At 41.5% G+C, this 57,671-nt stretch carries 46 protein-coding genes, 6 tRNA genes, 1 pseudogene and 1 riboswitch (1 of these 54 running past the window's edge); of the genes and pseudogenes, 23 read left to right on the forward strand and 30 right to left on the reverse strand.

The window, feature by feature from the left end:
* Positions 1-560: 560 nt before the first annotated feature.
* Genes FTV38_RS10155 through FTV38_RS10165 form a run of 3 tightly spaced genes read left to right on the forward strand, consistent with a single transcriptional unit; the run spans position 561 to position 2,763 of the window.
* The gene (locus FTV38_RS10155) at positions 561-1,061 is read left to right on the forward strand and encodes a YfiR family protein (protein WP_180022391.1); all 501 of its coding nucleotides are present in this window, start codon (positions 561-563) and stop codon (positions 1,059-1,061) included.
* On the forward strand, positions 1,058-2,275 hold the full coding sequence (locus FTV38_RS10160) for a diguanylate cyclase domain-containing protein (protein ID WP_180022392.1): 1,218 nt from the start codon (positions 1,058-1,060) through the stop codon (positions 2,273-2,275). The genes FTV38_RS10155 and FTV38_RS10160 overlap by 4 nt, the downstream gene beginning before the upstream one ends.
* 8 nt (positions 2,276-2,283) lie before the next feature.
* Positions 2,284-2,763 (forward strand): OmpA family protein, encoded by a 480-nt coding sequence (locus FTV38_RS10165; RefSeq protein ID WP_180022393.1) that lies wholly within the window; start codon positions 2,284-2,286, stop codon positions 2,761-2,763.
* A gap of 117 nt (positions 2,764-2,880) precedes the next feature.
* On the opposite strand, the gene FTV38_RS10170 is transcribed toward FTV38_RS10165, so the two are convergent.
* The 10 genes from FTV38_RS10170 to secA all read right to left on the reverse strand — a co-directional run bounded on the left by FTV38_RS10170 (position 2,881) and on the right by secA (position 9,532).
* Positions 2,881-2,957, reverse strand: a tRNA-Pro gene (locus FTV38_RS10170).
* Positions 2,958-2,974: 17 nt separating this feature from the next.
* Positions 2,975-3,050: transfer RNA gene (locus FTV38_RS10175), tRNA-His, on the reverse strand.
* Positions 3,051-3,155: 105 nt separating this feature from the next.
* Positions 3,156-3,232: transfer RNA gene (locus FTV38_RS10180), tRNA-Pro, on the reverse strand.
* A 3-nt stretch (positions 3,233-3,235) separates the two neighbouring features.
* A tRNA-His gene (locus tag FTV38_RS10185) sits at positions 3,236-3,311 on the reverse strand.
* A 44-nt stretch (positions 3,312-3,355) separates the two neighbouring features.
* Positions 3,356-3,432: transfer RNA gene (locus FTV38_RS10190), tRNA-Arg, on the reverse strand.
* 45 nt (positions 3,433-3,477) lie between these two features.
* A tRNA-Pro gene (locus FTV38_RS10195) sits at positions 3,478-3,554 on the reverse strand.
* Positions 3,555-3,708: 154 nt separating this feature from the next.
* On the reverse strand, positions 3,709-4,776 hold the full coding sequence (gene nadA / locus FTV38_RS10200; RefSeq protein WP_180022394.1) for a quinolinate synthase NadA: 1,068 nt from the start codon (positions 4,774-4,776) through the stop codon (positions 3,709-3,711).
* Between the two features lie 150 nt (positions 4,777-4,926).
* Complete coding sequence (gene argJ, locus FTV38_RS10205; RefSeq protein ID WP_180022395.1) at positions 4,927-6,147, reverse strand: bifunctional glutamate N-acetyltransferase/amino-acid acetyltransferase ArgJ; 1,221 nt, start codon at positions 6,145-6,147, stop codon at positions 4,927-4,929.
* A 160-nt stretch (positions 6,148-6,307) separates the two neighbouring features.
* Positions 6,308-6,664, reverse strand: a complete 357-nt coding sequence (locus FTV38_RS10210) for a hypothetical protein (protein WP_078194125.1) — start codon at positions 6,662-6,664, stop codon at positions 6,308-6,310.
* Between the two features lie 144 nt (positions 6,665-6,808).
* The gene (gene secA, locus FTV38_RS10215; RefSeq protein WP_180022396.1) at positions 6,809-9,532 is read right to left on the reverse strand and encodes a preprotein translocase subunit SecA; all 2,724 of its coding nucleotides are present in this window, start codon (positions 9,530-9,532) and stop codon (positions 6,809-6,811) included.
* Between the two features lie 336 nt (positions 9,533-9,868).
* On the opposite strand from secA, the gene FTV38_RS10220 reads away from it, so the two are divergent.
* The 3 genes from FTV38_RS10220 to FTV38_RS10230 all read left to right on the forward strand — a co-directional run bounded on the left by FTV38_RS10220 (position 9,869) and on the right by FTV38_RS10230 (position 12,215).
* A complete protein-coding gene (locus tag FTV38_RS10220) occupies positions 9,869-10,504 on the forward strand; it encodes a peroxiredoxin (RefSeq protein ID WP_180022397.1) in 636 nt (211 codons plus the stop codon).
* 294 nt (positions 10,505-10,798) lie between these two features.
* The gene (locus FTV38_RS10225) at positions 10,799-11,626 is read left to right on the forward strand and encodes an MBL fold metallo-hydrolase (RefSeq protein WP_180022398.1); all 828 of its coding nucleotides are present in this window, start codon (positions 10,799-10,801) and stop codon (positions 11,624-11,626) included.
* Positions 11,627-11,675: 49 nt separating this feature from the next.
* Positions 11,676-12,215, forward strand: coding sequence for a dual specificity protein phosphatase family protein (locus tag FTV38_RS10230; RefSeq protein ID WP_373887011.1), 540 nt, complete (start codon positions 11,676-11,678; stop codon positions 12,213-12,215).
* Between the two features lie 20 nt (positions 12,216-12,235).
* On the opposite strand, the gene FTV38_RS10235 is transcribed toward FTV38_RS10230, so the two are convergent.
* The 4 genes from FTV38_RS10235 to trpA are packed head-to-tail and all read right to left on the reverse strand — an operon-like array spanning position 12,236 to position 16,201.
* Entirely contained in the window at positions 12,236-13,228 is a 993-nt protein-coding gene (locus FTV38_RS10235) for an SPOR domain-containing protein (protein ID WP_180022400.1), read from the reverse strand.
* A complete protein-coding gene (gene folC / locus FTV38_RS10240) occupies positions 13,225-14,508 on the reverse strand; it encodes a bifunctional tetrahydrofolate synthase/dihydrofolate synthase (RefSeq protein ID WP_180022401.1) in 1,284 nt (427 codons plus the stop codon). The genes FTV38_RS10235 and folC overlap by 4 nt, the downstream gene beginning before the upstream one ends.
* Entirely contained in the window at positions 14,505-15,401 is an 897-nt protein-coding gene (gene accD, locus FTV38_RS10245; protein ID WP_180005414.1) for an acetyl-CoA carboxylase, carboxyltransferase subunit beta, read from the reverse strand. The genes folC and accD overlap by 4 nt, the downstream gene beginning before the upstream one ends.
* Entirely contained in the window at positions 15,398-16,201 is an 804-nt protein-coding gene (gene trpA / locus FTV38_RS10250; protein WP_180009060.1) for a tryptophan synthase subunit alpha, read from the reverse strand. The genes accD and trpA overlap by 4 nt, the downstream gene beginning before the upstream one ends.
* Before the next feature lie 363 nt (positions 16,202-16,564).
* Between trpA and FTV38_RS10255 the strand changes: the two genes are divergently transcribed.
* Positions 16,565-17,899, forward strand: coding sequence for a Na+/H+ antiporter NhaC family protein (locus FTV38_RS10255; protein ID WP_180022402.1), 1,335 nt, complete (start codon positions 16,565-16,567; stop codon positions 17,897-17,899).
* Positions 17,900-17,983: 84 nt separating this feature from the next.
* On the opposite strand, the gene FTV38_RS10260 is transcribed toward FTV38_RS10255, so the two are convergent.
* Positions 17,984-19,012, reverse strand: coding sequence for an AraC family transcriptional regulator (locus FTV38_RS10260; RefSeq protein ID WP_180022403.1), 1,029 nt, complete (start codon positions 19,010-19,012; stop codon positions 17,984-17,986).
* 145 nt (positions 19,013-19,157) lie between these two features.
* Here FTV38_RS10260 and FTV38_RS10265 point away from each other — a divergent pair, with 145 nt between their 5' ends.
* Positions 19,158-20,033 carry a metal-dependent hydrolase gene (locus FTV38_RS10265; RefSeq protein WP_180022404.1) on the forward strand — a complete coding sequence of 292 codons (876 nt, stop codon included), beginning with the start codon at positions 19,158-19,160 and terminating at the stop codon, positions 20,031-20,033.
* Between the two features lie 51 nt (positions 20,034-20,084).
* Here FTV38_RS10265 and FTV38_RS10270 read toward each other — a convergent pair whose 3' ends face one another.
* From FTV38_RS10270 to FTV38_RS10295, 6 genes and pseudogenes are all read right to left on the reverse strand, one after another.
* Complete coding sequence (locus FTV38_RS10270; protein ID WP_180022405.1) at positions 20,085-21,077, reverse strand: DUF2804 domain-containing protein; 993 nt, start codon at positions 21,075-21,077, stop codon at positions 20,085-20,087.
* Positions 21,078-21,216: 139 nt separating this feature from the next.
* The gene (locus FTV38_RS10275) at positions 21,217-21,741 is read right to left on the reverse strand and encodes a DUF1543 domain-containing protein (protein WP_180022406.1); all 525 of its coding nucleotides are present in this window, start codon (positions 21,739-21,741) and stop codon (positions 21,217-21,219) included.
* 23 nt (positions 21,742-21,764) lie between these two features.
* Positions 21,765-22,490 (reverse strand): annotated as a pseudogene (locus FTV38_RS18290) (CPBP family intramembrane glutamic endopeptidase).
* 220 nt (positions 22,491-22,710) lie between these two features.
* A complete protein-coding gene (gene trpB / locus FTV38_RS10285) occupies positions 22,711-23,937 on the reverse strand; it encodes a tryptophan synthase subunit beta (RefSeq protein ID WP_180022407.1) in 1,227 nt (408 codons plus the stop codon).
* Positions 23,921-24,562: a phosphoribosylanthranilate isomerase gene (locus tag FTV38_RS10290; RefSeq protein WP_180022408.1), complete on the reverse strand. Its 642-nt coding sequence runs from the start codon at positions 24,560-24,562 to the stop codon at positions 23,921-23,923. The genes trpB and FTV38_RS10290 overlap by 17 nt, the downstream gene beginning before the upstream one ends.
* A gap of 159 nt (positions 24,563-24,721) precedes the next feature.
* Entirely contained in the window at positions 24,722-26,590 is a 1,869-nt protein-coding gene (locus FTV38_RS10295) for a TonB-dependent receptor domain-containing protein (RefSeq protein WP_180022409.1), read from the reverse strand.
* A 127-nt stretch (positions 26,591-26,717) separates the two neighbouring features.
* Positions 26,718-26,874: riboswitch (cobalamin riboswitch) on the reverse strand.
* Positions 26,875-27,110: 236 nt separating this feature from the next.
* On the opposite strand from FTV38_RS10295, the gene FTV38_RS10300 reads away from it, so the two are divergent.
* The 3 genes from FTV38_RS10300 (at position 27,111) to FTV38_RS10310 (ending at position 30,495) form a co-directional block, all read left to right on the forward strand.
* Positions 27,111-28,964, forward strand: a complete 1,854-nt coding sequence (locus FTV38_RS10300; protein ID WP_180022410.1) for a TonB-dependent siderophore receptor — start codon at positions 27,111-27,113, stop codon at positions 28,962-28,964.
* Positions 28,965-29,011: 47 nt separating this feature from the next.
* A complete protein-coding gene (locus tag FTV38_RS10305) occupies positions 29,012-29,596 on the forward strand; it encodes a cob(I)yrinic acid a,c-diamide adenosyltransferase (protein ID WP_111885379.1) in 585 nt (194 codons plus the stop codon).
* 185 nt (positions 29,597-29,781) lie between these two features.
* A complete protein-coding gene (locus FTV38_RS10310; protein WP_180005543.1) occupies positions 29,782-30,495 on the forward strand; it encodes a glycerophosphodiester phosphodiesterase in 714 nt (237 codons plus the stop codon).
* 66 nt (positions 30,496-30,561) lie between these two features.
* On the opposite strand, the gene FTV38_RS10315 is transcribed toward FTV38_RS10310, so the two are convergent.
* Positions 30,562-31,107, reverse strand: coding sequence for an META domain-containing protein (locus FTV38_RS10315; protein WP_180022411.1), 546 nt, complete (start codon positions 31,105-31,107; stop codon positions 30,562-30,564).
* 190 nt (positions 31,108-31,297) lie between these two features.
* Between FTV38_RS10315 and FTV38_RS10320 the strand changes: the two genes are divergently transcribed.
* The 5 genes from FTV38_RS10320 to FTV38_RS10340 all read left to right on the forward strand — a co-directional run bounded on the left by FTV38_RS10320 (position 31,298) and on the right by FTV38_RS10340 (position 37,266).
* Positions 31,298-32,458, forward strand: coding sequence for an acyl-CoA desaturase (locus FTV38_RS10320; RefSeq protein ID WP_180022412.1), 1,161 nt, complete (start codon positions 31,298-31,300; stop codon positions 32,456-32,458).
* Positions 32,459-32,578: 120 nt separating this feature from the next.
* Complete coding sequence (locus FTV38_RS10325) at positions 32,579-34,024, forward strand: YdiU family protein (protein WP_180022413.1); 1,446 nt, start codon at positions 32,579-32,581, stop codon at positions 34,022-34,024.
* Between the two features lie 112 nt (positions 34,025-34,136).
* A complete protein-coding gene (locus FTV38_RS10330; RefSeq protein ID WP_168378764.1) occupies positions 34,137-34,742 on the forward strand; it encodes a murein L,D-transpeptidase family protein in 606 nt (201 codons plus the stop codon).
* Between the two features lie 36 nt (positions 34,743-34,778).
* Complete coding sequence (locus FTV38_RS10335; RefSeq protein WP_168378763.1) at positions 34,779-35,150, forward strand: MmcQ/YjbR family DNA-binding protein; 372 nt, start codon at positions 34,779-34,781, stop codon at positions 35,148-35,150.
* A 196-nt stretch (positions 35,151-35,346) separates the two neighbouring features.
* Entirely contained in the window at positions 35,347-37,266 is a 1,920-nt protein-coding gene (locus FTV38_RS10340; RefSeq protein ID WP_180022414.1) for an acyltransferase family protein, read from the forward strand.
* 650 nt (positions 37,267-37,916) lie between these two features.
* Here FTV38_RS10340 and FTV38_RS10350 read toward each other — a convergent pair.
* The 4 genes from FTV38_RS10350 to baeS all read right to left on the reverse strand — a co-directional run bounded on the left by FTV38_RS10350 (position 37,917) and on the right by baeS (position 43,936).
* Entirely contained in the window at positions 37,917-39,272 is a 1,356-nt protein-coding gene (locus tag FTV38_RS10350) for an amino acid permease (RefSeq protein WP_180022415.1), read from the reverse strand.
* Between the two features lie 357 nt (positions 39,273-39,629).
* Complete coding sequence (locus FTV38_RS10355; RefSeq protein WP_180022416.1) at positions 39,630-41,327, reverse strand: carboxypeptidase regulatory-like domain-containing protein; 1,698 nt, start codon at positions 41,325-41,327, stop codon at positions 39,630-39,632.
* 233 nt (positions 41,328-41,560) lie between these two features.
* A complete protein-coding gene (locus tag FTV38_RS10360) occupies positions 41,561-42,247 on the reverse strand; it encodes a response regulator (protein WP_111885370.1) in 687 nt (228 codons plus the stop codon).
* Between the two features lie 12 nt (positions 42,248-42,259).
* Positions 42,260-43,936: a sensor histidine kinase efflux regulator BaeS gene (gene baeS, locus FTV38_RS10365; RefSeq protein WP_180022417.1), complete on the reverse strand. Its 1,677-nt coding sequence runs from the start codon at positions 43,934-43,936 to the stop codon at positions 42,260-42,262.
* A 135-nt stretch (positions 43,937-44,071) separates the two neighbouring features.
* Between baeS and FTV38_RS10370 the strand changes: the two genes are divergently transcribed.
* From FTV38_RS10370 to FTV38_RS10380, 3 genes are all read left to right on the forward strand, one after another.
* Positions 44,072-44,722, forward strand: coding sequence for a hypothetical protein (locus FTV38_RS10370; RefSeq protein ID WP_180022418.1), 651 nt, complete (start codon positions 44,072-44,074; stop codon positions 44,720-44,722).
* A gap of 317 nt (positions 44,723-45,039) precedes the next feature.
* Positions 45,040-46,842, forward strand: a complete 1,803-nt coding sequence (locus FTV38_RS10375) for an acyl-CoA dehydrogenase C-terminal domain-containing protein (RefSeq protein ID WP_180022419.1) — start codon at positions 45,040-45,042, stop codon at positions 46,840-46,842.
* 193 nt (positions 46,843-47,035) lie between these two features.
* Positions 47,036-48,817 carry an acyl-CoA dehydrogenase C-terminal domain-containing protein gene (locus FTV38_RS10380; RefSeq protein WP_078194153.1) on the forward strand — a complete coding sequence of 594 codons (1,782 nt, stop codon included), beginning with the start codon at positions 47,036-47,038 and terminating at the stop codon, positions 48,815-48,817.
* A 44-nt stretch (positions 48,818-48,861) separates the two neighbouring features.
* Here FTV38_RS10380 and FTV38_RS10385 read toward each other — a convergent pair whose 3' ends face one another.
* Positions 48,862-49,497 carry an FMN-binding negative transcriptional regulator gene (locus tag FTV38_RS10385; RefSeq protein ID WP_180022436.1) on the reverse strand — a complete coding sequence of 212 codons (636 nt, stop codon included), beginning with the start codon at positions 49,495-49,497 and terminating at the stop codon, positions 48,862-48,864.
* A gap of 170 nt (positions 49,498-49,667) precedes the next feature.
* Here FTV38_RS10385 and FTV38_RS10390 point away from each other — a divergent pair, with 170 nt between their 5' ends.
* A complete protein-coding gene (locus FTV38_RS10390) occupies positions 49,668-50,165 on the forward strand; it encodes a phosphate-starvation-inducible protein PsiE (protein ID WP_168378754.1) in 498 nt (165 codons plus the stop codon).
* A gap of 68 nt (positions 50,166-50,233) precedes the next feature.
* On the opposite strand, the gene FTV38_RS10395 is transcribed toward FTV38_RS10390, so the two are convergent.
* Positions 50,234-50,707 (reverse strand): RcnB family protein, encoded by a 474-nt coding sequence (locus FTV38_RS10395; RefSeq protein ID WP_373685278.1) that lies wholly within the window; start codon positions 50,705-50,707, stop codon positions 50,234-50,236.
* Between the two features lie 183 nt (positions 50,708-50,890).
* Between FTV38_RS10395 and FTV38_RS10400 the strand changes: the two genes are divergently transcribed.
* A complete protein-coding gene (locus FTV38_RS10400) occupies positions 50,891-51,349 on the forward strand; it encodes a hypothetical protein (protein ID WP_180022420.1) in 459 nt (152 codons plus the stop codon).
* An 87-nt stretch (positions 51,350-51,436) separates the two neighbouring features.
* Here the strand turns inward: FTV38_RS10400 and FTV38_RS10405 are convergent, their stop codons facing one another.
* Positions 51,437-52,903: a phospholipase D family protein gene (locus tag FTV38_RS10405; RefSeq protein WP_180022421.1), complete on the reverse strand. Its 1,467-nt coding sequence runs from the start codon at positions 52,901-52,903 to the stop codon at positions 51,437-51,439.
* A 109-nt stretch (positions 52,904-53,012) separates the two neighbouring features.
* Positions 53,013-55,097 carry a zinc piracy TonB-dependent receptor ZnuD gene (gene znuD, locus FTV38_RS10410; protein WP_180022422.1) on the reverse strand — a complete coding sequence of 695 codons (2,085 nt, stop codon included), beginning with the start codon at positions 55,095-55,097 and terminating at the stop codon, positions 53,013-53,015.
* Positions 55,098-55,245: 148 nt separating this feature from the next.
* On the opposite strand from znuD, the gene FTV38_RS10415 reads away from it, so the two are divergent.
* Together FTV38_RS10415 and aspS are read left to right on the forward strand one after the other, a co-directional pair.
* The gene (locus FTV38_RS10415; RefSeq protein ID WP_180022423.1) at positions 55,246-56,025 is read left to right on the forward strand and encodes a DUF4184 family protein; all 780 of its coding nucleotides are present in this window, start codon (positions 55,246-55,248) and stop codon (positions 56,023-56,025) included.
* Between the two features lie 160 nt (positions 56,026-56,185).
* Positions 56,186-57,671: the 5' portion of an aspartate--tRNA ligase gene (gene aspS, locus FTV38_RS10420; protein ID WP_180022424.1), read on the forward strand. Its footprint extends 299 nt past the window's final position; 1,486 of the gene's 1,785 nt are visible here — the first part of the coding sequence; the start codon lies at positions 56,186-56,188; its stop codon lies beyond the right edge, outside the window.

Here is a 57,671-nt window from a genome sequence, read left to right on the forward strand (position 1 = left end):
CAGCGTTCAATCTGAGCCATGATCAAACTCTTCAGTTTAAAATCAATAGTACATATAGTGTACCAATCTTGGCTCATCAATTACTGACAAAAATTTGCTCAAATAAACTTCGAGTAATTTCTACCATTAATCAATGAAAATAATTTCGATCGATCAATCAGTAAAAATCCACACAAGTTGTTCTTCATAATCTCTTAATGATCTTCTTGTTGGTTCATCACCAGCAAGCTAGGTCGGCTATATTACTCTTTATTTCTAAAGAGTCAACCGGTAATTCAAATTATTTTTAAACTTTTTTCTAAAACCCAACTTAATCAATTCAACCAAGTCATTGTTTTATCAGAAGTTTTAATCTTCATCACCGCCGATGGATGTGCATTCTACAGCATTTCACATTCGTTGCAACACCCTTTTTATGATTTATTTTACGCATGTCGCTTTTTTAAACACATAAACATTCTTTTGTATTATTATTGGGCTATATACGCCCTATTTCATATAATAAAACGTATATGCACCCAATTTTCATTCCATTTAATTTAAGACATTTTTGATTTCGTATGGTTGTTTTTAAAAAAACTGCCTATTTAATAATGGCGTGCTCCATTTCACCCTTATTATATGCAGCTCCCACAGCAAATATTTTCACAACCACTTTCTCTATTTTGAGTTATGCCAAGTGGGAAACCACTTCACCCAAATTTTGCGTGATTAATAATTCAAGTTTAGTCAATGATTTTAAAAAACTTGCGCCAACCCACAGCACTTATAAAATTACAGCCATCAATGTGAATGACATCAAATCCAGTCATTGCCAAGTTTTATTTTTTTCCAACCTAACAGCAAAAGAAGAACAAAACATTTTAAACAGCCATGTCAATTTCCCCGCCCTCTCTCTAAGCAGTAACAATAGTGAGTGTGAGTCCGGCAGTGCATTCTGTTTGTATAAAAAAAATCAGAGTTATTCGTTTAAAATTAATATGGAAAGTCTAACGCAGTCACAAATACATATTGATCCACGCGTTTTATTACTGGCGAAGTCATCGGAGTCAGCTGAATGAAACAACTCTATAACCCAATTACATTACACCAATTATTTACGCGTTCGCAGCTCACCATCTTTGCTTTAACATTTACGATTTGTTCTGCGATTTTTTTGGTGATTTCCACCTATACCATGCATACCTATGCAAAAAACAGCTTAACGATTTTATCAAATGCGATTAACGAACGTGTTCAACCGGCTGTGGTGTTTAATGACCAAACAACGATGCGTCAAATTTTAAATGAATACACTCAACTGTATCCCATTCGATCGATAGAAATTACCAACCTTCAAAATGCGTCGCTTGCTCATGCTGAGCAACAAGAAATTTCAACATTTTCTAGCCAAGCGATTTTAGATTATTTCTTTTTTAGCCAACCGATTCGTTTAGATATTCATCATGATCAGAAAAGTTATGGCGAACTGGTCGTATATGGAAACTCGTCAGATTTAGTTAGTTTCTTCCATAAAATTTTGCTGGGTTTATTTTTAGGTTTTATTCTTTTATTGGCTACTGTGTTTTGGTCGGTGAACTCTGTTTATCAATACTTAATGCAATCCGTTCGCTCTATTGTTGAATCAGCTCAAACCATTAGTATTAAGAAAGATTATAAAATGCGGGTTTCAAACTCTGATATTCAAGAATTACACGCACTCAGCACCGCCTTTAATGGTTTACTTAGTGAAATTGATCAGTCAAATAAAAACTTAATTTCAGAAAATGACAAGCTAATTCATCTAGCACGTCATGATGCATTAACCCAATTACCAAATCGCAATTATTTTTATGAAAAGCTGTTTGAGCTATTTGACTTACAAGCGAACGCTGCCGTGTTCTTTGTCGATATTGAAAACTTTAAACATGTGAATGACCAATATGGACACTTAGCTGGGGATGCAGTACTACGCGCCTCATCACATTGTTTAAAACAAGCACTACCAGATGATGCTTTCGTTGCGCGACTCGGTGGTGACGAATTTGCAATTATTATCAATCGTTTAAATTTCCTGACAGAACTCGAAGTCCTTTGTCACAAAATACATGAATGCTATGGTTCCACATTTGTTTATGAGCAACATAATATTGCATTACAAGCTAATATTGGTGTGGCACTGATCCAAAATGCAAAATCGCCAGAAGATTTGATCGCAGATGCGGATCGCGCCATGTATGATGCTAAACTTTCTAATAATCATTGGTGCATTGCACTTCAACGCCCCAACTCATAGGATTTGCTATGTTAAAGAACGCATTTAAAGTTTTATTTATACTTGCATTCACGACCACTATGACAGCCTGCATGAGTTTAGGTAACTTAAGCTACAAACAAGCACGCATGCTTAAAAAAGAAGGTTTTGTCTTGACCAATGATGGTTGGACACTTGCCCTACCAGAACGACTTTTATTTGGCTTTGATGATTATCAAATTCAACCCCACCAACAAGGCAAGTTAAATACACTTGCCACTCAACTGATTAAATATGACCTAAACAAAATTAAGTTTATTGGTCATACGGATAATGTTGGACAAGCCAATTACAACCAACAACTGTCAGAAAAACGTGCGCAAAGCGTCGCAAACGTCTTTTTAAAGCAAGGTTATAACAGTTCAAATATTCAAATTATTGGCCGTGGGGCTGAACAGCCGATGGTCTCTAATGACACCGAAACAAATCGTGCCATAAACCGTCGTGTAAATGTCACGATCATTCCCTAAATAGTGAAATATAAAAAAGCCACCATAAGGTGGCTTTTTTATTGTGTTTATAAATTTTAGGCATAAAAAAACCGCTAAATGCGGCATCTTTTTTTACAGTATTGCTTTTGAGATAAATGGTCGGAGCAGTAGGATTCGAACCTACGACCCCCTGGTCCCAAACCAGGTGCACTACCAGGCTGTGCTATGCTCCGCTTTCAACTTTAAAAATTGGGGTGAATGATGGGATTCGAACCCACGACAACCGGAATCACAATCCGGGGCTCTACCAACTGAGCTACATCCACCATCATGTTCTTGCTTGTGAATAACCAATATAACGCATTTTAAATTACAGGCATAAAAAAACCGCTGTATGCGGTATCTTTTATCGACCGTTTTCTTTAAGAAAATGGTCGGAGCAGTAGGATTCGAACCTACGACCCCCTGGTCCCAAACCAGGTGCACTACCAGGCTGTGCTATGCTCCGAATTGGGGTGAATGATGGGATTCGAACCCACGACAACCGGAATCACAATCCGGGGCTCTACCAACTGAGCTACATCCACCATCACAACAAGTTTCAGATTCTAGTATCAGAACACCATTAAAATGGCGCGCCTGACAGGATTCGAACCTGTGACCATCCGCTTAGAAGGCGGATGCTCTATCCAACTGAGCTACAGGCGCATTACCGATGACATAGACTATCACGCGATTTTTGCCTTGAGAAATTGGTCGGAGCAGTAGGATTCGAACCTACGACCCCCTGGTCCCAAACCAGGTGCACTACCAGGCTGTGCTATGCTCCGTTTCATCTCAGCTTTCGCTGTATCGCATATCGTGCGGTACGGTGTGCATTCTAGGCGTGACGTTGATTAACGTCAACACCTATCTTCAAAAAAACATAAAAAATCATTTCAAGCGATTATTTATCAAGCATTTTAATCATTTTTCAAGCAAAAATTAACGTTTTAAACTGGCACTGAAATTCAACATCCGATCTAAAGGCAATTTAGCACGCTCAGCCAAGGCCGGATCGACGAAAATTTCCTGATCGCCTTTTTGTAAAACTTCGAGAATGCCATCCAATTCATTCATCGCCATCCAAGGGCAATGCGCACATGAACGACAGGTTGCTCCCTCACCTGCCGTCGGTGCTTCGATGAGAATTTTATTCGGCACAGCTTGCTGCATTTTATAAAAAATACCGCGATCTGTTGCCACGATTAAACGTTCGTGTGGCAAGGTTTGTGCAGCCTTGATCAATTGCGAGGTGCTACCGACGGCATCTGCAATATCCACCACAGATTCTGGTGACTCTGGATGTACCAAAACTGCTGCATCAGGATACAGCGCTTTCATATTGGCAATACCACGTGCACGGAACTCTTCATGGACAATACATGCCCCATCCCATAGCAACATGTCTGCACCGGTTTTCTTTTGAATATAGCGACCGAGATGCTGATCGGGTGCCCAAATAATTTTTTCACCTAAACTATCTAAATGCTCAACAATTTCAACAGCACAGCTCGAGGTTACCACCCAATCTGCACGCGCTTTCACTGCCGCCGAGGTATTGGCATATACCACAACCGTATGATCCGGATGTGCATCACAAAATTTGGTAAATTCATCGACAGGACAACCCAAATCAAGTGAGCATGTTGCTTCTAGGGTTGGCATCAATACAGTTTTTTCAGGAGATAAAATCTTCGAGGTCTCCCCCATGAATTTCACCCCTGCAACCACCAACGTCGTTGCTTCATGATCCCGACCAAAACGTGCCATTTCAAGTGAATCCGAAACGCATCCACCGGTCAGTTCTGCTAGTTCCTGCACTTCAGGATCACAGTAATAGTGTGCAACAAGGACAGCGTTACGTTTTTTGAGTTCCGCTTTAATTAATTCAAACTTTTCAAGCTTTGCAACTTCCGTTAAGTGATGCTCTTTAACATCGCCCAAACGATCCAAATGCGCTTGTACAATTGATTTTGCTTCATTTGCAATTAAGTTGTTTGCATTATTCATCACAACGTCTTCTCTATCCTTAATGCCTGTTACTACACAGGTGCTTCACAACTGACCCATAAATATGGCACTTGGCTATTTTTTACCGGTCATTAAAAAGTTCCACTTATAAAAAAGCCTCACAACGGAGGCTTTTCAAAAACATCAAATTTATGAACGGTAATCTGCGTTAATCTTAACATAGTCATACGACAGGTCACAGGTATACACAGTATCTCGCGCACTGCCACGTCCTAAATCTACACGGATCGTGATCTCAGATTTCTCCATCTCTGCAGCCCCTGCTGCTTCGGTATAATCTGCTGCGGCACCACCGTCTTTACAGATTTGAACATCACCTAACCAGACCTGAATTTTTTCAACATCTAAGTTTGGCACACCTGCATAACCAATAGCTGCCAAAATACGGCCCCAGTTTGGATCTGATGCGAAGATTGCAGTTTTAACCAACGGTGAATGTGCAATGCTATAAGCAATATCACAACATTCTTGAGTATCTGCGCCGCCTTCTACCGCCACAGTAATAAACTTCGTCGCACCTTCACCATCACGGACAATGAGCTGTGCAAGACGTTTCATTACACGTGTTAACACGTCTAAAACAGCAGCATAACGTGAATCTGATTCTGAAGTAATTTCTACGCCACCAGCTTGGCCCGTTGCAATCAAAATACATGAGTCATTCGTTGAGGTATCACCATCCACCGTAATACGGTTAAACGACAGGTTAACTGTGGTTTTCAAAAGCTGTTGCACCAGCTCACGGCTAATGGGTGCATCAGTTGCCACATAACTCAACATGGTCGCCATATTTGGACGAATCATGCCTGCGCCTTTAGAAATACCTGTCATGGTATACAGGACGCCATCTAACTCAAATTGTTCAGATGCACCTTTAGGTGTGGTATCTGTAGTCATAATGCCCGTTGCCGCTTCCAACCAAGCGTCTTCTTGCAAACTGTCTAATGCCGGTTGCAAGCCTTGAACCAAACGATCAATAGGTAATTGCTCGCCAATTACACCCGTTGAAAAAGGAAGGACTTCTGTATTTTGAACACCAGCCAGTTCTGCCAGTTTCGCACATGTCGCTTCAGCATTTGCCATGCCAATTTTGCCAGTACCTGCATTGGCATTTCCGGTGTTAATCACTAAATAACGTGGATTACCTGCTAATAAGTGCGCTTTAGAAATATGCACCGGTGCTGCACAAAATGCATTTTGAGTAAAAACGCCTGCGACATTAGAACCTTCAGCAAATTCAAAAATGACAAGGTCACGTCGGTTCTGATAGCGTACATATGCTTCAACCGAACCGATTTTTACACCTTTCACCACATGCATCTGTGGCATAGATACGTCACCAACTGCCATTTTTCAACGTCCAACTATATGAGTTATAAAAAATACAGCTTAGTGCAAAATCTATAAAAAATCGAGCAGAAGCACGGTTTTGCTGTAATTTTATTGTGGATTTCTTTTGCACATAAAAAAACCAGTCTTTCGACTGGTCTTTATCGCTGTTCGTCGTAAATTAGTTACGCGCAAGCTGAGTTGCTTCATCAAGAAGCACTTGTTTCGCTTTTTGTTGACTCGCAGCAGAAAGGGCTGGGTTTTCAGCCACAATACGGTCAGCATTCGCCGCATTGGCTGCTGCAATTTTTGCAGTTTGCAATACGATTGGACGATTTGGATTGGCAAAGGTATAACGAATACCCGTACGCGGGCTTGCTACAGTCACTTGACCATCAGTACCAACCTGTACTTGAGTTGTTGTTGGACCAACTGCTTGTTGAACTTTCTCTAAAGAAGTCGTCTGAGGAGCGTTTGCAAAGGCAAAAGTTGGCAAAGCCAAAGCAGCAATCATGAACGGTTTTAGTACTTTTTTCATTGTCTTTTCCGTCTTACGGTTATTGATAGAAACTAAATAACATTTAATCTACTGAACTGCAAATACTATTCAGGTCAGATTAGTAGTGTAAATAAAAAATCAGAGCGCGATGGCTCTGATTTATTTGAAATTAAAAAATGCTGTTTAGATTTTACCGTGACATTGTTTATATTTTAGACCTGAACCACATGGGCACGGTGAGTTACGACTTTCTGGCGGAACAATCACTTGCTCTGCAGGTGTGTATTGCGCATCGATAACATCATTACCGTTGGCTTCAGCCAACAAATTATCAAAGTCATTGTGTGACAATTGAAGATTCATTGATTCAGCTTGAGCCTGTTTTTGAGCTTCCATTTCTGCAAGCTCTTCGGCTGTAGGCACATGAATACGAGATAAATCTGTCACGACATCTGACTTAATCACAGCAAGCATGTTTACAAATAAATTAAAGGCTTCTTTTTTGTATTCTTGCTCAGGATTTTTCTGCGCATAACCACGTAAATGAATCCCTTGACGTAAGTAATCCATTGCTGCCAAATGCTCTTTCCAATGGCGGTCCAATGAATTTAACATAAAGTGACGTTCGAGCATTGCAGCCGTTTCGTCACCCATTTGCGTACGACGTGAACGGTAGTGCTGAAGAACTTCATCAGTAATACGTTCAACCAAAGCTTCTTCATCCAAACGACGATCTTGCTCTAACCACTGCGAAATTGGCAGTTCAATCGATAGATCTTCACGTAGCGCCTTTTCAAGACCTTCAATATCCCACTGATCGTGAATAGATTCAGGTGGAATATATACTTCGATCATGCCTTTAGTCACATCGTGAATCATCGTTTCGATGTAATCTTGCAATGATGCTTCTTCAAGAATTTCATCACGTTGAGAGTAAATAATCTTACGTTGTTCGTTGTTTACGTCATCGTATTTCAATAGATTTTTACGAATATCGAAGTTACGTGCTTCAACTTTACGTTGTGCATTTTCAATCGAACGTGACACCATTTTATGTTCAATGGCTTCATCTTCTTTCAGACCCATGGCACGCATCATCGCAACCACGCGATCACCAGCGAAGATACGCATCAAGTCATCTTCAAGCGACAAGTAGAAACGTGATACACCTGGGTCACCTTGACGACCCGCACGACCACGTAACTGGTTATCGATACGACGAGATTCATGACGTTCTGAACCAATGATGTGTAAACCACCAGAGTTCAACACCATGTCATGATTTTGTTCCCACTCAGCTTTTAAACGCGCTTCATCTGCTGCCGTTGGTTCTTCAATCTTCGCCAGTAAGGCTTTCCAGTTACCACCCAACAGAATATCGGTACCACGACCGGCCATGTTGGTAGCAATCGTCACTGCACGCGGTGAACCCGCTTGCGCAATAATATCCGCTTCACGCTCATGTTGTTTCGCATTGAGCACTTCATGTTGAATGCCTGCTTCTTTTAGCTTATCTGATAAGATTTCAGAGGCTTCAATGGTTGCTGTACCAATCAGGATCGGTGCAACACCCGCTTCATGAACACGTTGAATTTCTTGAATGATGGCATTGTATTTACCTTCACGGTTTAAATAGATTAAATCGTTTTGGTCATTACGAATCATCGGGCGATGGGTTGGAATCAGTACTACATCCAAGCCATAAATTTCTTTCATTTCTGCAGCTTCAGTATCTGCAGTACCCGTCATCCCTGATAATTTCTTGTAAAGACGGAAATAGTTCTGGAATGTAGTCGTTGCTAAAGTTTGGTTTTCAGGTTGAATTTCCAAACCTTCTTTTGCTTCCACTGCTTGATGCAAACCTTCTGACCAACGACGACCCGGCATGGTACGACCAGTGTTTTCATCGACAATGATGACTTCACCTTCGTGGATGATGTAATGCACGTTGCGTTGGTATAGGTAATGCGCACGAATGGCCGCAGAAACATGGTGTACCAAGTTTAAATTAGCAGATGAATATAAACTTTCACCTTCAGCAAGCAAGCCCATTTGAATCAATTCAGCTTCAACAGTTTCATAACCGACTTCGGTCATTTCTACAGAGCGCTGTTTTTCGTCAATCCAGAAGTGACCACCATCTGGTACCTTCTCTTCTTTTTGTGCATGAAGTTTTGGTGGAATGCTGTTAATGGCAGCATACAACTGTGATGAGTCTTCTGATTGACCAGAAATGATCAAAGGTGTACGTGCCTCATCAATCAGGATCGAATCGACCTCATCGATGATGGCATAGGTTAAGCTGCGCTGTTTTTTCTCAGCAGCAGAAAAAACCATGTTGTCACGCAAGTAATCGAAACCGAATTCGTTGTTGGTACCGTAAGTAATGTCAGCACGATACGCTTGAGCTTTTTCAGTTGGGTCTTGCATTGAGTAAATAATCCCAATGCTTAAACCTAAAAATTCGAATAATGGACGGTTTAATTCAGCATCACGCTGTGCGAGATAGTCGTTCACCGTTATCACGTGAACACCTTCACCACTAATCGCATTGAGGTAACAAGCAAGCGTTCCCATGAGGGTTTTACCTTCACCGGTACGCATCTCTGCGATCTTACCTTCATGTAAAGTAATACCACCAATCAGCTGTACGTCATAATGACGCATGCCCATGACACGCTTTGCAGCTTCACGACAAACAGCAAACGCTTCAGGTAATAATTTATCAAGGCTGTCGCCTTTTTTATAACGTTCTTTGAATTCTTCAGTTTTTGCAGATAAGTCTGCATCGCTTAGAACAGATATCGTCGGCTCGAGCGCATTAATCTTCTCTACGATTTTACGCATGCGTTTGAGTTCGCGCTCATTTTTGGTACCGAAGATTCCTCCGATCAGACTTGCCAACATGAATAGACTCTCTAAATCTTGCTTGTCAAATGAATATATTTTCTTAGTCGTTATTATGGTGCTAGAAATTCGAAGTACAAGGGTTTTGCACAAAAATCCCCTTAAATATTCTGCGCTCGGGTTCTAGCCCCGGAGACTTAAGGCAAGCTAATGTAACAAATTTTCTGCAGACAACATAGTGACTCTGTCGTGAGATATTTCGCATTTATCCCCCAATAAAACTGTTTTATATGAAATATATTCATAAAGAAATGAAAAAACACTATTTTTAATCATAAAAAAATCCTTCATATTTATTTTCAAGTTAAACAAATTCAATAAATACGGGGATATTCCATGACGATTCGTTTAGGTGATACTGCACCAGACTTTACTCAAGACTCAAGCGAAGGCTGCATTCATTTTTATGACTTTTTAGGTGACAGTTGGGGCATTTTATTTTCGCATCCTGCCGATTACACCCCAGTCTGCACCACAGAACTTGGATTTACCGCAAAACTAAAAGATGAATTTAGCAAACGTGGTGTCAAGGCCATTGCCCTGTCTGTTGATGATGTTGAGTCGCATCATGGTTGGATTAACGACATTAATAATACTCAAAATACCACGGTCAACTTCCCGATCATTGCAGACAAAGACCGTAAAGTGTCCACCCTTTATGATTTCATTCACCCCAATGCCAGCGAAACATTAACTGTTCGCTCTTTGGTAATCATTGATCCCAATAAAAAAGTCCGTTTAATCATTACTTATCCTGCATCTACAGGGCGTAACTTCCATGAAATTTTACGTGTCATTGACTCTTTGCAACTGACAGACAACCATAAAGTTGCAACACCGGCCAACTGGCAACAAGGTGAAGATGTGGTGATTGTGCCGTCATTAAAAGATGAAGAGGAAATCAAACAACGCTTTCCTCAAGGATATAACGCAGTTACGCCTTACCTTCGTTTAACGCCTCAACCTAAGTGAGGATAAAACGGAGCATTACGCTGTCCGAGCGCAAGATAAGAAGCTCTGCTGTGAGTGACCAAAGCGAAGGTACAAATTTAACTATTTTTAAGTGCAGCACCTAAGCAAACTCAGAATCATAACCATAGTTAATATAGTTTTCCCCCTTCAGAACGAATGACGAGCCCGTTCTGGCATTCTCCAACCTGCTCATCTTCGGATGAGCTTTTTTTGATTACAAATTCCTCTCAGGGATTAGATTGGTTAAACATCACAATTCCGTTATAACTAATAAAAACTTGAAAATAACAAACCGTGATTCATCAAATTCATCATTTACATTGTGGTAGTTTTTGTCCAACGTGTGCCCCTTTATTTGGACAGAAAGGCTTTCGCGCACATTTGGTCTGTCATTGCCTGCTCATTGAAACCGATAAAGGGCTCGTCTTAGTCGATACAGGACTGGGCTTACAAGATTATTTGCATCCACAAAATCGTTTAGGTCGGTTTATTTCACGCACAGCGCAGATCAAATTTAATCCGCAGCTAAGTGCGACTCATCAAATTCAAAAATTAGGCTTTAAGGCTCAAGATGTTCAACACATTTTGTTGTCACACTTAGATTTTGATCATGCTGGCGGGATCTCTGATTTTCCGCAGGCGACTGTGCATGTCTTAGCCAGTGAATATAACGCCACTCAAAACCTTCATAGCTTAAAATCACGACTGCGCTATCGACCACAGCAATTCCAACTGCATCGTTATTGGAATTTTATCGAAAACATCGGGACACAGGCATGGTTTAACTTAGAGCACACTGCCGGTCTGTCTATTTTTCAAGATGACATTTTAATGCTTCCACTTTTGGGACATACCGCGGGTCATGCCGGTATTGCGATTAAAAATAACCAGCGCTGGTTGTTATATTGTGGCGATGCTTATTACTCACAGCATCAATTAAATCCAAATTTTCATTCGCGGGCCTTAAATCAGCTTGAGCGTTTATTTGCCACAGACAATACACAGCGACTGCACTCCCTTCATAAGATTCAGCAGTTAGCGCAGCATCCGGACATCGATCTCATCTGTGCACATGACCCATTCGAATTCGCTCGCTATCAGAATACAAGCTATGACCGCTAAAATCCTACCAATGATCCTCCTTAGTGTTAGCTTCAGCTTCACGGGTTGCATGACATCAAATCCATTACCGTTAAATGAACGTCCTCAGCATTGGGGGAAAGTCGTTCATCAACAGCATAATTTTTATCAGATCAGCCCAACATTATTTCGCAGTGAACAACCTGATGCAGATCTCGCCCCTTTTCTACGAGAACAGCAAATCGATGTGATCATAAATTTACGTTCACGGCACCATGACCCAGAACGCTTAAAAAATGCTATTGATATGCAAAAGATTAAATTTGTACATATTCCGATACACACGTGGCAAATCGATCGTGAAGATTTACTGACGGTGATGAAAACCATAAAAGAAGCTGAACAACAGCAGCAAAAAGTTTTAATCCATTGCTACCACGGCTCAGACCGTACAGGCGCGAGTGTGGCCATGTACCGTATTATTTTTCAGCATTGGTCCATTGAGGAAGCAAAACGTGAAATGAAACAAGGTGGCTATGGCTTCCACCCTATTTGGAAAAATATTGACCGTTTATTCAGCCCTGAAAATGTAAAATGGATTCAGCAGCAACTACTGAATCCATCTTATTAAAGGTCATTCCTCAAATAAACTTAGCGTTTATCGAGTGGTACCCAATCAATCACCCACGCAGATTTCATATTCAAACTTGCATCTGAATTGATCTTTTTACGTGTTGCGTCCGCAGCATCACGGTCCTTCGATGGACCGACCATAATACGAATGCCTTTAGATGTAGGACTCTTCGTCACTTTATAGCCTTTTGCACGTAATTTTGCAGCGACGGCATCTGCATTGGCTTCATTGGCAGCCAGTGCAACTTGCACCATCCATTGCTTATCGCCATTTTCCAACAGATCACGTGCTTTTTCAGCTTCAGCTTTTTTCTTAGCTTCTGCTTTACGCTTTTCTTCTGCCTTGTGTTTTTCTTCGGCTTTACGCTTTTCTTCAGCTTGTTGCTTCGCTTCGGCTGCTTTCTTATCTGCTGCTTTCTTATCTGCTGCTTTTTTCTCAGCTTCAGCATGTGCTTTACGTTCAGCTTCTTTTTGAGCATCCGCTTTACGTTTTGCTTCGGCTTTTTGTTTATCTGCTGCGATACGTGCCTGATCAGCCTTTTGCTGCGCCGACTGAGTCTCTAACTTTTTTTGAGCCGCCAACTTATCCTCAGCTAAACGCTTTTGCTTGGCTTTTTCATCTTCAACCAATTCGGGCGGAATATTATCCGAACTTTGTTGAGCTGAACGATGTGCGTTTAAAGCTGCATATTCTTCTGCTGCTTTACGTGCTGCATCCGCTTCCGCTTGTTGTTGCATCGCTAAAAATTCTGCTGCACGTGCTTCTTGCTCCGCAACCGATTTTTCACGGGTACGTCGTTGTTCTTCGAGCAAACGCTTTTCAGTTTCAACATCAACAGTCAATGATGACATTTTACCCGCACCCTGACCTTGTTGCTCAACTTGAGCCATTTCAGGGGTTTGGCTTTGATTTTGATGTATTTCTTCTTTGCCTTTAAGTAAAAGTGCGGCCAGCAGTACACCACCACCTAATAAAACAACACCACCCATCCAGCGTTGTTTGTTATTCATTGACATTCTTCCAGATACTCCCATACCGCTTCTAAGGTATGAAATGAACCACATACCAGAATCAGCTGATTATTCTTTGTTTCTTCCAGCGCGGACTTAAAAGCTAATTGCACATTGTCATAATGTTCTACGACTTGATGCTGTAGTGCGCTACCCAATTGTGTGATAGATGCCGCACGTGGCACATTTAATTGTGCAATTTTCCACATTCTTACCGTATCTTTCAATAAGTTAACGACAGAATTTATGTCTTTATCAGTCAGCATGGAGAAAACGCTGATCACTTCTGTGTATTGTTTATTGTACTGGAGGAAATTTCGCAATTGCTTTAACAAAAATTCAACACCATGCGGGTTATGTCCTGCATCGAAAATCACCGTTTTTCCTGCAATTTCTCTAACTTCAAAACGGCCTTGTAACTTGGCATTGATAATCCCCTGAGCGATCGACTGCTGAGAGACCACCAAACCACTGGCCAATATTGCTGCTACAGCCGTAGCGATATTTTCGAGTGCCAAAGAACCCACGGGGAGTTTTAAGGTCGAACCTGATGAGGCAAACATCCAAGATTGTCCATCATCACTGTACTGATAAAAATAATCACGATTGAGTACATGTAAAGCGGCTTGGCAATCTTCTGCTTTTTGACGAATAGCTTCAGGCAAAACTTGCTGCCCACCAAAAATTACGGGAATATTCGGACGAATAATTCCTGCTTTCTCAAAAGCAATTTTTTCAATGGTGTCGCCCAACCAATCGGTATGGTCTAAACCAATATTGGTAATCACTGCAACATCTGGATCGACGACATTGACTACATCAAGTCGACCACCTAGGCCTACTTCAAGTACCCATACATCACAATGTTGTTGTTTAAAAATAACAAAAGCGGCCAAAGTGGTCGCTTCAAAAAAAGATAAACTTAATTCACATTCACGACGCGCCTGATCAACAGCTACAAAAGCATCAATCAGGGTTTGGTCGGCTACTTCAACACCTTGAAGCTTTACACGTTCATTGAATCGATAGATATGCGGTGATTGGTATAGCCCCACGTTATACCCCTGGGCATTTAAAATCGCAGCCAAAGTGGTCGTGGTTGAACCTTTACCGTTTGTTCCCGCGACCGTCAGCACTTTCGCATCAGGCTGGGTTACACCGAGTCGTTCCGCAACAGGAATCACCCGTTCCAGACCTAAATCAATACCCGTAACATGAACATGGCTCCAATAATCGAGCCATGTGTTTAAAGAATCAGTTGCAAGTGGTGCTGTGTTCAAGGCAAGTTCATCAATTTCGCTACAATACGATAAACTGTATCACGTAATGCATGACGGTGGACAATTTGATCGACTACACCATGATCAAGCAAGTATTCTGCACGTTGGAACGGTTCTTCCAATTTTTCACGTACAGTTTGCTCAATCACACGCTTACCAGCAAAACCAATCATGGCTTTCGGCTCAGCCAAGTGAACATCACCGAGCATTGCCAATGATGCAGTCACACCACCATAGACTGGATGTGTCAGCACCACTAGATAAGGCAAGCCAGCATCTTTCATTTTTTGGATGGCAGCAGAAGTACGCGCCATTTGCATGAGTGACAACATGCCTTCTTGCATACGTGCACCGCCAGAGGCAGCGAAGCAAATAAGCGGTTGTTTAGCTTTAATCGCAAGTTCAGCAGCCTGAACAAAACGGTCACCTACAACAGTACCCATTGAACCGCCCATGAAATCAAATTCAAATGCGGTTGCAATCATTGGAATGCCTTTAAGCGTTCCTTGCATTACCACTAAAGCTTCTGTTTCACCGGTTTTTTTCTGCGCTTCAGACATACGGTCTGGATACGCTTTGCTATCTACAAATTTAAGTGGATCTTTGGCTTTAAATTCTTGACCCAATTCTTTTTGTACTTGGTCAAAGAACCAGTTCAAACGATCACGCGCTTTCATTCGCAAGTGTTCATCACACTGCGGACAAACGTAGGCATTAAATGACATTGCAGTACGAGTCACAAGTGCATGACACTCAGGACATTCAATCGTCGGCTCAGTAAATGTCGCCTTTAATGCTTGCTGTTCATCAGGTACATGAATACCTGGTACCGCACGCTCTGTCCATGGCGTAGATGCGCTCAGAATTTTGCCTGTTTTTGCGTCTTGACTCATACTAACTCATCGAGCGCAGCTCGAAGCTCCTTCACTTTATTCACTGTTTCGATTACAGCTTGTTCTGGCGCTAAGTTTGCAAATTGTTTAACAAAAGCACTACCTACAATCACCGCATCCGCAGCAACACCCATGGCTTTCGCCGATGCTGCATCACTGATACCAAAGCCAACGCCGACAGGTACCTGAGTATACGATTTGATTTTTTGAATACGTGCCGCAGCTTCAGCCACGTCTAATGTCGCTGCACCTGTCACACCTTTCAAAGAAACATAGTAGATAAATCCACTGGCTTGTTTCACCACATGCTGAATACGTTCATCAGTGGATGTTGGCGCAAGTAAGAAGATTTGATCCATGTCATATTTTTTCAATACTACATCTAGATCTTTTGCTTCTTCTGGTGGAAGGTCCACCAAGAGCACGCCATCTACACCGCATTCATGTGCATAGGCAACAAACTTTTCATAGCCGATTACTTCAACGGGGTTTAAATAGCCCATCAGTACCACGGGTGTTTCTGTATCGTTTTTACGGAACTCTTTCACCATGTTCAAGGCATCTAGAGTATTGGTTCCTGCAGCAAGCGCACGCTCAGCGGCAAGTGCAATAACAGGACCATCCGCCATTGGGTCTGAAAATGGAAGACCCAATTCGATCACATCTACACCTGCCTCAACCATTTGATGTAACAAAGGTACCGTTACTTGTGGATGAGGGTCACCAGCCATAACATAAGAAACCAAGGCCTTACGCTGTTGAGATTTAAGCGTTCCAAATCGAGTGGCTAAACGTGACATAGGGTTATACTTTCCTTGAATGAATCAAAACTATGATGTGGGTTTTGTCGAAATACAAGACATCGCATTGTAACGCTATTTTTTACCCATTGAACAGGGCATACAATCCTCAGTCGGCATTTCTCATGCAAACATAATTTTCCAGAACAACCCGAAAGCATCATTTACCGATATTTCAGTTTTTTTCACAATGATCAAAGATGCCTAATTTTAGGATCTGGCAAAATTATAAGGTTTTAGATTAACTTAATTTTATCATCAAAAAAATGTTAAAAATAACAGGCTTAGCATTTACATTTTAATTTTCCTTAAATTGCAAAACCTGCTTTATACTAGCCGCATACTTTTATTTTTTTATCTCCTATGTCCTCCGATTCACAAGTGAAAGTGCCTGCTCGGGCATTTGCACTGCTCCCGCTTATTGTTTTTCTGACCATTTTTTTGGGCAGTGGTATTTACCATTCCATCATTGGAACTGAGTTTGCGTTCTATCAAGTGAAAGCCCCAGTCGCTGCTCTTCCTGCAATTGTATTGGCAATTTTGCTCTATCGCGGCAAGATCAATGACGCGATTGATACATTTATGAAAGGTGCCAGCCACCCGAATTTGATCTTAATGTTCATGGTCTTTATGCTCGCTGGTGCTTTTGCCAGTGTCAGCAGTGCCATCGGTAGTGTCGATGCAACAGTGCAGTTGGGACTATCGATGATTGCGCCTGAGTTCGTGCTGCCCATGCTGTTTATTATTGCGGCCTTTATTGCCACAGCGATGGGAACCTCCATGGGCACTATTGCAGCCTGCGCGCCAATTGCCTTTGGTTTTACACAAGTCACCGAAATTGAAGTGGTGTATGCCATTGGTGCTGTGGTCGGTGGTGCCATGTTTGGTGATAATCTGTCGATGATTTCAGATACCACCATTGCTGCAACGAACAGTCAAAAAGTTCAGCTTCGCGATAAATTTAAGGTCAATGTCTGGATTGCTGTTCCTGCATCGATCGTTAGCATTTGTATCTATTTAATTATGAGTCAAGGTTCACAAGCGATTGAACACAAAGCTTATAATGCGTGGCTAATCCTGCCGTATTTAGCCGTATTTATTTTGGCCTTTTCACGTTTGCACGTGCTTGCTGTGCTGACTATTGGTGTCTTACTGTCTGGTTTGATTGGTTTGGTGATTCAACCTGAATTTAATTTTTTAAGCTTAAATAATTCTATTTATGACGGCTTTACCGGCATGTTTGAAGTTGCCCTGCTTTCTATTTTCTTGGGTGGTATTTCTGCCATTATGCAAAAAGAAGGCGGTTTAGAATGGCTGATTCAACGTATTTACAGCATGACACGCTGCTTTAAAGTTGGTGCTGAACGCGCAGGTGAAATTGGTATCAGTTTCTTGGTGATTTTCTCCAACCTATTTGTAGCAAACAACACTGTCGCAATTATTTTATCTGGTGACATGGCACGTGAAGTCGCCAAAGAATATGGTGTAGACCCAAAACGGGCTGCTGCGCTCTTGGATATTTTCTCTTGCGTAGTCCAAGGTCTCATTCCTTATGGTGCACAGCTGTTACTGGCTTGTTCGATCGCCAAACTTTCGCCTGTAGAACTGATTGGTAGTGTGTATTACTGTTGGGTCTTGGCGATCTTTGCCATCCTTGCCATTTTACTGCGTTATCCAAAATTAAAAGCTGCGGCATAAGCTTGGTTTAAAAGAAAAAGCGGTCGTTTGACCGCTTTTTTTAATGCTGTATGAATGGCTTTTTTGACGAGCAATCTGCAAGTTTTATTCTAATCTCAAGGCTTTTTTTCGCGCTAATAATGTCTCTCCGCTATATGCCTTAAAAGCACGTGCCAAAGCAGACTGATCTGAATAACCTAGCTGTAAAGCGATATCTGTCAAATGGGTTTGTTGTGAAAGTAGATATTCACAGCGTTTCATCCGTTCCAGCTCCAAAAGCCGTTTAAACGAAGTGTCTTTCTCCTTTAACTGTCGTTGCAAGGTTCTGACTGACAGATGTAACTCCTCTGCTAACCACTCTATTTTAGGGGCTTGCTGTTTTCGTTTGAGATGATCAGCGATGCATTGTTGCATCTGTAGAATTGGATCTGCATGTTGCGGACGAGCGGCGATCGCCTCTTCGGCCTGACGTAATAACAATTGCATCAGTGACGGATCAGCAAGTTCTGACTTTAAATCCAAACTGTCTGCATGAATCACAAATGAATATTTAAGGGTCGAAAATTCCATTTGGCAACCATAAAACTTTTCATAGTGATAACGTGCCATCCGCGGCACATGTGCAAAATGAATGCGGAGTAACTTTAAAGAATCTGGAAAAATTTGCTTGGCCAAATGTGCCATACAGGCCATGGTCAATTCATTCACCAACGCATATTCATCATCATGCTGTGGCCAAGACAGTATAATTTGATGATCTTGATGGCTCATATTCATCGGCACAATTTGCGCGCCATCAATCACCAAACGACTAAACCGCATCACATATTGCAAAGCATCTGCTACGCTATTACTCAGTGTCGCCATATAGCCTAACACCCCAAAATGCTCCGCACGAATATACTTGGCCATTTCAAAAACCAATTGCGGGCAATCCAGATGCTGCTGAGTCAGTTGCATGATGCTGTTAAAAAAAGAATTCGGCGATTGAGAGTCGATCGGCAAAGACAGCACATGCTGAATTTGCGCAGCATACGGCGCAATCCATTCAAGCTGTGTATAGTTTAATTCACGCTCAATTAAGACCATATTCCACAGTTGGAAATAACCATTTGGGATCTGAATTTCAGCCATCTCGCCCCTCTTTCTGACCTGCCAATTCTGACATTTTATATTTTCATCATGGCGTAAAATGTATAAAAATTGGCAATATCTGTCAAAACAAAGTGCAATTTCTCCGACATACTGCAATCAATACGACTCGCACAGAAAAAATATCATGAATGCTATCGTCAAATATCAAGTCGAACCCATTGTTCGCACAAAGCTAAATTTTAAGTTAGAAGAAATCCCGCGCTATTGGTTTGGCGGAGACCCTTTTTTAACACGTATGTTTGATGCCTTGAGCCTGACCTTTCCTGATGGCGAGCGCTATTTTATTGAATCTGTACGTCTGTTCCGCAGTCAAATTCAAGACCCTGATTTACAACAACGTGTCGCTGACTTTATTCGTCAAGAAGCGCAGCACGGTATGGCGCATGACAAATTGAACATGTTAATGAAACAACAAGGCATGCCTGTCGATGCGTTCATTAAACGTCTAAATAAAATTTTTAAATTTGAACTGAGCAAGCGCTCACCAGAATACAACATTGCCATGACGGCTTCCGCCGAGCACTTGACTGCGCTGATGGCTGAAACCTTTTGTAGCCAAAAGTCCGTACTAGAATCTGCGCATCCTTATGTCCGTGCATTATTTATTTGGCATGCGATAGAAGAAATGGAACATCGCGATGTAGCTTTTGATGTGATGAAAGATGTGGCTAAGGTCGATGAAAATTTAAAGAAATTTACTTTGGTCTGGACTAGTGGATTGATGCTCGGCTTTACCTTATACCGTGCCAATGTGATGCTGAAACATGACGGCTTCAGTTTCACTGAACGTTTAAAATTAAATATGAAAGGCTTACCGTGGTTCTTTGGTAAAAATGGCACCCTCACCCGAATGAGCAAGCCATATCGAGATTGGTTTAAAAAAGACTTCCATCCGAGTCAGCATCCCATTGTGCAAAATTATGATCTTTGGTTAAAAACTTATGAAGAAACCAATGATCCAATTCAAGCTGCAGAAGTGTTTTGGCAAGCTGCAAAATAAAAATTGAATAAAAAAAGCCGCATCGATTGCGGCTTTTTTATAGGCTTAGACTTACCATTTTGCATAGTGCTGCTCAAGTAAACCATATTCATTTAAGAATACTATTTCTTCGCCATCACGTTGAATTGTACCGCTAATTTTTGCCTGCCATTGACTGAACTGACTACCGACCAATCTTAAATTCAGGTTTTCATAGCGCCGCCAACCTGTGCTGACGATCAAATTTAAGCTGTTGTCTAATGAGCTAATATTCCATTGATTATCGCCTTGCTGTTGAAACAACACATCAGACATGGCATACAGATGTCCATTGACCCACAGACAATTTTCATTACCAAAGCTTTCATTTACCCCAGAGGCAAGATTGATCCCAACGCGTCGATTTTGACTGTCCCAAAAGTTACACGATAACCAAAACCATGCGGTTTCAGGACGAAGAAAACCACAGGTATCATCTAAAGACACCAATGTCCGGTCATGGAATTGAATGGTCTTGCCTTGCTTATTGATAAAAAAACCTTCACACCCTAACGTCGTCAATTTTTGAGTATAGGTCCAACCATTAATCCCTGTAGGGCTACACATACTCAGCGGATCTGTCCCTGCGCAAAACACTCGAGCGCTCAGTTTGAGTTCGCCATGTTTTGACATTTGAATGTATCGCACACCATTGGCATGCTGAATATCCAGTTGAATCCCTGACTTAATAAAATGACTCTGATTAAATAAAGGTTGTTCATCTAAAACGGTATTGCGTGATAGGAAATTAATCGAATTCCATTCCAACACTTCATTCGTAATATGATCATACACATAGACAAAACCGTGCCCCGCCCACGCGATATCGGCGATCGCTAGACCAATCGTATAATGTTCATGCTGAATACAACAAAATTTAAATTTTTTATATTTTAAACGCTTACGCCAACCTTCAAGTCGTTTTCCATACGGTGTCTTATATTCATACTTACTTAAATCGATGCGATTGGGAAGTTCACTAAAACGCCCATAATGCGGCTGTCCATTCGGCCGTATTAAATCCATATACGCCATTCCATTGAGGTTTAAGGTCTAAATCCTGAATGTTATTATGCCTATTATTTAACGCCTGAAAAGACAATCCATCTGATTTCAGGCGAATATCACAAAAAAATATAAAAGCTGACATTTCAGCTCTTAATCATCACAAATGTTCATTTATTAAGATGTAATCATTTTTCCATGAATTTTGCTGGCTATGCGGCGTTTCAACCAATTCGATATAGCGCCTATACACATGATCAATCGCAATACAATCATCAACATCTAGGGTTCGGTCGGTATGCTGTTTTTGCCAATGTGACTCAAAAAAAGCCTTGCCTCGTTGTTTTGCAACAACGGCATTTTGTCCTGTCACCAAAACATAACGATGTAATTCACCAAATTCGCGGGCATCATATCCCCCGAGATTAATCAGCCATAATTTTTCATCTTCAGCTCGGGGCGCGGCATCACAAAATTGGATACGATAATGCCGATTTTCAGTGCTGACTGTATGTACCTGTGCCCAAGCATCAATATGTAAGCCTTTTTGCTCACCAAACCATGCCGTTCTCAGTTGTGGATAAACCTCTTCTAATGCGTTACCCACTGCAAGAATGACATCATGCACTTCGATATTTGCTCTTGAATGGCGTCCGCCGAGCATCACCATAAATAAACTAGACACAATCTTCCCCCCTATTTTTGACTTCAACTGCCCACATAGGGCTGAAGCAATTTCAATAAAATCACGCCGCCTAACGATAGTACCGCGTTGTTAACGAAATGAATGAGTAAGACATGCCAAATGTTACGCGTCCACAAATAGATCAGGTTGAGAAATAGGCCTGCCGCCATAAAACTGATGGTCGCAATCAAATCGCCATCGAAATTATGATAATGAATCAAGCCGAATAAGATTGAGTTCAGCAAGACCAAAATCACTCGCCACAGCCACGGCTGTACAAATAGCTTTTGTAGCAAGGTATAGCGGAAAATAATATCTTCGAGCAAAGCGGTAAATAATGGCCCAAGACTGATGATCAGCAAGCTAAAAAACGCAATCGTATTAGGATCAATGGTCGATTCTTTTTCAATGCTCTCGCCCACTGGCAACAGGCTGCGTGTAAAAAAAATCACCACTTGTAAAGCGACTGCACCGACAACCACCAACAGGCTTGAACGCCAAAAAGCCTGTTTATACTTTTGTCAGTGTGTATACAACATCGTTTTATAGAGCCAACATACAGCAATAAATAAAATGCCGCGAAAGATCGAATCACCCAAAGCAACCTGAACCGAAACACCAAAAAACTGGTCTAAGACATAACTGTTGAGCAAGATCAGCGGAAGAATACACAGCGCAAAAGTATCACGCCATTGCCAAGAAATATGGGTTGGAAAGGATTCTGCACGAACCAATTGGGTAAATGTCATTGTTATAAAGTCTTTCTAAAGCAATAAAATTTCCACAGTATTGTGATTTATTTCACACTTTTATTCTGCATCTATTTTGTAGTGATTTGCCTCAATAAAATTTTCAGCAAGAAAAAATCGCGCGGAATTGCTTCTGCGCGATTTTTAATTCACCCTCTCCACTTGCGAACTCAGAATATATTCCGAGATTCTCATCCCAAAGGGAGAGGCTTAAAGGAGTTTATATCTCAACCATTTCCACGCCATCAATGCGGGCAACGGTCATTAAATCTTTATCGCCACGGCCTGATACAGTCGCAATAATGATTTGGTCTTTGTCCATGGTCGGCGCAAGTTTCGTCACATAAGCCATCGCATGTGAGCTTTCCAATGCAGGGATAATACCTTCAATTTGGGTTAAGTCACGGAAACCTTGCAGCGCTTCAGTGTCATTGATTGGCACATAGTTCACACGGTGCATATCTTTGAGGAAACTGTGCTCAGGGCCTACACCTGGGTAGTCCAAGCCTGCAGAGATTGAATGTGTTTCAATGATTTGACCTTGATCATCCGACATCAAGTACGTACGGTTACCGTGAAGTACACCGACATGACCTGCGTTTAATGGTGCAGAATGCTTGCCCGTTTCAATGCCGTAGCCTGCAGCTTCAACACCGTACATTTTCACATCTTCATCATTTAAGAATGGATAGAATAAGCCCATTGCATTTGAACCGCCGCCTACACATGCAACAAGCGCATCTGGTAAACGGCCAGCTTGTTCCTGAATTTGTTTACGCGCTTCACGGCCAATGATCGATTGGAAATCACGAACCAATTGCGGATATGGGTGTGGGCCAGCCACAGTACCAATCACATAATAAGTAGAGTCAACATTGGTTACCCAGTCACGCATTGCTTCGTTCATCGCATCTTTCAATGTTTTTGAACCGCTTTCCACAGGTACGACCGTTGCGCCAAGCAAACGCATACGGTATACGTTCATGGCTTGACGTTTTACGTCTTCAGCACCCATAAACACCACACACTCAAGGCCTAAACGCGCTGCAATCGTTGCCGTTGCTACGCCGTGCTGACCTGCGCCTGTTTCCGCAATAATACGTTTTTTACCTGAAAGTTTAGCCAGCAAAGCCTGACCAATCGTGTTATTCACTTTATGTGAACCTGTATGGTTCAGGTCTTCACGTTTTAAATAAATTTGCGCACCACCCAACTCTTTCGACCATCGTTCAGCATAATACAAAGGACTAGGACGACCGACGTAATACGCCAAGTCACGGTCGAATTCTGCCAAAAACTGTGCATCATCTTTCATGCGGAAATAGAGTTTTTCTAAGTCCTCAAGTGCTGCCATAAGAGTTTCTGACACAAAACGCCCGCCATGAATACCAAAATGCCCTTGTGCGTCAGGGAATTGGGTATAGTCAATCTTATTTTGCTGATCCACGATGGACTCCTTGCATAAAGCGTTCTATGAGTTGTTGGTCTTTAATACCTTTTGCCGATTCTACACCACCGCTCACATCTACGGCGTAAGCGCCAGTGGTTTGAATCGCTTCTTCAATATTGTCAGGCTTTAAACCGCCCGCCAAAATTAAAGGAATATCGAGTTTTGGGAACTGTGCCCAGTCAAAGCTATGCCCTGTACCGCCTTTCAGCTCAGGATGCCATGCATCTAACAGTACGGCGCTTGCCCCTGCCTGCTGAAAAGCTTGGATTTCTGCAATCACATCCAATTCAGGTTTCATTTGAATGGCTTTATACCAACGGCGTCCAACGGACTTCGCAATCGTTTGGCACTGTTCAGGGCTTTCATCGCCATGAAACTGCAGTATGTCTACAGGTGAAATTTTTAAAATAGCCTGTATGTCCACAGCCGACGCATTCACAAATAAACCCACGGTCTGCACGTACGGCGGCACATGCTGAATCAGTTCAGCGGCCTGCACTGCCGTTACACTGCGCGGGCTGGGCGCAAAGAATACAAATCCTATCGCATCTGCACCAGCTTGGACGACAGACTGAATATCTTGAGTACGTGTAATTCCGCAGATTTTGGCACGGGTTCGCATGTTGTTTTGGCTCTGACTCCGCCCTATTCATAGCCTATCTATGAATATAAAGGCGAATCATTGTAATGCAATTTTCATGCATTGCGTGGATTTTCAGCATGATTACTGCGCAAAAATAAAAAGCCCTGAATGATCAGGGCCTTTTGAAATTTTAATGAATTATTTCATCGCATAACGTAAGGTTATCCAAGCTGTGCGGCCGTCTTGATTAAATAAAGTGCTATTGCTGTAGTTGGTCGAATATTCTTTATCAAACATATTGGCAAGCTTGGCTTGAACACTGAATTCAGGCGTTGCTTGATAAGTTACTCGCGTATCTACTGTGGCAAAAGAACCCAACTCATCAGTATTTGCAGCATTGGTATAACGCTTATCTTCGGCATGAACTGAAGCGCCGACAGTCCATTTATCCATCGTATAATCAGCTGATGCATTAAAGATTTGCTTTGGCTTTAAGACCAACTGCTTGCCATGGGACCCTGCTGTCTCATTTTCAGGCTCTTGATAGGTATAATTGATATTCCAAAGAAAATTATTCAACTGCTGAGTAAGTGATAGTTCAGCGCCTTTAATTTTGGCTTTATCTATATTGCTTGGAACATAGTTCCCCGATGCATTTGGTGCCCATGCGATCATGTTTTCAATTTCATTATGGAAAGCGTTTAGCTCCCATTGAACATTGCTGACCACGCCCTTGAAACCAACTTCATAGTTTTCAGATTCCTCTGGAACCAATGTCGGGCTTTCACTTCCTGGCCAATACAAATCGTTGAATGTTGGGGCTTTGAATGCGGTGCCATAGCTGACATAAGTTTGTATGGCATCATTGAAGCGATATCCTAAAGTTGCGCTTCCAGTCGTATGATTACCAAACTGCTCGTTATCTTCCTGACGGACTGCACCTTGCACATCGAAGTTACCAAATGAACCTAGATATTGCGCAAAATAAGCTTTGTTATCACGCTCTTTAACAGCATAAGCTTTAGTACCTGAGACTTCATCATTCTGATAATCAAAGCCAAGCATCAATGTATTTTGCTGATTAAAGTTCAATGTATTCAGCCAAGATAAGCTGTCCCGCTGAGTGTTGATCACTGATGGATAGCCATCTCGGCTATCTAACTTGTCTTCAGAGCGACCTAACTTTAATCCTGTAGTCCACACATCAAATGGCTTGTAGGTAGCACCAATGCTGTAAACATTTTGCTCGATTTTACTATGCACATTTTTTGCATCAATATAAGGAGAACCCCAGTCATCCCTATTATCATATTCATTTTCACCATCAACAACTAAAACACTTGCATCAATATCAAACTGATCATTGAATTTATGCCCCATACGTAAAGATGCAGACTTATTTTCGTAGCCGTCTTTATCTAAATCATTGGCTTCATTAATATTTGTCGCGTCGATGCCTTGGGTTTTGGTGCCAGCTAAACTCAAGGTTGCCCAAGTATTGTCATGTTTAACATTTAAACCAACATTCCCTTGATACGTTTCATGCGAACCATAGGTAAAAGATGCAAATGGTTTTATGCCGTTTTGCGTGCCTTTACGGGTAAAGATTTGAATTACACCGCCAATCGCTTCTGAACCATACAAGCTAGAACGCGGACCACGCAGAACTTCGACACGCTCAATCTGATCAATTGGGAAGTGTTCAAAAGCCGTTTCACCAAGCGTTGCTGAACCTACCTTTTGACCATCCACCAAGACCAATGCATGGCGATTACCCGTACCGCGAATTGAAACACTGGTAACTTTACCTAAACCGCCAGTATTGCTATACGTGACGCCCGGCACAGTACGTAATAAGTCTTGTAATGAATTAAATTGCTTACGTTCAATTTCTTCACGGCTAATCACGGTCACTGCTGCCAAAGTTTTTTGTGAGTCTTGCTCAACAATATTGGCAACGGTGTTGGTAATGACTGGAAGTTGATGAACTTGGTCTTCTGCCATGGCCGCAGAAAGTGGAGATAAAACAAAAAGCGACCCGATAAGAGTCTTAGAGAAAGAATGCATGCTGTATTCCCCGATCGCACCACCCGTGCGAAATAAAAGTGATTAACGCGAGGCAGTTTTTGGGTAAGCGATGGCTTGCCATTTTTCAGACAGAAGCATGCAATCCCGCTATAACGCCCGCCGCATTATGAATAGGTCTGCATCAGGCCGGTCTCCGGACTTACGTTATGAATAACGATTCACCGTTGCGGGGGCAGTGTCAGATAACAACAGATCTATACTGCTGGACTGACTTCCCAGTTTCACTTCTCAATTAAGGAAGCACCTGAAGCATGGGCAGATTAGTTTCTGCCCCACAGCAAGTCAAGCTGTATATGCAGCTATCTTAAAATGCCCGACGGATTCGATTGTTCGATAAATCGGAGTTCTCTATACTTAAACCATTCACAACAGTTGGCATGGGAAGTTTCTACAACACTGCCCCCGCAACGGTGCGCAAGCGAAACCTTGCCAGTCCGATACCTGCCGACCGTGTTCTATCACTCAATCATTTACGTGGGGTAAATGCATGGAGCTTTGTATGCCTTTTCCTTTTCAGCCGACTGCGCTTGCAGCTGGCATATCTGCGCTTTGTATTTTTAACTCCGAAATGTCTGTTGCAGCGGATTCCATTACACAACCTAGAATGGACACCATTGTCGTCACAGCAACACGTTCTGCAGAAAAATTGGAAAATGTGCCAGCACGTATTTCCATTATTGATGAGTCGCTCATAGATCAATCACCAATTGCATCATTTCCACATTTATTAATGAGTGATGCTTCTATCAATATGGTGCAGCTGGGTGGCTATGGACAACAAGCTTCATTTTTTTTACGTGGCACAGAGTCAGACCACACTTTGGTATTGCGTGACGGTGTCCGTTTAAATAATGATGCCAGCGGTTTAGCGCCAAATAATTTTATAGATACCACAGACATTAAGCAGATTGAGGTTTTAAAAGGCCCAGCATCTGTCCTTTATGGCACCAATGCCATTGGTGGTGTGGTACAAATCATTAGCAAAACCCCTGAAAAAAATGCAGCTTTTATCAGCGCTGAAATAGGTGGAAATCAAACCTATAAAAGTACTGTCGGGGTAGACCTAGCCAAGCAAGGTTTTTATGCGCAAATTCGTGGACAGCGTTTAGAAACCGACGGCACATTGATTCATGAACATGAAAATGCCAGAGCTTCTAGCTTTAATCAAAAAGGCGTGTCTACCAAATTTGGCTATGAAGAAACACGCTTTGGCACTTCATTGGATTATTCTGAAAACCAAGGTAATGCTCAATATGAGCAATACAGCTGGAATTCACTGCAATATGAGCAAAAGTCGCAAGATTTTAAAAATCAAATTGCAACCCTGAAGTCACACTTCAACCCCACAGATCAGCTGACCCTGAATGCTCGCGTGTCTTATTTTAAAGATGAGTTGGAACAGCTCAAAATCTTTGAACAGACCCATTATGAATCCACTGAATATGAACTGACCGCAAAACAGCAAATGACGCCGTCTCAGAACATCATTGCAGGCATCACCCATCGGCAGCTAGAAACATCAACGCTAAAAACTGCAGAGTCTTTTCATCAAGACTTAAACAGTACGGGTTATTATCTACAGCACCAATATCAAACTGATAAATTAAAAACTCAAGCGGGTATTCGTCGTGAAGACCATGAAAAATATGGTCAACACACGGTCGGACAAGTTGCTGCGCGTTATTTTTTCACGCCGTTGTTTAGTAGCTATGCCAATATTGGTACAGCATTTAAAGCGCCAACCATGAACGACTTATATTATGGCGACTATGCAAACCCTGACTTAAAACCCGAAGAAAGTCAATCCTATGAAATTGGGCTAGACCTACAAATGACACCACAACTAAAAACTGGTTTGTCTATCTACAGAACTGAAATTGATAACCTTATTGATTCTGATCCCAACAATAACTGGAAGTTTGCCAATATTGATGCAGTGACCATTCAAGGTTCAGAAGTCTATGTGAATTGGAGCAATGAGGCATTTTTTACAAAGGCCAGTTATAGCTACAATCAAGCAAAAAATGATAAAACAGGTTTGGATTTGAGCCGCCGCCCACGTCAAAAACTGGCATTGTCAGCTGGTTGGGCTGATGAACATTATGGGCTGTCAACAACACTGAGTGCGAACAGCCATTCAGACAGCAGTAATTATGATGAGGATGTGATCCCTGGACATGCTCAGATTGATTTCAATAGTTATTACCAACCCAACGAGCAACTGCGCTTCTTTGCCAATATTCAAAATGTCGGCGATGTTCAATATAAAACGGCTTCTGCTGGCAATTTCGACGGCAAATTCTATTTAAATGGCGGCCGTTTGGCTTCCTTTGGCATCACAGTTAGATATTAATTTCACACTGATTTATTCAACTTTTAATCAAAAAATGGACAATTAAAATGGGCCACCGTTTAAGTAAAATTTATACCCGCACAGGCGATTCAGGCACAACAGGTCTTGGTGACGGATCACGTGTAGCAAAGGATGATTTACGCATTGAAGCCTTAGGAGATGTCGATGAACTCAATTCAAGCATTGGTATTCTGCGTTCGCACATCGCACTTAGCAGTATTGAAGACAAAGCGGCTTGGGATAAATCGCTCAGCCTGATTCAGCATTGGTTATTCGACCTTGGCGGTGAAGTCTGCATTCCAAACTTCAACTTGGTACAACCTGTGTCAATTGAGTTTTTGGAAAATGACATTGACCGTATGAATGAAGCGCTGCCAATGCTCAAAGACTTTATCCTGCCATCAGGAACATTGGTGTGCAGCTTTGCCCATCAAGCGCGTGCAGTTTGCCGCCGTGCAGAACGTCGTTTAATGGCTGTACATAACCGTGACCAGAACATTCAAGCACCGTCATTGCAGCTACTTAACCGACTCTCTGACTGGTTATTTGTCGCATCGCGTACATTACAACGCGCTGAAGGTGGTTCTGAGGTGCTGTGGCAGAAAAATATTAACGACACGATTGATCAATAAGTTTTGGATTCAAAAATTGCTCAAATCCTTTGACCAATTAAAAGTCTATTTTACATTGAAATAAATCGAAACATTTCGTCCGATCATTCTTGTATTTCAGGATGATCGGATCAAAATAACAGTGTCATCTCCCTGTCATTCTTACAGGACACTATGTTTTTATCTTTCAATTTTGCAGGCCCTTTATGCGCATAATCGGTCACCGTGGCGCTCGTGGTGAAGCACCTGAAAATACCCTAGGTGGTTTCCAATATATTCAAGATTTAGGCATACGCTCAGTTGAATTTGATGTGCGACAACTAAAAGATCGCGCCTTAATTGTGATGCATGACGATCAATTCATCCGTACCACCGGCCAAGATAAGTATCTTTATGAATGCGAAAGTTCTGAACTAGAACCGTATAACCATGCAGTGACATGGTCAGAATGGAATAAAGTTGAGCCGACGCCACTGCTCGAACAAACGCTCAAAATTATTCATAACTTCGATCATATTGAAGTCGAAGTGAAAGCAGTGAAGACACAGACTGAAGCTGAAGCGCTGACTGAAACCTTGGAACAACAGCTCCAAGGTTTCGAACATTCCGCGGTGATCACCAGTTTTGACCCTAAAATTCATCTTGCTTTGCAACAAAAAAAATCCGGCTTCAAACGCGGGCTTTTGGTTGAAACAGACGTAAAATTTAAAGCGATTGAACAAGCACTTGAATTAGGTTGTATCCAAATCGGTTGGATGAACCAACTCGCCAATTCAGACATTATTCAGGCCACGCAGCAGGCAAAATTAAATGTGAGCGTATGGACTGTCAACGACGTTGATCGTGCTAAACAGCTTAAAGATTGGGGCATTAACGGCTTAATTACCGACTATCCTAAATTAATGATGCAGCATTTTTAATGCTGCTTTATTCACCTAGATTTGTGTAATTCACTTCTCGATCAACACGTCGATATTTCAATCGGTCTATTTTCTTTCCAAAACCAATACAGTTTGTCCCCGACTGTTTTGCATCGTCATGTGTTTCCCTTTTATTTGGAATTGTGTTGCGGCTTGCAAGGCATCTAAAAGTTCAGCCTCTTGAGCCAAAGCCGAATCACAGCTGAAATAACCTGCTCGGGCATTCAGATCAATGCTGTGTTTTAAGGTATCAATCACATAAGTGCCACTGATAGTGTTACATCCCGTATTTCCCTGAATTTGTCGAAATTGCGAATTGAACTGAAGATAAGGTTGATGATGAAAGAACTTGGCTTTTTGCCCTGCAATTTGCACAATCGTCCATGGAATATCTTGTATCCCATCATTTACGCGAATGACTTTTAATGGCTGCTCAACGCTGTTGCCATGTGACTTTTCCTGTGATTTCCCTTGTGACTTTGTAGTCACCTTCTGCGTCGGAGAACTTTGACAGGCCATGAGTCCCAGACAACTGATCAGAAAGCCGCCCCAGATACAGTGTTTGACCAAAAGCTGCGGATTATTTTGACGATTTTGCTGTTTTTTTAGCATCTTTTTTACCCCACAAAAAGTCAAATAACTTCAGTCGTATTATGTTACTGTTTAGTACAATACAACTGTACAATAACAGTGGTGAAAACGGGTTTTCCCGTGCTACTATTCTGTACGTTTAAAATCCCTTAAAAAATTAATGGGATTAGTCCTATCTATACCTCCCAAGGTTTCAGGAGTGCTGTTGGAGATGAATGCTCCCCTACCCAAAGCCCCAATGAACTGGATTGCTATTTTTGCATTGGTGTTTTTACCTATTGTCGCAGTTATTGCAATTCCGTTATATGCCATTAATCATGATTTTAGTGCCGCTGCTTGGATCAGTATGTTTGTTTTACTGGGTGTCAGCAGTTTAGGTATTACCGCAGGTTATCACCGCTTATGGGCACACCGTGCTTATGAAGCAACCTTGCCTTTAAAAATCATTTTAATGCTCATGGGTACTTTTGCTGTTCAGAACAGTATTTTGTTCTGGGCTTCTGGTCACCGTACACATCACCGTCATGTAGACGATATTGACCAAGATCCATACTCGATTAATCGTGGTTTCTGGTATGCCCATATCGGGTGGATGCTTCGTGATTATCCAGCAGCAGAACCGAACTACAAAAACGCACCTGATCTGTTAAAAGATAAAGTCGTTTTGTTCCAAGATAAATACTACATTCCACTGGTAATTGCTGTTCATGCGGCGATTTTAGTGCCAATTGGTTGGGCTGTTGGCGACATGTGGGGCGTTCTATTATTGGGCGGTTTAATGCGTCTAATCTTGAGCCATCATGTGACGTTCTTTATTAACTCACTGTGTCACATGTGGGGTAAACGTCCGTATACTGACGAAAACACCGCGCGTGATAACTTCTGGCTAGCTATTGCTACTTGGGGTGAGGGTTATCATAACTATCACCACATTTTCCAATACGACTACCGTAATGGTGTGAAATGGTGGCAATACGATCCAACAAAATGGTTGATTTGGAGCTGCTCTAAATTAGGTCTTGCTAAAAATTTACGCCGTATTCCAAGCTTTAATATTAAAAAAGCTGAGTTGGCAATGAAGTTCAAATATGCTGAACAAGACCTTGCGATCTATGGTCTGAATATGACCGATGATATTACGACAGCAAAACAACGTATTTCTCAAGAATATGATGCGTTTTCGCAAACTTTGAATGACTGGGCAAAATTAAAAGAGCAGGAAATTCAAGCGAAGAAAACAGCAGTTGCTGAAAAAATTCATCAGATGGATGACAAACTCAAACTTGAATTCCTACAAGTTGAACAGCGTTTGTCACAGCACCGTGAAACACTAAATCAATTGATGCGTAATTTGAAAAAGAAAACAGCTTAATTCTATAAGCCCTTCTGATGATAGAGCCTCCCTTGTGGAGGTTTTATTGTTTTTAAGCTACAGTTTTTCCATCCAGTCTTTGCTATAGTTTCAACATAATTTGAATTTTTCAAGATCATTATGCTGTTCAATGCCCGCTATAACACCCTGCCACCTCGCCTGTATCACCATCAGCAGCCAGTTCCTCTAAAAGGTGCAAAAGCAGGGCATTTTAATGCCGCTCTTGCGGATGAGCTGCAATGGTCTGAGACAGATAAACAGGCTTGGGTAGACATTTGCAGCGGTCAAAGAACCTTTGCAGAATTTGAACCTTTGGCCATGGTCTACGCAGGTCACCAGTTTGGACAATGGGCCGGCCAATTGGGCGATGGACGCGGCTTATTGATTGCGCAAATCATCGATAAACATGGGCAAACCATTGACCTGCATCTCAAAGGCGCAGGCTCTACGCCTTATTCACGCATGGGCGATGGTCGTGCAGTATTGCGCTCGACTATTCGTGAATATTTGGCAGGACATGTGCTGAACAGCTTAGGTGTTGCATCGAGTAATGCAGTGGGTTTTACCAGTTCCGAGCAAGGCGTGCAGCGTGAAAAGCTCGAGCTCGGCGCGATGATGCTGCGTACATCTGACTGTCATATCCGATTGGGACATTTTGAATGGATCAATCAATATCAGGGTGATTTGCTACCTGAATTCACGCAAAAATGTATTGAGTGGCACTACCCTGAATGCTTGGATGCCGCACAACCGATTTTAGCTTTTGCCACTCAAGTCATTCAGCGTACCGCAGTGATGATTGCCAAATGGCAGCTGATTGGTTTTGCGCATGGCGTGATGAATACCGACAACCTGAATATTACAGGTTCAACTTTGGACTTCGGCCCTTATGGCTTTATGGAACGTTTCCGTCCAAATTGGATTAACAACCATTCGGATTACCAAGGCCGCTATACCTATCAGCAGCAGCCAAGTATCGGACATTGGAATCTATGGCAATGGCTGAATAACTTAGTGCCGCTCTGCCCTGCAGATTATGACAAAGAGCAATGGAAAGAAGATCTAGCCAAATGCTTAGAGCATTTTGAACTGACCTTCTTGGAACATTATAAATTGGGCTTAAGCCAAAAAATGGGGCTGCCGAGTTTTCATAAAGACAGCTTCGACTGCGCCATGGCCTTTTTACGCATTCTGCAAAGTGAACAACTGGATTACACGCAAAGCTTTATCCGTCTGCAAAATCATGAATATGAAGCCATTAAAGATGATTGCCTTGACCGATATGCATTTGAGAGCTTCTTAGCGCACTATGAAAGCATCCGTGCGCATCAGGACACCGATGCTTTAGATGCTGAAATGGCAAAGGCCAATCCGCAATATATTTTGCGCAACCATATGGCGCAAAAGGCGATTGAGCTAGCTGAACGCAATGATTTTTCAGAGGTAGAACGTTTATTTACATTGCTCAGTCAGCCATTTACTAAACAGCCTGACCTAGAAAAAACTGAAGATTTAGGCCCCTTGCCAAGTGATGTGCCTGAAGTAATGGTCAGCTGTTCTTCATAAACATTTATCCACAAATCCACATTTCACTCGGATCAAAATTGTGGATAATTTAGACATTATCCACAATGCCGAAATGGATGAGCTGTGAAGGCAGCTCATTCTCTACATTACAATGACAAGAAAAAATATCACGATCTTTAGTTTCGCTATCCTCGTCTGCATTGTTGCTGCCTGCTTTGCCTATCAAAAATTTGAAAAATATCTACCTACACCTACCAATGCACTGGCCTTTCCACCTGAATTAAGCGATTTACAAATTCAAAAAATTCGCACAGAAACGCCGATCGACAATATTCAGGTACATAAGGCTCAGCGTTATTTGGAATTAAAACATCAGGATCAAGTCATTCGGCGTTACCCGATGCGTCTGGGTTTTCAACCGCTTGGACATAAAGTTCAAGAAGGTGATGGCAAAACGCCTGAAGGCAGCTATATGATTGATTGGCGCAATCCGCAAAGTTCATTTTATAAGTCTTTGCATATCTCTTACCCCAATGCGACCGATAAACAAAAGGCTAAAGATTTAGGTGTTTCTGCAGGTGGTGACATTATGATTCATGGTTCGGCAACCAGTTTACAAATGAAAGCTGCACCACAACTGATGACTTATTTCCCACAAAAAGATTGGACTTGGGGCTGCATTGCTGTGCGTAATATTGATATGGATGAAATTTGGCAATTGGTGAATAATGATACCGTTATACATATTCGTCCCTAGGCTTTAAAACTCAGGCTTATTTTTAGGTTATCCCCTATGATTGCATTACACACTGTAGCTGCTAAGTCGGCCTTAGCCCTGCCTGAAACCACCTGTAGCCAGCCTTTTGGTGAAGGCTGTGATGTGTTTAAAGTGATGGAGAAGGTCTTTATGCTGAGTTTTCATTTGGAAGGCAAAGCGGCCATCAACTTAAAGGTGCTGCCAGACAATGGCTCAATGCTCAGAGATATTTATCCCTTTATTCGTGCGGGCTGGCATATGAATAAGCAGCATTGGATTTCTGTTTTTACAGATGAAGAATTAGAAGAAGAACTTCTGCAAGATTTGGTGCTGAACTCTTATGAATTGGTGGTATCGAAGTTAAACAAAGGACAGCGGCAGAGGATTGAGCTCCTCCAACGTCTATAGCTTAATTTTTAACTATTATTTTCTAATTCAAAACTCAAAATAAAAACAGCACCTCACTGATCTAAAATCATTTCAAATCAAATTGGAAAACAGTCTGCCTGTTTTGAACAAAAAATTAAAAAAATGGAAATTTTAATCGATCACTCTCCAATTAAAGTTAGAATCATCCAAAATTAAATGATTAGCTATTTTATTTATGCAATTCAGACACGATATCAATGGATTACGGGCCATAGCCGTATTGGCCGTTGTACTATTTCACTTTAATCCACAATGGCTAACCGGCGGCTTCGCAGGCGTCGATGTTTTCTTTGTCATCTCAGGCTTCTTGATGACCGCCATTATTTTTAATGGCATAGAAAAAAACACATTTAATCTATTTAAATTTTATACAGCGCGTGCAAACCGAATTATTCCTGTTTTAGCCACAATGTCTATCATTTTAGTCATATTTGGCTGGTTCTATTTAGCACCAGTTGATTACAAGGATTTAGGACGACAAGTCGAAAAAAGCTCTTTCTTTATTTCCAATATTCTTTTTTCAAAAGGCAGTGGCTATTTTGATACTGCTGAACACACAAAATGGTTATTACACACATGGTCTTTGTCTGTTGAATGGCAATTTTATATTGTTTTTCCACTTATCATTTTGTTTTTAAAAAAATATTTAAACCTTCATAATTTAAAACGCGTGGTGTTTTTGCTCTTTTTAGTCAGCTTTATTTATTGTATTTTTGCAACCTATAAAGACAGCAAAACTGCCTATTTTCTACTAACAAGTCGCGCATGGGAAATGCTCATAGGTGGTTTAGCATTCCTCTATCCTTGGTCACTAAAAAACAAAAAATCACAGCTCATGACACAATGCTTAGGACTCGTTCTGATTCTAGCATCGTATATCTTTATATCTAGTGAAATACTTTGGCCGGGTTATATGGCCCTTATTCCTGTATTTGGTGCTTATTTAATTATTGTGAGTAATCATCAGCAAAATATATTGATTAATAATCCAATTTTTAACCACGTTGGAAAATGGTCATATTCAATTTATGTCTGGCATTGGCCCTTGGTTGTTTTGGGTTTCTATCTTGGCCTCGAAAATTGGTGGATATACGGAATCCCTCTGTCAATTTTATGTGGCGTCTTAAGTTATCACGCTATTGAAAAGATTCATTTCCCACGCTATTCATCTTGGAAAAAGCTTTATAAAGTGAAAGCAATTTATCTCGCTTTATTCCTTTTAGGCGTCGGCCATTTCATCAAATCTAATGATGGTGTCGATTCTCGACTTCCAGAAGTAGCTAAAATCGCAAATGAAGAAATCAATAATACCAATCCTTATGATTGTGACCAACAAGAGTTGCATGAATGTATTATAGGAAACCCAACTAAAATTAAAGCCATTGTTATTGGAGATAGCCATGCTGATGCAATGACCACCTCTGTGGCAACCACTTTTAATTTGAAAGCTGACGGTATCATTTCATTTACAACTTCTGCCTGCCCATTTATTCCCAATCTACAGTTTTACAAAGATAAAAGTCCTTGCCCAGAAATTAATCAGAAACGCTTAAACTTAATTGCATCCAAAAAATATGAAAATATTCCAATGGTTTTCATTGCAAGGTACCCAAGCTATTTAATTGGAGAAAATGACCCTGATATCATGGATGCTAAGAGTTCTAAACCTATTGTTTATTTTGATGATAATCCAAACATCACTCAAAAGAATCGAATGATTTCATTTCAAAAGAATCTAACTGAAGTTTTGTGTCAGACCTCTAAGACCAATCCTGTTTATATCGTGCAACCCATTCCAGAAGTTGGTTTCAATTTACCGCAAAGAATCATTAAGAATGTATTCTACAAGCGTAATGAAAAAATATTTATTTCACACGACACATATTTAAAAAGATCAGGAGAGATTCGCAAAATTATTCAAGAAAGTGCAGAGCAATGTCAGGCCAAAGTCTTAGACCCTGCATTACATCTATGTAAAGGAAATGAATGTATTTCTGAGTATAAAGGACGCCCGATTTATCGTGATGGTAATCACTTAAGTGAATATGGAAATAAGCTTTTAGTTCCAATGTTTAAAGAAGCCCTCAATCCATAAAAAGTGAAAGTACGCCTAAATGACTTTAATTTTTTGAAGTCATTTAGGTGAATTTAAAACTAAAATTTAAAATCTTTTCTGCTTCCATTATTAAATATTTTAATATAATTCAAATAAATAAATAAATAAATAGACTTAATGTAGTATGCTTCATTTTTATTACCATCCATTAGGTAATAAATCGATCATCATGAAATTCATGAGTAGCAATGAGTGTTAAATAGGTATAAGACTTACTCGCCACTTGATCATCCACTTTAAAAAATTCTTGATAGATTCCCCCCGTCATTTGACTCCACAGACACCAAAAACATAAGAATCCTAAAGTACTTGAAACTCCTGCTAAAGCAAGCTCCTTTGATAGCCCAAAGAAACTTAAAGCAACCAAAGTAAAACTAAGATTTAACCCAGCGAGAATTAGGAGAGTTAATTGATAAATTATTCATTTTACTTATCATTCAAGAAAATAAATGAAATTTATTGATTCTAAAATCAACACAAATCACATATTTTAACTTACATTTTAATTACTTAAATAAACCAAATTATTAATTCAAGCAATTTAATAAAACTCTTTCAAAATCGTTGTTAAACAACTTTAAACCAAGAATTTAAAACTTCAAAAGGCTCTTCCCTAAGCCTTCATGGTATTAAACCTTCTTTGCTTGCATCACTTTAAACAGCACATACAGCAGTAAAATCCATAGCGGCTGCATCAACACCGATAGCATAAAGCCCTGATTCCACATGATGTACAAAATCATCAGCATGAACACTAAGACAAAGTAGTTGGTAAACGGTGCAAATAAAGCAGGAAACTTGGTCTGTATACCCTGCTGCTGCATCGCTTTTCTAAACTTCAAATGAATCAAGCTGATTAACATCCAATTCAGCACCGCAGCACTCACCACGATATAAATCAGGTAACTTAAGGCTTTTTCAGGCAAGAAATAATTCAGCAGCACGCAACCAAAAATCAGCAAAGCAGAAAATAAAACCGCGGCAATCGGCGTGCCGTGTTTATTTACCTGTTTAAACGTTTTTGGCGCATTGCCCTGTTCTGCCAAACCGAGCAGCATGCGGCTATTGGCATACATGCCGCTATTACAGACCGAAACGGATGCAGTCAAAATAATAAAGTTCAGCAAATGTGCCGCCCAATCAATCCCCATCTGATTAAAAATCATCACAAAAGGACTATGATCCAAACCGCCAAGTTTCAACTGATTCCACGGCACCAGCGACAGCAGTACCGCCAAGGAACAGATATAAAATAAGAACACGCGGATCACGGTCTGATTCACCGCTTTCGGGATATTTTGATCAGGATTTTCAGTTTCAGCCGCCGCCATGCTGATTAATTCAATGCCGCCAAAAGCAAACATCATAAAGGCTAGCATGTAGAATAAGCCTTCAAAACCGTGCGGGAAGAAGCCGCCATGTACCCATAAATTACTAATCGAAGCGGTAGAGTCTGCGCCTGCTGTAAGTAGCAGATATATACCAAAAATAATCATGGCAACAATCGCCACAACTTTAATCATCGACAGCCAAAATTCAGATTCTGCATACAGTTTGACATTGGCTAAATTGGCTAGCGTAATCACAGCAAAAAACACCAAAACTGAAACCCAAGCAGGCACATGCGGCCACCAGTAATTGACATATTTGCCTATCGCGGTCAGCTCGGTCATCACTACTAAAATATACAGAATCCAGTAGTTCCAGCCCGTTAAAAAGCCCGCAAACTTGCCCCAATACTTAAAAGCAAAATGACTGAATGAACCTGTGACTGGCTCTTGTACAATCATCTCGCCCAACTGGCGCATAATCAGAAAAGCAATCAAACCACCAATCAAATAGCCCAGAATTATCGATGGTCCAGCCGACTCAATAATATGCGCAGAGCCTAAAAATAGCCCTGTCCCGATTGCGCCACCCATTGCAATCAGCTGAATATGACGGTTCTTTAATCGGCGCTGCAATTGAGGCATTTCGCTGCTCACAACACGTTCTCATCTTATAAAAAAGTGGATTGTAGCCTGTGCAGCTCTTTGCAGCCAAATATTCGCAAATCATTTCTGTATGAATCATTATGGAATACAGTGCGTGAGCTGCATCAATCTATAGCACATAGTCAACTTGATAGGATGGACAATATAGGCCATATGGTTCTATTAGAACAGCCAGAAAATTTAGCTGCCAGCATACTTAAGTGGCTGAATATATTGTCCCTTTAAATATAAACAGCCCTCAATAGAGAGCTGCTTTTTAGCATTCACTTCACTTGATGGATGATTGATAGTGAATACAGTACGTCTAAACCTATTCTAACCATTCATACTGCACCACCATGTAAATCGTTATTTACGCTGTGGAACTTCAGCCCACCGTGCATAACTCTTCGTGCTTTTCAGCACAGTGTCCGCTTGTTTTGCAGCGACGCCACTATAGTCCTGAGAGAAACTATCTGAATTTTCATCAAAACTCGCACCATCAAATAATGGGAAAGTACCGGCTTTTTTCTGAATCACCACATCATCAATCATCCAACCGCGGAAACCGTTATAAAGTTGATCGACTGTTCTGAATTGGAATTTCAGCTGAACATTGGCCTTGCCTGCATATTCATCTAATGAAATTGCTTCTTGCTGAACAGCAGCCGGTGCGAGGTTAAAGCCTAAATTACTGTATGGAATCGGCGCGCGCTCATATGCCGAGGATGGATCTGCCAGCGGGTTTAATCGAGCCAAAGTCTTGAAGCTGTTACCGCCGTCGGTAGAAACTAAAATATTCATCAAATCGAATCCCTGATTATTTGGATTGACCGACTCAATTTCCCACCATGTTTTAAAGCTTAAACTCAAAGGCGCCTGATACTGGCTTAGATTAATGGAAGGTGAAATCAATTCACCCCTATTGTCATACTGCGAGGTGCCGCCATCAAACTCTGGAGCCGTAGATGAATCACTTAAAGCACCAATAAAGTTGCCATTTACTTTGTCACCATACCAATATGCCGTATTACCTTGCAGTGGCTCAGGCACCTTGCCTTGGCTCTGATCATTCGGCGCTAAGCGCACACGCTGATTTACTTGATTATTACGAATGTTGTGACCTTTGTTTAGCAACTGCCAATCGACATTAGCCACACTTGGCTGCGACCTTGTCCATGCATTGCGAGTAGCAGAATCCGCTTCAAAAGTTTCACGCCATACCGCATCTACAGATGCTGTTTCAGGCAGCACTTCAAATTGATAGCCCGATGCAGAAGAAGCAATGACCATAACTTTTTTCGTAATAGTGTTAATTCCTGCACCGTTAATGGTGAGCGTGGCATTTTTCAATGCTTCAAGCAGATCATTGCTCACATTAAATGAAAGCGTGAAATATCCATTGGCATCAGTCAAAGCACTAACAAATGCGCCATTGGTCGCTGTACCGCCAGACAATGACACTTGCGCATTCGCCAAAGGTTTCCCTTTAAAAATCACTTGACCAGACAATGTTCCGACCACTGCATCATTGACTGGTGCATCACTTAGTGTCTGACAGTCTTGATCTAAGCAGTTGAGAACCACATTCAACACAATGCTCTTATTGGTATTTTTAGGATGGATCAAGAATGCCGAAACTGTAGACTGTCCATTTTTAGTGACCAAAACATAATATGTGCCTGCAGCCAATTTAGGCAGTTTAACGATGCCTTGAGCATTGGCAAGATAACTTTGACCTTTAAAATGAGTTGCTGTCGGTAAACTATTGATCGGTGGAAAGAACTGCTCAGAATCATCCGCTATAATTGTATTCGTTGCTATTTTCAGACTGCCTGCTTGTACTTTTTGCCATTCTTCATCAGTTAAAATCTGAATCGATGCAGCATTTAAAGCAAGATTATTCACATCTAATAAAGTCAGCTCTTCTACGCTTTTTTGAACCATAGCATCGGCAACTGCCTCTGGCGGTACACTCCCTGTCTCGTCACGATCACTACCGCCACATGCCGTTAAACCCAAGACACCCGTGACCATTATTATTTTTACAAAAGCGCTATTTTTCATCTGTTCTGCCCTCTAATTTTCCATTTTTAAAATTGTTATCTCTACATTGAACTCTGCCAGCCCAAACATACTGGTCAATATTCAAGCAAAATAATACCCAATTTCCACTAAATGCGCAAATTTCACATTTTATGTTTTTATTGCTTTGTTTTTCTTGTTTTTAAAATTAATTTAGCTAGGTATGTACAAAAAAACAGGCCAAAGCCTGTCTTTTAGAATTTACAATCTATGTTTTAATCTTCTGGATATTCAAAACGGTAGCCAACGCCATACACGGCTTGAATCCATTCATGACGGTTGCCAGTTTCCGCTGCATCTGAAATCTTACGACGTAAATTTTTAATATGACTATCAATCACACGGTCAGCCACTTCAAAACTGTCTGGGTTAATATGATCAAGCAATTGCGCACGTGAATACACCTGCCCTACATGCTCTAAAAACAACTCAAGTAAACGAAACTCTGTTGGCGTTAAGCTCAACGCTTTTTGTTGATACCAAATACGTTGCTGTGCTTTGTCCATACGGAATAAATCATTCACCTCTGGCTCTGCTTTACGTTCTAAACGACGTAATACCGCTTGCACACGTGCCACCAATTCTTTCGGACTAAACGGTTTGCAGACATAATCGTCAGCACCCATATTGAGCCCCAATACACGGTCAATTTCTTCAGTGCGTGCAGTCACCATAATAATTGGCAGATCAGACTGCTCACGGACTTTACGGCAAATGGTTAAGCCATCCATACGTGGCACCATTAGGTCCAAAATCATTAGACTCGGCTTACGCTGCGTGAAGCTCTCATAGGCTTCTTGACCATCATGAAACATGCTGACTTCAAAGCCTGCAGCCTCTAGATAATCACGCACTAGCTGTGCAAGTTCCACTTCATCTTCAACCAACATGATATGTTTCATGCATGCTTCCTTTTAATATTTCATCTGTTTGGGAAATGTCAATTTGCAACGCAAACCGCCCAATGGAGAATGATCAAAACTCAATTCTCCGCCCAATGCTCTAGCTATTTTTACGGATAACGCCAATCCTAATCCTGTACCACCAGTTGCACGCGTACGTGAATCATCCACACGATAGAAACGCTCACCTAAACGTGCCAACTGTTCATCAGTTAAACCAAATGGGCTGTCATCAACATACACGGTCCACTGGGTTTCATCTTGCTCAGTATGAACATGCACTTCACCACCAGCTTCCGTATAACGAATACTGTTGCCCAATAAGTTGACCATAATCTGTTTAAAACGGTCTATATCTAATTGTAATGAAGTGCCATCGCCCGTTGCGGTAATTTTCAAATCGGCTTGTTCAAACTTCGGTTTAAAGCTTTCAACCTCCTGCACAATGACATCCCACGGATTAATCGTAGTGAGATAACAATTTAATTGCTGTGCATCAGCTTGCGCCAAATCAGCCAAATCTTTGGTCAATTTTTTCAGACTACTGACTTGATTCAACATCGAAGTAAAATGCTCTGGCGTTGGCTTACGAATACCGTCCTGCATCGCCTCAATTTGAGCCTGTAACACGGCCAATGGCGTTTTCAATTCATGTGAAGTATCAGCCACCCATTGACGACGTGACGTTTCATGCTGATCGAGAATTACGGCCAACTGATTCAATTCATTCGATAAATCACCAAGCTCATCATTACGGTTCACCGCGACTTGATGTTGATAATTGCCCTTGGTTAACTCACGTGTTCCCATTAACAAACGCTGAATCGGTTTTTTAAAGTATGTTGCCAATAACAATGCTGCAATCAAACTTGCAATAAACGTAAGCACATAAACCAATAATAAATAACGTTTTTGCTTACTAAAGAAGTTAATACTGATTGCATCATCTTGCTCGAGGACAGGTTTGAGTCCTAGATACCCCACGATTTGATTATTCACCATAATCGGACGATAAGAAATCTGTTCATCTGTCGGTTCACCCACGACAAATTGGCGCTGTGCATCATATAAAGATAAACGCGAACTCAAGCCCAAGCGGTCAGGCATTTGGATAAACTGTTTTTTACCACCATTGTTGGTATTGTTTTGAGATGATTGACCTGTATCTTTATCTTTTTCATCCGCGTTCGCTTCTTTGGGGCGGAACACATTTTGATTCGCGCTTAAAGGAAATTTTAAACCTTCAAAGGGTTGAAACTCAGACGGTAAGTTTTGTTCAAGCCATTTTAGCTCTTCAGTTTTTTGTTCTGCCGTTTGCTGTGGCGTTGCCAACATCGATGCTGCATTCAAACTATGATCTTGAAAATAGCGCTGCTGCAATGCAATGTCATATTGACGACGTAACCACCACCGAGAGAGACGATCATAGTCATCTGGTGCTGCCTGCCCTTCAATTTGCAGAATCTGTGCCTGAATCGCATTGCCCCAATCATGATAGACCGTATACACATCGGCTAAATTTTCAATGACATGGTCAAGCTTTTGCATCTCGACATCGGCCACATATTTGGTGAAATTACGCTGCATATTCCAATGCAAAACGCCAAGACTTACCGTTGTGATGACGAGCGTCGTCAACAGCACAGTCAGAAACAAGCGTAGGGCAATCGGGATACGACGTATTTTCAAAAGAGAACTCTCATTTTTCTTCTATATTCATTATTGTAGCGAACACGCAACTAAAAAACTCTCCATTGTTTCTACATCTTTATTATTTAATCTTTAACCATCGGAAAAATATCTAATCTGGTGGGGGTAAAGACTATGAAACAAATGACTAAAATGGCTTTAATCGGTGCAAGCGTATTGAGCATGGGTGCATTAACTGCCTGTCAATCGACAACCGCACCAAAAGATAACGATCATGGCCGCATGATGAAACAACATCATGGTGATCAAGATCGTCGTATGTCACCTGAGCAACGTGAACATTTTAAACAAATGCGTGCCGAGCAACGTCAAGTGTTTGCTGATATGCAAAAAGCCTGCGATGGTAAGGCTACAGGTTCAACAGTTCAAGTAAAAGCTGGCGATAAAAATATTGATGGTACATGTACCATGGTGTTCAAAGCAGACCGTCAAGACATGAAAAAAGCACGTGGTGAACACAAACCAATGCGCGGTGAACATCATCCAATGCGCGGTGAACATCATCCAATGCGTGGCGACATGCGTGGTCAGATGCAACGCGGTGAGCCACTGACTGATGCAAAACGTGCAGAACTGACTAAAAAGTTTGATCAACGTTTAGCAGAACGCCAAACGAAGCAACAAGCGATTATGAAAGCATGCCAAGGCAAGACTGATGGTAGCGCGGTTGCGATTAAAGTTGGCGAACAGCAAATCAATGGTAAATGTGAAGTTCGCTTCCAACCTAAAGCCCCTGTTGCCCCGACGCCAGCACCAGTAAAATAAGTCAAAGTTAGCTCGCAATATCATTGAGTATAAAAAGGCACTCCCATGAGTGCCTTTTTATTGGACATATCTTTTTACGCTTTTTGACTATTTGTGTCATTCATTTTCAGCCAAAAGTGTTTACACTCAATGCACTTAGCATTTTCAAGGGATATTTCTTTGACTTTACAGTCACCAACAAATAGCCCTGAAATGCTTGTACCCAATAAGAAGATGTTGCACGATTAGAACCATTCCAATACGTGTCATTGAAGACACGTTCAAATGTTTATTTAGGATTACTAACGCTGGTAGAAACCAGTATTGAGGAAAACGATATGCCACAATACAAAGCGCCCTTACGTGATATGCAATTTGTTCTGCATGAACTTTTAAAAGCAGAAGATCACTATGCACAATTGCCTGCATTTTCTGATACCGTAAGCCGTGAGTTGGTTGACCAATATCTAGAAGCTGCTGCTGACTTCTGTGAAAATGAACTTTCTCCTCTTAACCAAGTGGGCGACCGTGAAGGTTGTACTTGGAATGATGGCGTTGTAACAACACCAACTGGTTTTAAAGAAGCGTATCAAAAATATATCGAACTTGGTTTCCCGTCTTTGTCTGCTGAAGAACAGTATGGCGGTCAAGGTCTACCTGTTTCACTAGGTAACATCATTTCAGAAATGGTGGGTACGTCGAACTGGGCTTGGGGTATGTATCCTGGTCTATCTCATGGTGCTGTACGTACTTTAGAACACCACGGTTCACAAGAACAAAAAGACACTTACCTTCCTAAACTTGTTTCAGGTGAATGGACTGGTACGATGTGCTTAACAGAATCTCATGCAGGTTCTGACTTAGGTATTATCCGCTCTAAAGCTGAACCACAAGCAGACGGTAGCTATGCAATTTCTGGCGAGAAAATCTTTATCTCTGCTGGTGAACACGACATGGCTGAAAACATCATCCATATCGTACTTGCTCGTCTTCCAGGTGCACCAAAAGGCACGAAAGGTATTTCATTATTCATCGTACCTAAATTCAATGTAAATGCTGATGGCTCAATTGGTGAGCGCAATGCGGTACGTTGTGGTTCGATTGAACACAAAATGGGTATCCATGGTAACGCGACTTGTGTCATCAACTTTGATAACGCAAAAGGCTTCTTGATTGGCCCTGAAAACCGCGGTCTAAACTGCATGTTCACATTCATGAACACTGCACGTATCGGTACTGCTGTACAAGGTCTTTCAGCTTCTGAAGGCGCTTTCCAAGGTGCACTTGCTTACGCAAAAGACCGTTTGGCAATGCGTTCACTTTCAGGCCCTAAAGCACCTGAAAAAGAAGCAGATCCAATTATCGTTCACCCTGCTGTACGCAACATGCTCATGACGCAAAAATCATTTGCTGAAGCTGGCCGTGCTCTGGTTTACTTATTGTCTTTCCATGCCGATATCGTGGAACAAGGTGCAACTGAAGAAGAACGTAAATTCTCTGACAACATCTTGTCTCTATTAACACCAATTGCTAAAGCATTCTTAACTGAAACAGGTTCTGAATCTGCGAAGCACGGTGTTCAAGTATTCGGCGGTCATGGTTTCATTTCAGAACACGGTATGGAGCAAATCGTACGTGATACACGTATCTCTTGCTTATACGAAGGTACGACTGAAATTCAAGCGATTGACTTGTTAGGCCGTAAAGTATTGGGTACTCAAGGTGCAATGTTGAAAGACTTCACCAAGATCATCCATAAATTTGTTGAAGCCAACAAAGACAACGCTGCCATGAAAGAATTTGTTGAGCCGCTTGCTGCGCTAAACAAAGAATGGGGCGACCTGACTATGCAGATTGGTATGAAAGCAATGCAAAACCCAGAAGAAGTGGGTGCTGCTGCGGTCGATTACTTGTACTTCTCTGGTTATGTAACGCTTGCTTACCTATGGGCCCGCATGGCGCTAGTTGCGCAAGAAACTTTAGCTGCAGGAACAACAGATGTTGATTTCTACAATGCGAAAGTAACGACTGCCCGTTTCTACTTCAAGAAAATCTTACCGCGCGTCCGCTCTCATGTAGAAGTGATCGCAGGTGGCCTAGATCCTCTTATGGCATTGGATGCAGAACACTTTGCATTCTAATGTGAATATCTAAAACATATTCAAAAAATTGTACTCTTGAGTGCAGAAATAGAGAAAGGACGGTCATAGCATTGGCAGTCCTTTTTCTTTATAAATAGTCCCATAATTTTACTTTGGTCAATTTTCTCCACGCTTTGTGCCGATACAAATTGCCCCAAGTCCACAGATTCAAACAATAAACAGGTGAACGAACATGCCAATTTATAATGCGCCTCTTGCAGATATGAAATTCATCTTAAATGATGTTTTTAAAGCAGAACAATTCTGGCAAAACAACGAAAATCTTGCTCACGTTGATGCTGCAACTGCAGAAGCCATTCTTGAAGAAATGGCAAAATTTGCGCAAAACGTCACTCATCCTTTAAACCGCACAGGTGATGAAGAGGGCGCAACCTATAGCAATGGCAATGTCACGACTCCTGCTGGTTTCAAAGAAGCATTCAAACAATATGCAGAAGGCGGTTGGATTGGTCTAGGCGCAGACGAAGAATGGGGCGGTCAAGGCATGCCAAAGATGCTGACTGTTCTGTCTGACGAAATGCTGTTTGCAACCAACCCATCCTTCATGCTCTACCCGCTTCTTTCTGTAGGTGCAGGCATGGCCTTAAACAGCTATGCATCACAAGAGCAAAAAGAAACTTATTTACCAAAAATGTATACAGGCGAATGGTCAGGCACCATGTGCTTAACTGAACCGCATGCAGGCACAGATTTAGGTATTATCAAAACTAAAGCCGAACGTAATGAAGACGGTACTTATAACATTACAGGTACGAAAATCTTCATCACTGGCGGTGACCACGACCTTTCTGAAAATATCATCCACTTAGTTTTAGCGAAAACGCCTGATGCGCCTGCGGGCTCACGCGGAATTTCACTCTTCATCGTACCTAAATTCTTGGTGAATGCAGATGGTTCATTGGGAGAGCGTAATGCTGTAGGCCCTGGTTCTATTGAACATAAAATGGGGATCAAAGCGTCTGCAACATGTGTGATGAACTTTGATGGCGCGAAAGGCTACCTGGTTGGTAAAGAAAATGAAGGCCTTGCAGCGATGTTCGTCATGATGAACTACGAACGTCTGTCTATGGGTATTCAAGGCCTAGGTGCTTCTGAATTTGCTTATCAAAATGCTGCACAATATGCGACTGATCGTTTACAAGGCCGTAGCGCTTCTGGCGTTCAATCGCCTGCAAAACCTGCAGACAGCATCTTAGTTCATGGTGATGTACGTCGTATGTTGTTGAATGCACGTGCCAACAATGAAGCGTCTCGTGCATTTGCGGTTTATGTGGGTCAACAACTGGACATTACTAAGTTCTCTACTGACCCAGAAGCAGTCAAAGCAGCCAATAACCGTGTTGCGCTATTAACACCGATTGCGAAAGCGTATTTAACTGATACAGCTTTCCAAGCAACACTCGATGCGCAAATGGTCTTCGGTGGTCATGGCTTTATTCGTGAATGGGGTATGGAACAATGTATCCGTGACCTCCGTATTGCACAGATTTACGAAGGGACCAACGGTGTTCAATCGCAAGACTTAATTGGTCGAAAAACCATTAAGTGCAATGGTGAATTCATTGCTGAATATATCCAAGAAATCCGTGATTTTGCCAATAATTTAGATGCCAGCTTGAACTACATCAAAGATGCAACATTAGATGCAGCAGCTGAAGTTGAAGCTGTGACTCAATATGTACTTGAAGCTGCTCGTGAAAACATTGAATTCCCGAACTCAGCAGCAGTTGATTACTTACATGCTGTAGGCCTACTCAGCTTTGCCTATATGTTTGCCCGCATTGCAGATGCAGCAAAAGACAAAGATGGCGAGTTCTACCAAAACAAACTTGCACTAACTCTTTACTTCACGCAGCGTATTTTGCCTGAATTGGCTTTACGCATTGCTAAAGTGAAAGCAGGTTCTGAAGTGATCATGAACTTCTCTGAAGATTACTTTACCAACCAAGCTTAATTAGTCGCACAAAATCAAAAATGCCCGATTTATCGGGCATTTTTTTATTCATTGTAGTGATAATATTTCCTGACTGACCTAGCCATTTCAGAATTCGCATTTTCCAAAGCTTTTGCCACATTCATCGCATCTACAGCACTTCGGTTTTGACTGACTTTAAATTTCCCGATCATCGACTGGATATCGACTTCAATCGCCACAATTTTCTCTAACTGTTCAGCAATAAAATCATTAGGCGCATCGCCCATTTTCCACGGCACGGGTTGGCTAGCTTCATGTTGTCGAGTCAACCGAGCCAGAACCCCTCGTAAATATTTTTCATCGTCAACTTTACGAATTGTGCCTTTGACATGCACCACACGGTAATTCCATGTCGGTACAACGCGATGATGCTCCTGTTTTCCTTCATACCAGCTAGGCGAAATATATGCATCATCGGCATGAAAAATCACATAGGCGTGCGCTGACTGATTTAGCAATTCAAACATTGGATTGGTCTTGGCAATATGACCGCGCAATATACCCAATTCGCCTGACTCAGTGTCATATTCTAGTGGTAAATGATTCACTTCCAACTCACCATTGGGTGCCGTCAGTATTACTGTCGCCAAAGCATGCTTACGCATAAGATCAATCAGATCAAGGAGTTCATTCTGTTTAAAATGCGTTGGTTGATACATCGTCGCTTCATTCTTATAGGACAAAATTTAAGCTCAAACTTAACATTAAAAACTTTATTAAACCTAAAAAATATTTTTGTCATATGCGCTTCATGTGCATGAAATTTGCTTGGTATTTAATGACTTGTTCTTGATTGAATATTCACGCAATTTACACAGGAGGAATATATATGACACACCGTGATCCTAAAGTAGAAAAAATCGAAGCCCTCCTCGACCGATTTGGCAACCTTGCTGTGGAAGGTTTTCATTATCTTGCGCTGTTTGTCATCGGCTGTATGATCTTATGGTCTGCGGGTCATACCATTTTTGAAATTATTACAGTTAAACAATTCGCCACGATTGACGATATTTTATTATTGTTTATTTACCTCGAACTCGGTGCCATGGTTGGTATTTATTTTAAAACCAACCACATGCCTGTTCGCTTCCTGATTTATATTGCTATTACTGCCCTGACCCGTTTACTGATTTCGGACATTCAACACGACCATAAAGCAGATATGGGCTTGGTCATTACTACAGGTTCGATTCTAATTTTAGCTGTGGCCATTTTGATTGTGCGCTTTGCCTCTTGGACTTACCCTTCGGTTATTCGAGATAAGCATTCCGAGAAGCCATTACCTGAAGGAAAAACCCCACGTCCGCAAGATGATGAATTGGCTTAAACACTAATTCGTTCCTTCTCCTTTTAGGAGACGAGTAGCACTACTACGCAAGAGAGAGGTTATAAACCTTATCGATTAGGCACCAATACATAGCGACCATTTTCAAAAATCCAGTACATTCCATTGGGTGGTGCTGGTAAACCTAAACGCTGCCAATCACTGATAAAAGTATAGGTTGAACTGGAAATACTCGCGCTGGCAGGATCACCATTTACCCAGCTATAACTTTGTGAATTTTGGATAATCGTAGTCGGTGCTTGATATTGAATACTTATGCCATTTTGCACCTGTGGTGGATATGGACGGTTTGGATAATTGGGATATTGAGGGCGATGAGGATAGTTCGGATAATGCTGCGGGTAATTGGGAGCATGCTGTGGATAGCTTTGACCATGTTGGGGATAACCAGGCCGATTCATAGTAGGTGGACGCTTAGTGGTATCCACACCTTGATAGTTTGACCATTTGTTTTCCGCAAAAGTACTGGCTGAAGTCATTATCAGCATCACACCTGCCATTGCATAGAATAATGTTGCTTTCACTCAAGCTCTCCTTCACGGTATATAGATTAAGTATAAAACCCATTTTAGGAGAAAAAATGAATAAAAATCCATCAAATGCAAGAATTTGTTAATTTTCCGACCAAGCTGATCGCACCTTCAAGCTAGCCTGTTTTTCATTGGATTATGCTAAGATTGATTTTATTTCGTAGTGGATCAAATGCTGTGTCTGAATTAAGTTTTGACCGACTTCATCAATTTTTTTCGAAAGTACCAAGTATCCAAGAAGCCTTAATCGACTCCTACGGCACCGATGGTAAAACTGCTTGGTGGTTTAAATTTCAAATTAATGTAGATCACCCTTTAGCATGGCAAACTGTTCAAGAATTGGGCCATGTATTGAACTATATTTCTAAAAATGAACGCTTACCGACTCAATTTTTACCGGTTTCTCCGCCACCATATATGAATGGCGAAGCAAAACAATTCTTGTCTTGGGTGATTCAATGTAACCACGCCGATTTTCCACCAGATGTCATCTGTGACTGGTTAGAAGCTCGTTTGCCACAACCAGTAGATGATGCCGATAAATGGAAAATCAAAACAGATATTAAAGAATTGGATCAAATGTCAGATAAAGATTTAGATCAAATCGTTCCGCCAAATCCTGTACCGAAGAATTAAAACTGATTAAATTCCTCCTAACCTCCCTTTAAAAAAGGGAGGAAAGTCCCTCTTTTCAAAAGAGGGATTTGGGAGATTAAGACAATTCTAAAAAGTAGATATTCCGCTCCATTCCATAAAGCGATACAACACATATTTCAAGGTCGATTCATCCGCATATTTACTATAATCGACACTCATTTGTTTACCATCCAGATTTGACCAAGCGGTATTAAAGTACTGTGATGCATCTTTAAAAACTTGAGCATTTTTCAGACCGATCACGCGTAAATCAGTTTCTAAATTATAATTTTTCAAGTTACGCGCCGTGAAATTGGCAGAACCTAAAATCATATCGGCTTGATAAGCAGTACGTTTTAAAATCATCTTGCTATGGCACTGCTCACCTTGGGTATTACACCAACGTACATCAATACCGGCATTATGTAGTTCTGAAGCAACAGGACGGTTTGGAATACCATTTTTGGTTCGACCAAAAGCATCTTTATTCGGATCGAGTAATACACGAACTTTCACGCCACGTTCATGCGCAGCTATGAGTGCTTTGATAATTCTACGTTCTGACAAGTAGAACATCGCAATATCAATTTCTGTACCCGCTTTTTGTGCCGTATTAATCATATCTAATACGCCATCATAAATGGCTTTTTCAGTCAGCACCTGTACTTGAGGCTCAGTTTTCGCAGCTTCAACATCTTTAATCACCACAAATGGAATATTGGCTTTGGACATCATGCCGACTGCTTGCTCGGTTTTTAACAGATCAATCGCGGTCATGCCTTTGACGGTTAAGGCCACATTAGAATGTCGTGAGCTACCATCATGCGGATTCATAGAGGTGACCAAACCTTTCCAACCTTCAACGGTATCTACCACCAAGGTTTTACGATGATTGGCTTTAAAGTTGAAAAGATCCATATAACTGCGGATCGTCACCTTTTCGGTTCCCAATGGGTTCGGTAACCAGCCTTTTTCAGGATTATTGCCAATATCTTGACAACAGATATACCAAAAACCTGACCATGCAGGATTGGACGCACGAAGCGGCGCCAAATTGGTTTCCATCAACTCAATCCCCCCTTGCCGTAATTGACGATAATGCTCGGGTTGAATGCCGCCATAGACCGAATTGACAGGGTCAGTAATCACAAAAATTTCCACTTGAGGAGATAGTCGACGCTTCAAAATCAGCGCATCGGTCAGCTCCTGTGTTAATTGTTCATGTTTTAATTGAGAGTCGCCAACTTGCGGATTAAAGAGAAACATATCCAACACAATGGTCGACTGTGCTTCTTCGATCATTTTCAGCATTTCTTTAAAAATGCGATGTTCCTGTTGCTGCTTTCCTTGCGCATCGATATAGGTTTCATCCACTAAAAAGTTCATTTCAGCATGGCGAAGTTTTCCCGTGTAGTTCAACCCTTCTGGGAGTGGCTTTAGCGTGTGATAGGTTGCCGATGCCAAATAACCTAAAACCAATAAACCAATGACCACGCCCACATAGCGACGACGTGACCAATTGAGCTTGTGATGTATTCGTTGAATGATGCGCATAAGAAAAAACCTAGTCTAATGCGCTCAGACTAGGTTTTATTCATTGATTTTTCAAGAGGATTTCTGTGACTTTACCTAGACTTACTTAGAGAAGTCTGTGCAAATTCAATTAGAAACCAAATTCAAGACCAACTGTAAAATTACGACCGACTTGTGGAATATTGGCAAGGAATGACGTGTGAGAGTAAACATCTTCATCCAATAAATTATTGGCTTTGAAATAAACCCGATAATCATTTTGATCTTTCAACTGACCACTATAGGCCACACCCAAGTTCACCATGTTGTAGCCATCTGTTTCACGCTCAAATGCTGTGATTTTGTCTTGTTTGAATACATGTGAATATTCTGCAAGACCTGACCAACCATCGGCAAAGTCAACATCGACCTTGGTTCCTAAGCGCCCTGCAGGCACACGTGGCGCATTTTCACCATCAATTTTGCCGCGAACATAATCACCAAAGACACTGAGTTTATACATGTCATTTACTGCATAACCCACTTGAGCTTCCGCACCATAGAACTTGGCTTTGTCTTGGGTGTAATCAACTAAGCGGAAGTTTTCAAAATTATCTTTGGTTGCAGCATAAATGTAGTTGTCATACCAGTTGTGGTAAACATGAACGTGATAATCCAACTGATCTTTTTCGTAATGGAAACCCAGTTCTAGATTATTGGATTTTTCCACATCCAGATTTTCATTTCCGCGTTCATAGGTATTGGTCGCAAAATGCTTACCATCTGCATAGAGCTCTTGCGCCAATGGCAAACGCTCTTGATGAGAACCCACCAAGGATAATTTATAATTGGGTGCAAACGCCCAGTTCACAGCACCTGAGTAGGAAATACCATAATCGTCATAATCTTTTTGTGCAGAATCGATCTGAATTTTCTGCTGATCGACACGGGCGCCCAGCTCGACATGAAAATCACCAAATTGTTTATGTTCTAAACCAAATACACTCCATTTTTGGGTTTTATTTGGGTTGATCAATGACTCTTCGCCACTGATATTGAGCTTTTGTTGATTGTATTGTGCGCCTATCACCCCTTCCCAATCCGCAATCGGGTTATGCACCAACTCTAAACGACCATCATAGCCCTGACTTTTAAAGGTCGTTGCCGCTGTATCGCCTTCAATTTCATCATGTTGATAATCGGTATAACTTGCATGTGCACGGATTTTTTGGAAGCCCGCAAACGGATTCGCAAGTTCGGTACGGAAATCATAGCGTTCTGACTTTAAATCAACCCATGGGCCTGCGGCATCATGATCGTGATCATGCTCGTCATGGGCTGAATGATCATGCTCATCGGTATGCCCATGGTTGTCATGACCATCACAATGTAAATGGTCATCATGTGGATGACAGCTTTCATATTCATGACTATGCCCCGGCAAGCCATATTGGTCTTGACGGTTGCTATAAGACAGTCCAGCAAAACCTCGATCATGAATCCATGACACACCTACACTGACATTTTGCCCTTCTGCAAAGGTGTTGCCGACACGGCGTTCTTTTTCTAATTCGCCATCATGATCATGAAAATAATTGGGTGCAATATAGTCATTGGCTTTACGTTTCGAGCCTTCTACACGGATGGCAAATTGCTCACCTAAAGCAGCCGTCACACCGGCACTCGCCAATTTTTCATCACTGCCTGAGTTATAACGAACCCCAACTTGCCCTTCATAACCTTTATCAGGAATAGAGGTAGGAATCTTTTGATCCGTCACGTTGACCAAACCGCCGACTGTTCCTGCCGCATATAACAGTGTTGATGGCCCACGAATCACTTCTACTTGTTTCGCTAAAATTGGATCAACCGTCACTGCATGGTCAGGGGATAAAGTTGAAACATCTGCTGTTTCAGATGCATGCTCCAACACTTTGACACGTGGCCCATCTTGACCACGCAGCACAGGTCGACTTGAGCCTGCACCAAACTGATTTGAATACACTCCAGGTTGTCCGGCAATGGCATCACCAATAGTGACTCCACTTTGTGCCAAATCTTTATGCTTAATAATGTTATCTGCAACCGCAAAATCTGCAGCACTTTGATTTAAAGGATGAACCTGAACATTAATCGCTTCGAGCTTTTGTACCTGTTGTTGCTGATCATCAGCATAAATATTGGGTGCAATCACTGCAAAAATTGAGATCGTGATTAAATTCTTATGAAAGGACATTTGGAGAGACTCAAATCTGGCTAATTTTGAATAATGTTATAATATAACATTTCATTACTTTTGCAATAAAAAACAATTGAACATCTTCAAATCAGTTACACTGCGCTATACATAACCTTGTATTTATTGATAAATTTATTCGAATTCAATGCCTTTCACTCTTTCTCATGCCGTGTTAGCCCCACCAATTTCTAAACTGACTGGAAACCGGTTGCCGATTGCTGCTCTCGCGATTGGTAGCATGGTGCCGGATTTATTTCGCTTATTTACCAATGCTGATTACGCCGGCTCACATCAATGGTCAGGTTTCATTTTTCCCAATTTAATACTCGGATTGATCTTCTGTTTCATTTGGTACGCTATTTATCGTCCTGTAATATTCGCTTTTTTTGGTTTAAATAAACCGTTAAACATTGATGGCGTAAATCGCTTTTGCGGTTTTATCATAAGCATCATCCTCGCATTGCTGATTGGTACAGCCACGCATATTATTTGGGATGGCTTGACCCATGTTGACTTTCGTACCTTTGCATTTAAGGATCTATTGGGTCTACCGATTCAACTTTTCGGTCATTCATATCCCTTACATCGTGTGTTGCAAATTGGATTATCTGGCTTGGCACTCCCCGTTTTGGCATGGATGATTTATCGTCATCATCTTCATTATCGAAGTACAGTAAGCATCCCCACATCCATCAAAGTCTATGTATATGGTTTAGCGGCCCTGTCTTTAGCTGCGGGCATCGCAAGTTATTTTTATTTTGCTGACAGTATTTATTCTGATGCCTTTGTACACGACTTGTATGCCTATGTCGGCAAAGCCATTAATTATTTTTTCCGTGCATTTTTAGCCACGTTTAGCTTCGGTAGTCTGATATTTCTGATCTTAAGCAAGAGCACCAATATTTTTTCAACGTCATCGGCTTAAGCCCATCATTGACCGAAAATTTGCTGTAAATTTGGCAGTTTTAGCAATAAGTCCTTGTGACAAAACAGCCAAAAAGAGGCATAATCCCCTATTCGAATAAAAGCGGTGCGCTGTTTACGCATTCGCTGACCTTAACCCATATAGTTGGATTTCTAACGCTATGATGCGAACTCATTACTGCGGCTCACTTACTGAAGCCCAAATCGACCAAACCGTTACATTATGCGGTTGGGTTCACCGTCGCCGTGACCACGGTGGTGTAATCTTCCTTGACATGCGTGACCGTGATGGCCTTGTTCAAGTGGTGATTGACCCTGATACTCCTGAAGCTTTCGCGACTGCTGATAAATCACGTTCAGAATTCGTATTAAAAATTACAGGCCGTGTACGTCGTCGTTACGAAGGTACTGAAAACGCGAATATCGTGAGTGGTCAAATCGAAGTTTTAGGCAAAGAAATTGAAGTTCTTGCTGCGTCTGAAACTCCTCCATTCCCATTGAATGACGAAAATACCAATATTTCTGAAGAAGTACGTTTGAAATATCGTTTCCTCGATATTCGTCGTCCAGAAATGTTAGATCGTTTACGTTTCCGTTCTAAATTAACAAACCTTATTCGTAACTACTTCGAAGAAAATGGTTTCCTAGACGTTGAAACACCGATTTTGACTCGTGCGACTCCTGAAGGTGCGCGTGACTATTTAGTACCAAGTCGTGTTTCTAATGGTAGCTTCTACGCACTTCCACAATCTCCACAATTGTTCAAACAGTTGTTAATGGTTGGCGGTATCGATCGTTACTACCAAATTGCTAAATGTTTCCGTGATGAAGACTTACGTGCTGACCGTCAGCCTGAATTCACACAAATCGACGTTGAAACATCGTTCATGAGTGACGATGACATTATGGATTTGATGGAACGTTTAACGGTTAAGATGTTCAAAGAACTTCTAAACGTTCAGTTCGACAAGTTCCCACGTATGACGTATGCAGATGCAATTCGTGACTATGCATCTGATAAACCTGACTTACGTATTCCTTTGAAACTTGTTGATGTTGCAGACATGATGCAAGACGTTGAGTTCAAAGTATTCGCAGGTCCTGCAAAAGATCCTAAAGGCCGTATTGTTGCGCTTCGCGTACCAGGTGCTGGCGCGCTTCCACGTAGCCAAATTGACGAATACACTAAATTCGTTGGCATTTATGGCGCGAAAGGCTTGGCTTACATCAAAGTCAACGAACTTGAAAAAGGTATTGAAGGTCTTCAATCTCCAATCGTTAAATTCATCGAGCCAATCGTGCTTGATCTATTGAAACGTGTTGGCGCTGAAAATGGCGATATCGTATTCTTCGGTGCAGATAAAGCGAAAATCGTAAACGATGCGATGGGTGCTTTACGTATTAAAGTCGGTCACGACATGAAACTTGCAACTTGCGAGTGGGCGCCACTTTGGGTTGTTGACTTCCCAATGTTCGAAGAAACTGATGACGGTAAATGGACGTCTGTTCATCACCCATTCACGCTGCCAAAATCAAGCGTTGAAGAAGTGAAGAACAACCCAGGTGCTGCACTTTCTGTTGCTTACGATATGGTATTGAACGGTACTGAAATCGGTGGTGGTTCATTACGTATCTTCAATCTAGAAA

It is taken from the genome of Acinetobacter sp. YH16044 (assembly GCF_013417145.1).
Taxonomy (GTDB): domain Bacteria; phylum Pseudomonadota; class Gammaproteobacteria; order Pseudomonadales; family Moraxellaceae; genus Acinetobacter; species Acinetobacter amyesii.

Coding starts and splice junctions, on each gene's coding strand:
- FTV38_RS10355 (WP_180022416.1), bottom strand. CDS start 41,327: ATGAAAAATAGCGCTTTTGTAAAAATAATAATGGTCACGGGTGTCTTG.
- FTV38_RS10370 (WP_180022418.1), top strand. CDS start 44,072: ATGAAACAAATGACTAAAATGGCTTTAATCGGTGCAAGCGTATTGAGC.
- FTV38_RS10295 (WP_180022409.1), bottom strand. CDS start 26,590: ATGCATTCTTTCTCTAAGACTCTTATCGGGTCGCTTTTTGTTTTATCT.
- FTV38_RS10230 (WP_373887011.1), top strand. CDS start 11,676: ATGACATCAAATCCATTACCGTTAAATGAACGTCCTCAGCATTGGGGG.
- nadA (WP_180022394.1), bottom strand. CDS start 4,776: ATGAATAATGCAAACAACTTAATTGCAAATGAAGCAAAATCAATTGTA.
- FTV38_RS10335 (WP_168378763.1), top strand. CDS start 34,779: ATGATTGCATTACACACTGTAGCTGCTAAGTCGGCCTTAGCCCTGCCT.
- FTV38_RS10290 (WP_180022408.1), bottom strand. CDS start 24,562: ATGCGAACCCGTGCCAAAATCTGCGGAATTACACGTACTCAAGATATT.
- FTV38_RS10160 (WP_180022392.1), top strand. CDS start 1,058: ATGAAACAACTCTATAACCCAATTACATTACACCAATTATTTACGCGT.
- FTV38_RS10255 (WP_180022402.1), top strand. CDS start 16,565: ATGTCCTCCGATTCACAAGTGAAAGTGCCTGCTCGGGCATTTGCACTG.
- FTV38_RS10390 (WP_168378754.1), top strand. CDS start 49,668: ATGACACACCGTGATCCTAAAGTAGAAAAAATCGAAGCCCTCCTCGAC.
- FTV38_RS10360 (WP_111885370.1), bottom strand. CDS start 42,247: ATGAAACATATCATGTTGGTTGAAGATGAAGTGGAACTTGCACAGCTA.
- FTV38_RS10305 (WP_111885379.1), top strand. CDS start 29,012: ATGGGCCACCGTTTAAGTAAAATTTATACCCGCACAGGCGATTCAGGC.
- FTV38_RS10330 (WP_168378764.1), top strand. CDS start 34,137: ATGACAAGAAAAAATATCACGATCTTTAGTTTCGCTATCCTCGTCTGC.
- FTV38_RS10320 (WP_180022412.1), top strand. CDS start 31,298: ATGAATGCTCCCCTACCCAAAGCCCCAATGAACTGGATTGCTATTTTT.
- FTV38_RS10415 (WP_180022423.1), top strand. CDS start 55,246: ATGCCTTTCACTCTTTCTCATGCCGTGTTAGCCCCACCAATTTCTAAA.
- FTV38_RS10385 (WP_180022436.1), bottom strand. CDS start 49,497: ATGTATCAACCAACGCATTTTAAACAGAATGAACTCCTTGATCTGATT.
- FTV38_RS10310 (WP_180005543.1), top strand. CDS start 29,782: ATGCGCATAATCGGTCACCGTGGCGCTCGTGGTGAAGCACCTGAAAAT.
- trpA (WP_180009060.1), bottom strand. CDS start 16,201: ATGTCACGTTTAGCCACTCGATTTGGAACGCTTAAATCTCAACAGCGT.
- FTV38_RS10380 (WP_078194153.1), top strand. CDS start 47,036: ATGCCAATTTATAATGCGCCTCTTGCAGATATGAAATTCATCTTAAAT.
- FTV38_RS10375 (WP_180022419.1), top strand. CDS start 45,040: ATGCCACAATACAAAGCGCCCTTACGTGATATGCAATTTGTTCTGCAT.
- FTV38_RS10210 (WP_078194125.1), bottom strand. CDS start 6,664: ATGAAAAAAGTACTAAAACCGTTCATGATTGCTGCTTTGGCTTTGCCA.
- FTV38_RS10235 (WP_180022400.1), bottom strand. CDS start 13,228: ATGAATAACAAACAACGCTGGATGGGTGGTGTTGTTTTATTAGGTGGT.
- FTV38_RS10325 (WP_180022413.1), top strand. CDS start 32,579: ATGCTGTTCAATGCCCGCTATAACACCCTGCCACCTCGCCTGTATCAC.
- argJ (WP_180022395.1), bottom strand. CDS start 6,147: ATGGCAGTTGGTGACGTATCTATGCCACAGATGCATGTGGTGAAAGGT.
- secA (WP_180022396.1), bottom strand. CDS start 9,532: ATGTTGGCAAGTCTGATCGGAGGAATCTTCGGTACCAAAAATGAGCGC.
- FTV38_RS10155 (WP_180022391.1), top strand. CDS start 561: ATGGTTGTTTTTAAAAAAACTGCCTATTTAATAATGGCGTGCTCCATT.
- FTV38_RS10340 (WP_180022414.1), top strand. CDS start 35,347: ATGCAATTCAGACACGATATCAATGGATTACGGGCCATAGCCGTATTG.
- FTV38_RS10315 (WP_180022411.1), bottom strand. CDS start 31,107: ATGCTAAAAAAACAGCAAAATCGTCAAAATAATCCGCAGCTTTTGGTC.
- FTV38_RS10265 (WP_180022404.1), top strand. CDS start 19,158: ATGAATGCTATCGTCAAATATCAAGTCGAACCCATTGTTCGCACAAAG.
- FTV38_RS10270 (WP_180022405.1), bottom strand. CDS start 21,077: ATGGATTTAATACGGCCGAATGGACAGCCGCATTATGGGCGTTTTAGT.
- accD (WP_180005414.1), bottom strand. CDS start 15,401: ATGAGTCAAGACGCAAAAACAGGCAAAATTCTGAGCGCATCTACGCCA.
- znuD (WP_180022422.1), bottom strand. CDS start 55,097: ATGTCCTTTCATAAGAATTTAATCACGATCTCAATTTTTGCAGTGATT.
- FTV38_RS10405 (WP_180022421.1), bottom strand. CDS start 52,903: ATGCGCATCATTCAACGAATACATCACAAGCTCAATTGGTCACGTCGT.
- FTV38_RS10220 (WP_180022397.1), top strand. CDS start 9,869: ATGACGATTCGTTTAGGTGATACTGCACCAGACTTTACTCAAGACTCA.
- FTV38_RS10165 (WP_180022393.1), top strand. CDS start 2,284: ATGTTAAAGAACGCATTTAAAGTTTTATTTATACTTGCATTCACGACC.
- FTV38_RS10260 (WP_180022403.1), bottom strand. CDS start 19,012: ATGGCTGAAATTCAGATCCCAAATGGTTATTTCCAACTGTGGAATATG.
- FTV38_RS10300 (WP_180022410.1), top strand. CDS start 27,111: ATGCCTTTTCCTTTTCAGCCGACTGCGCTTGCAGCTGGCATATCTGCG.